Source organism: Gordonia sp. SCSIO 19800 (genome assembly GCF_018132775.1).
In the GTDB taxonomy this organism is placed as follows: domain Bacteria; phylum Actinomycetota; class Actinomycetes; order Mycobacteriales; family Mycobacteriaceae; genus Gordonia; species Gordonia hongkongensis.
This window is the reverse complement of the sequence record NZ_JAGRQM010000006.1, coordinates 1-56334: the sequence shown is the minus strand read 5'-3', so window position 1 is coordinate 56334 and position 56334 is coordinate 1. Positions and strand designations below refer to the sequence as shown.

The window sequence follows — 56334 nt, the reverse complement described above, 5'->3', positions numbered from 1 at the left end:
GGACCGATCACATCACGCGTCACCAGCTCCTGAGGTCATGAACCTCGGTGGTCGGCGCACTCACTCGCCCACGCATCGAGGAGCTGTCATGACCATCTTCGTCACCAACGCCGGACTGCAGATCCTGGCGCGCGTCACGTGGCGTCGCGCCGCGGTTCTGTTGACCACCGAGGTCGCGCGGAACGTCGAGGGCACGCCGCTGGTCCGCGTCGTCCATTCGCCGACGCTGTCCCTGCCGATCCACAAGGTGGTGGCGATCAAGCGAGATGCCTACCGCCCGTTCGCCGGTAAGACGATGGACTCCTACGCGTCGAACGCAACCATCCTGCGGCGCGATCAATGGATCTGCGCCTACTGCGACGGTCCCGCCGACACCGTCGACCACATCGTCCCGGTCTCGCAGGGTGGGCCGAGCACATTCGGAAACCAGGTCGCGGCGTGCAAGTCCTGCAACGGTTTCAAGGCCAACCGGACGCCGCGCAAGGCGGGGATGGCCCTACGGCACGCCCCGTTCGTCTACGACCCCTGGGCCGCGGACCAGAAAGAGGTGTGGGAGATGTTCATCCTGCATCCGAAGACGGACTAGACGTTCGATCCGTTGCCGCCCCTGCCATCAGGTCGGCAACGGGTCGGCGCCACGTTCCGCGAGCAGCATCGTCATCAGACCGATCTCGTCGCCCTGGTCGCCGATCATCATGAGTGCGAGGTCCTTCGTCGCGGAACCGGTCCGCTCGTCGTTGTATGCCGCCTGGGCCATCGACATCCCGCCACGGTGGTGCCGAATCATCAACTGCAGGAACAAGATCTCCGCCTCGCCGGGTGGCAGGGTGGAGAGACTGCCGATCTCGTCGATACTCGCCATGCCGGGCATCGGCCGAGGGGATTCGTCGTGATGGGTGCCCTCGTGGTGAGGGTCTCCGCCGGACATCCAGGACATCGGCTCCGGCGCGGTCACCGGTTCGTCGAACCACAGCAACCAGCCACGCATCGTCGCGGTCTCCGCGGTCTGCGTGTGGACGATCCGGTCGGCGAGGCCGCGGATCTGCGGCGCGACTCCGGGCACCGCACCGATCGTTCGCGACATGAGGATCGCCTGGTCGTGGTGCGCCGACATGTCCTGCGCGAAGCCGATGTCGGACACGCTCATCGCGGATGAGTCGTGATCGCGTCCCTGCCACACCGCCCCGACGACGACACCCATGGTGACGAGCAGGGCCGCGGTCACGCCGAGGACCATCGCGCGCACCAGCGGGACGCCGAGGCGAGAAGCGCTCATCCGATCGAGGAGTTCTGGTCCGGCGGTGGCGTGTACACCGCGGGACTCAACCGCAACACCTGGAAGCCGCCGTCGGAACAGGTGACCCGCAGCTCGTTTCCGCGGAACTCGGGTGGGGACATGCACCAGTCCGTCGACATGTCACCGCCGACGATCATCCCGCTACGTGGACCGACCATCTCGTTCAACCGGACCTTGCCGTTCGCGATCGACATACCGAGGCTGAGGAATTCGACGGCGGGCAAGCCCATCAGCGAGCCGACGACGTGCGGCGAGTTGGGCGACTCCGCGATCGTGGTGCCCTTGCGGGCAGGCGGGTTGTAGTAGGCGATCTCGCGAATCCGGTCGAAGTCGCGGATGTCGAAGACCCGGATACCCGACGATTCCCAGCCGCACGCGAGCGCGGTGGGATCGGTCGCTCGGTCCACCGTGCAGTAGTGCGGATTGCTGCTGAACAGCGACCCGCCGGTCGACGACCGCAGATTGGTGTCGAGGTGCTCGGGGAGATTGATCTCGAGTTTGATCTGCGCGGTGTACCGGGGCTTGTTCACCCGCGTCACGTCGAAGATCTTGACGCCGCCCGAACCTGCTTCGTCGGCGGTGACGATGTGGGGCCGGCCCCGGTAGGTGATCGGGATCGAGTGCTGGTTCAGCTGGCCGTCCGGCCAGAGATAGGCCGCGGTGTGCGGGACCTGCGGGTGCGGCCGCCGCTCCTGGACGTCGCTGACGTCGAGCACCGTCACACCCGCCATGTTGGACAGGTACATCCGGTTGCCGTCCGGGGACATGCCGAACCCGTGCCCGAGGAACGAGTGCAGACCCTGCCAGATCACGCGGGGCGACCGGGGATCGGCGATGTCGATGGCGCTGAGGTGCCCGGGGAACACCCCGGACGCCCAGTAGGTGCGGCCGTCGGGGGAGAAGCCGCCCTCGTGCGAGGTGAACGGCAAAGGCGTCGTCGTGCCCGGACCCGTGTTGAGGAGTCTGGGGCGGGTGCAGTCGGAGATGTCGTATACGGCGAAGAACCCGCCGCCCCAGAGCAACGGCACCGACGTGGCGGCCAGGAGCTTGCGTTCTTTGTTGACCTTCAGCGTCTCCCACGTGCCGCCGCGCATCGCCGGATCCGTCAGGGACCCGACGACTCGCGGCGCGCTCGGGTCGGATGCGTCGATGACCTGTACGCCCGGCGGGTTCACCCAGTTGTTTCCAGGGAACAGGCTGCCGGTGTAGCTGCAGTGCTCGAAGTTGGCCGAGACGATCCCGCCGCCGGCACCGCGGACACCGCCGATCCGCGTGATGTTGCAGCGGTAGCCGCGCATGCTCCGCCCGGACAGACGATCTTCGGCGCTGACATCACCCTGCAGGCCGGGTTCGGGGAGTGAGCCCGGCCCGCAGTCCGCTTGGGGAACCGCGACCTCTGAGATGTCGGAAAAATAGTGGTTGGCAGCGCCGGCCGGTGCCGCCACCAGCATCGTCGAGAGAAGTGTCGCGCCGGCCAGGAGGCAGGTGACGGCATGGCGACGGCGGCGCCGGCGGACCCCCGAACGGGCCGTGTGTCGCGCGTCGAACCGAGTAGGCATCATCGCATCCCCCGATCGTGATCTGAGACACGCTAGTGGGCGAGCCGAGACGACATCGGCGAATCGTCGAATCCGAGCGGACGAACAGAGCCGGCCCGGGGTCTCCGGGCCGGCTCGTGTCGGGTGCAGGTTGCGGCAGACGTCAGACGGCGTCGCCGCCGTCGATGCTGCCGAAGTCGCCGACCTCGACGTTTCCTTCGTCGTCGACGGCGGTGTCGAAGGTGCCGTCGCCGTCGGTGTCGGCGACGGCGATGTCGGTGAGGCCGTCGGCGTCGGTGTCGGCTTCGATGATGTCGATCTCGCCGTCGGCATTCGTGTCGTAGGCGATGGAGTCGGCCTGGCCGTCGCCGTCGGTGTCGAGGATGGCGTCGGTGGTGCCGTCACCGTCGACGTCGGTGAGTGCGGCGTCGACGGCTCCGTCGCCATCGGTGTCGATGAGAACGGCGTCGGCGGGGATCTCGGTGCTCATTGGTATGTCCTTCCAAGTGGGGTGAGTGCTTCTGGGCGGTTCATGTACTTGGAGGCGACGTCGAGGACGAATGTTCCCGGGGTGCCGGGAGTCGTTCGGATGACCGATCCGGCGACCGACTACCGTTTGGTCTCGTATCACTCGACTTCGGAGGTTCACTGTGCAACAGATCGGCGTCATCGGCGGAGGCACCATGGGAGCGGGCATCGCGGAGGTGTGTGCGAAGGCCGGCAGCGATGTCGTGATCGTGGAGGTCAAGCAGGAGTTCGCCGACGCCGCGCGGGCGCGGGTGGAGAAGTCGCTGGCCAAGGCGGTCAGCAAGAACAAGCTGGCGCAGGACGACGCCGACGCCGCCCTCGGACGTCTGCGGGTGACGACCGACTACGCCGACCTCGCCGATCGCGACCTGGTGATCGAGGCGGCGCCCGAGATCGAGGAGCTCAAGCGGCAGATCTTCGCGAACCTCGACGAGGCGACCGGTGCCGACACCATCCTCGCGACCAACACGTCGTCGATCCCGATCATCAAGGTCGCGACCGCGACCAAGACCCCCGAACGCGTTGTCGGCGTGCACTTCTTCAACCCGGTGCCGGTGATGCCGCTGGTCGAGATCATCTCCACGCTGACCACCGCGCCGGAGACGGCCGACGCCGTGAGCGCATACGTCACCGACACCCTCGGCAAAACCGCGGTCCGCGCGGGTGACCGTTCCGGCTTCATCGTCAACGCGCTGCTCATCCCGTACCTGTGCCAGGCCATCCGGATGTTCGATTCGGGCTACGCCTCGGCCGAGGACATCGACCTCGCGATGAAGGGTGGCTGCGGCTACCCGATGGGGCCGCTCACCCTGCTCGACACCATCGGCCTCGACGTGACGCTCTCCGCCGCGGAGTCGCTGTACGCGGAATTCGCCGAACCCCATTACGCGCCGCCGGCGCTGCTGCGTCGCATGGTCGACGCGGGACGCCTCGGACGGAAGACCGGTCGCGGTTTCTACACCTACTGACAGCTGATCGCCGACGCCGAACCCCGGCTCACCTTCGGGTGAGCCGGGGTTCGTCGTATGAGGGGTCCTCCACGCGGGGATTGTCGGCCGTCGTGTGCCCCGCTAAGCTGGCAGCAATCAGACAACAAGTGTTATCAGAATGGGTGGGGTCATGACGCAATCCGACGAGCGGATGTCGCGGGTGGAGATGGACAACATCGACAGCAGCTTCTTCGCGCGCTCGCTGCTCTCGATGGGACAGACGATGAGCACGACGAACGTCATCATGCAGCTCGCCAATCCGGCGGTCGGCTACGGTGTCGCACACAGCAAGGTCGAGAACGGGCGGCTCGACAAACATCCGGTCAAACGCGCACGGACCACCGCGTCGTATCTGGCGGTCGCGATCCTCGGCAACGCCGACGACCGGCGCCGGTACCGGCATGCCGTCAACCGCCAGCACGCGCAGGTGCGCTCGGACGAGAACAGTCCCGTGGAGTACAACGCGATGAACACCGACCTGCAGCTCTGGGTCGCGGCGTGCCTCTACTTCGGGTGGGAGGACATCTACGAGCGCGTCCACGGACCGCTGCAGGGCGCGGATCGCGAGAAGTTCTACCAGCAGGGCAAGGTCTGCGGGACGACGCTGCAGATGCCGGCCGAGGCGTGGCCCGCCACGCGCGACGAGTTCACCACCTACTGGGACGACCAGGTCTCGCGCATCGAGATCAGCGACGAGATCCGGGACTTCCTCCTCGACATCGCCAATTTCGGTTACGCGCCGGAACGCATCCAGGAGAAGTACGGTCCGGTGAAATTGCGCCGGACCATCGGCTATCTGCCGCAGCCGTTCCGCGACGCACTCCGGGTCGAGTGGACCGACGAGGATCAGGCGTGGTTCGACGGCTACGTCGGCCGGTTGGTGGAGAAAGAGCGTCGCACTCCGCTGTGGGTGTCGCAGTTGGGTTTCCGGCTCCTGCTGGCCGACGTCCGGCTTCGGGTCAAGATGGGGCGGCCGCTCGTCTAGGAGGCGCCGGCACCGCTCCGGCGCGCGGCCAGGAAGGCGAGTGTTCCGGCGCCCAGGCACGCAACGGCGCCGACCGCGAGACCGATGCGCGCGCCGAATGTCTCGATGATCGCGCCGACGATCGGGCCACCGATCGGCGTCGAGCCCATGAACGCCACCGACCACAGCGCCATCACCCGGCCCCGCATCCGCGGTTCGGAGTTGAGCTGCAGGGTCGCGTTTCCCGTCGACATGAAGGTGACACTCAACCAGCCGACCCCGAAGAGTGCGCAGATCGCCGTCGGGAGGTTCGGGGCGAGTGCGGTCGCCGCGACGGCGACCCCGAAGCCGAAGGCCGCCAGCGTGAGTGGCCGCAATCCGGTGTTCCCGCGGGCCGCGACCACGAGTCCGCCGACGACCGCACCGACTCCCATCGCCGACGTCATGAAACCGAGGGCTTGTGGCCCGCCGTCGAACACGAAGTCCGCGGCGGCGGGCAGCGTGACCGGGAAGTTGTACGTCAGGGTCCCGACGAGTGCCATCGTGGCCAGCGGGATCCACAGCGCGGGGCGACTCCGGACGTATCGAAGACCCTCGCGCAGCTGACCTTTCGCGCGCGGAACCGGTGATTCCGCGGTGATCTTCGACGAGTCGAGCGCGAGCAGCGACGCGACCACGGCGATGAAGCTGACCGCGTTGATCGCGAAGCATAGACCCGAACCGACGAGGGCCAGGATCACCCCGGCCACCGCCGGACCCACCGCGCGAGCGGCGTTCACCATGACCGAGTTGAGTGTGACCGCGTTGCGGATGAGGTCTTTGCCGACGATCTGATGGATGAACGCCTGCCGCGCCGGCTGTTCGAAGGCGTGCCCGAGCCCGAGCATCACCGCCAGCACGCCGACGTGCCAGACCTGCACCACCCCGGTGAGGGTGATGGCGGCGAGCGCCGCGGCCAGCAGCCCCATCATCGACTGCAGGACGATGAGCAGGCGTCGGCGGTCGACGCGGTCGGCGATCACGCCCGCGTAGGGCCCGATGAGCAGGACCGGAAGCGCCTGCAGGGCGACGATGAGTCCCAGGACGGACGCCGACCCGCTCAGCGTCAGCACGAGCCACGCCTGCGCCGTCGCCTGCATCCACGAACCCGTCATCGAGACGGCCATACCGGCGTAGAACAGGCGGTAGTTGGGAATGCGCAGCGAGGCGAACATGCTGTTCCGCCCGGCGTCTCCGGGGCGCCGACCGTCCGGTTCGCGCTCCCGCGGTTCGTCTCCGATCTCGGGAACACGGTCGTCGGTCATCGCCGACCATCGTAGGCGCGTGCGCCTCCACCCAGGGGCCCGCCTCCAGTAACGTCGGCGGGATGACGCAGACGGTGATCGTGTCGGGCGGGACGGGCGGCCTGGGGTCGGCGGTCACCCGCACGTTGCTCGACGACGGATGGCGCGTGGTGGTGCCCGGGCGCACCGAAGCCGGGTTGTCACGCCTCCCGGAATCGGACCGGTTGGTCGGTGTGCACGCCGACCTCTTCGACGAGGCGTCGGTCGCCGAGGTCGTGGCGATCGCCACGAGCGACGCGTCGGCGCCGGTGACCGCGGTGGTGAACCTGGTGGGCGGGTTCGCGATGGGGGAGCGGGTCGACGCGACGCCGGTCGACGAGTTCGAGCGACTGCTCCGGCTCAACCTGCGGCCGCTGTATCTGCTGTCCGCGGCGGCCATTCCGAGGATCATCGAGGCCGGCGGCGGGTCGATCGTCGGGGTGTCGGCGAAGGCGGCGTTCGCACCCTTCTCCGGTGCGGCCGGGTACATCACGTCGAAAGCTGCGGTGTGGGCGTTCATCAGTGCGCTCGCCGCCGAGTACAAGTCCGACGGCATCCGGGCCAATGCGATCCTGCCGTCGGTGATCGACACCCCGGGCAACCGCGCTAGTCAGCCGGATTCGTCGCGGGCGGGCTGGGTGTCGCCGGAATCGATCGCGCAGACGATCTCGTTCCTGGTCTCCGACGCCTCGAGTGCGATCACCGGCGCGCAGGTCCCCGTGCCGGGCGTCGGCTGAGCCGGAGAACCGCTGGTGCGCAATAATCTGCGTTGAGCGATGGTGTAAGCGGTCGCACCGCAGTCGATTCAACTATGCCGGATGGAAGTCGCATGCGGGATCGCATCTGTCGATTACCCCGGCAGCGGGTCACCGTTCTCGCGCTTGCGCGGGAGCCATGTTGCGAGGGTCCGGCCCAACGTCTGAACCAGCTCGGAACCGAACACGCACAGCGTCTTCTCCCACGGATGTCCGAATGTGCCAGTGCTGAAGTCGGGCCGAGCGAAGATGTAGTAGTCGCCGTTCGGGAACACCGGCACCGGCCACTCGGCGTCGAACGTCTCGGCATGTGCCGCTGCATTGAGCCGATAACCGGGATGCTGCCAGTCGAGCACGATCCAGTAGGGATCGTCCTGCGCTTTGACGAAGCAACGCTGCGCCTCGGCGTTGATCGCATCGAATTGGGCGCTCCACACGCCGGGAGAGTTCTCCGGGACAGATAGGTCGAAGGTTACCGACGGAGCCGGATCGACAACTGCGGGCCAGCCTTTCGGGTAGATGCTGGGCCGGAACGATCGAAACCGATCACGGAACAACTCCCACGCCACGTCCTCTTCGTCTCGGGGCAGGTAGCTCCATCCTGGCGGTAGCGGGTTTCCGTGGTCGAGGGTCCAACGCATCATCGGTCCATCGTCGCAGAGCGTAGCGGGCGGAACACCTTCATCACGTTCCGCCACAGCACTCTCAGACGACATCCGATGGTGCGCGGCGCCAGACGAAGAGACCCACCGCGACGAGGATCTGCCCGCAGATCAGCGCGGCGGGGAGGGCAAGCAGTTCCCAACCGGTCGTGCCGAAGTTCGTCGCCCACACGACGATCGCTGCGCCGAGCGCTACGGTGGTCAACTGGCCGAGGGTCGTGAGGATCGACGCCACCGTGCGCGAGCGTCCCCGAAAGACACACGCGCCGCCGACGATCAGTGCAACGAAGGCGCACAGCAAGCCGATCAGCGTCGGGAACACCACCATGTACTCGAAGCCGCCTGAGACCTCGACAACACCTGACAGAACGAGTGATGGCACGACGAACGACAAGATGACCACCGTGCACAGCACCGAGATGATCGAGGCGAATCGCAGTGTCTTCATCCAGTCACGGTATCTGCGGTACGGATTCCATTCGGTTCTCCGTCCGTCGTGTCTCGTCCCCCCACGGCCAGGGGTTCGTTCCGACCGTCGGCCCACGCGGATGTGGCCGGTCCACAGCAACGAAAACAGCCGTACTGCTGCCTTCAACACGTACATTGAGCATGTGCTGCTCGCCGAGGCCGGACTGTCGGAATGCGCCAAAGACGCTGCGTGCAGCGCTGACTTCAACCGGCCGTTCTACATCGCGTTCGCATTGCTGGTCTTGTTCTCGGTGTGGTTCACCCTGTCGATGTTCGCGACCGTCGACGTCGTCGGTCATCATCTCGGCCTACGAGGCAGTCTGTCGTGGGTGGGGGTCGTGTGGCTTGTCCCGGTCGTCGGAGCAGCTGTGTGGCGGCTGAGCCGGTGGCAATGGCTGGTCAGGCGCAACTCTCTCGAGTGACGCGAGGACTCGAACGTGATGGAAGCCGGAGACGTACGGTGAGAACCGCGGCAGCGCAACCGAAGATGTCAATCGCGATTGGGTCGCGCGTGCACATAGGCTTCGACGACGGTGCGCATCACGGGTTTGCCGTCGGCGTTGCGCAACTCCGCCGACGAGGTGACCAGGGCGCGATCGCGGTCGTCGAACTCGATCGCGTCGATGACGGTCGACCCGGTGAGGGTGTCGCCGGGGCGGACGGGACGCAGGAATTCGACGTCGCCCAGTCGCTTGCCCGCGATCACCCGCCAATTGTTCAGCACGCCGGTGACATTGAGCCTCTGGTAGATCGACATCGTGTGCAACCCACTGGCGATCAGCCCGCCGTAGGGGCCGCGTTCGGCAACGGCCTTGTCCACGTGAAAGTCCTGCGGATCCCATGCGCGGGCGAAGTCGAGCAGTTCGTCTTCGCTGACGTGATGCGTGCCGAACTCGAAGATCTGGCCCACGGACAGGTCATCGGCCCACAAGCGGTCCGATGCGTCGCTCACCTCAGGTCTGCCGCGATCTTCGGCCAGGTGGTCTCGAGGTCGCGTTCCCAGTAACCCCAGGAGTGGGTGCCGCTCGGCCGGAAGGTGACCTCGTGCGGCACCTTGAGCGCCCGCATGCGCGACACCATCTGCTTGGTGCACTCGTTGACCGCGGCCTCGATGATGCCGCCGATGACCATCTGGTTGGCCAATGTCAGCGGATCGCCGGCGACCAGCGGTGCCTCGAGCCGGTCGAACTGTCCGGGCATGCCGGTGCCGCTGGTCATGTAGACCTTGGTGCCGCGCAGCTTGTCCGCGTGGATGTACGGGTCGTTGTCCCGCCACCCGGCCGAATTGACCGGTCCCCACATGTTGTTCAGGTTGCCCTGCCCGCGGTCGGCGACGACCATCCGGATGTAGGCCTGTCCCACCGGGTCGCTGGTACGCGCGCACCCGCTGTAGGCGGCGGCTGACCGGTAGAGCTTCGGTGCGGCGATCGCGAGGTTGAGCACCGACGTCCCGGCCATCGAGATCCCGGCGATCGCGTTGACCTTGGTGGTGTCGAATTCCTTGTCCACCAGCGGCGGGAGCTCCTTGGTGAGGAACGTCGTCCACTTGTTGCGGCCGAGTACCGGATCGTCGTGCTGCCAGTCGGTGTAGTAGGAGAACGCGCCGCCGATCGGTGTGACGACGTTGACCTCTTTGTCGGAGAAGAACTTCGCATACTGGGTCTTGGCCGCCCAGGTAGCCGAGTCCTCGCCGCCGCCGGCGCCGTTGAGCAGGTAGAGCGTGGGGCGCGGCTTGGTGGTGTCCTTGGGGCGCAACACGTTGACGGGGATGAGTTTGCGCATCGCCGCCGAGTAGACGATGAGTGTCGACTGCTGGGCGGAGTCGTGGACCACGGTGTCGATGCGAGCGCGATCGGGATCGGGGGTGGGCTCGGCCAGCGCGGCCGGAGCCCATCCGGCGGTCGCGACCGCAACGGCACATCCGACGACGCACAGTCGTCGCAACCAGGAGGATCGCACCACTAGCCCCTTCTGTTAACAGAATTCTCAGACGTAACAAAGGTAGCCGAGTTCGAGTGGCGCTCCCAAGTCGAGAAGGTGCTCGTCACCCAGTTGTGACGTCACGTTCGAGGGGAGAACCCGATTACTTGACGCGATCCTTGAGCAGGAGCCGGACGGTGAGTTCGAGTCGGTTCGTGACGTCGGTCGCCGACGCGCGACGGGTCAGCCACTGCACCAGGTTCGACATCCACACATCGGAGAGGACGTGCGCGATCGCGAGATCTTCCTCGGTGGGTTCGCCGTCGTCGACGATCGCACCGGCGAGAAGCCGGTCGATGATCCCGGCGACCTGATCGACCTCGGCGGTCGCCGACGCATCGGCGAACATGAACGCGCGCGTCATCGCCTCGGTGAGAAGCGGATCGCGTTGCATGGCGACGGTGATCATGTCCAGGACATGACGGAGGCGGTCGATCGCGGTGTCGCCGCGCAACTGCGAACGATCGACCTTCGACTCGACGCGCTCGAACTCGCGCGCGAGCGCGGTGACGAGAAGGTGGACCTTCGACGGGAAGTAGCGGTACAGCGTGCCGACGGCGACGTCGGCCTTGTCGGCGACGGTGCGCATCTGCACGGCGTCGTATCCGCCCTTGGACGCCAGCGCGAGGGTGGCGTCGAGGATGCGGCGGCGGCGTTCGCGCTGTGCGGTGGAGCCGGCTTCGGGTGAGGCGGCAGACGCCGCGGCTCCGTTGGGAGCGTCGACCGCGGCGTTGCCGGGTGCAGATCGGGCCATGTGCTCTCGAACATCCTCACGTGATCAAACGTCTCTATGGGTGGATCGTGGGTGGCTACCCGATCCGAGTACACCCATGGCATATTAGAACAGGTTCTAATTATTCGTCACAACTCGACATACAGGGATTGCCAGTGACAATCGCCACGTCTTCCGAGCAGATCGCGGTCCGCGACAGCATCGCGTCCTGGTCGCGCTCCACCAGTGTGACCGACATCGTGCGGTCCGACCTCGACAAGCCGAGCGACCAGTGGACCGGTCTATTTTCGCAGATCGCCGATCTGGGCGTGTTCGCTGCGGCGGTCCCCGAGGCGTCCGACGGTCTCGGCGCGAGTTTCCTCGACGTGGCCGCCATGCTCGAGCAGTGCGGGGCCGATCTCGTCCCCGGCCCGCTCGGTTCGACGGTGACCGCGGCGATAGCGCTGGCGGTTCGCCGCTCGGATTCGCCGCAGGGTGACGACGACCGGGGTGCCTCGCTGTTGGCGGACGTGCTGGCCGGATCGGTGCCGGTGGCGACGCCCGCTTGGAGCTACGCCGGGAAGAGTCTCGACCTGGCCGACGCTGAACTCGACCTCGGGCTCGTCAGCGGATACGTGGAGGGCTGTGCCCTTCTCGTCGACTTCGCGTCCGACGATCGAGACCGGTCGTGGTGGATCATCCCGCCGGGCACCGGAGTCGCCGACGTCGTGCCGCAGACTCCGCTCGACGGCACCGCGTCGGTCAGCCGCGTCCGGTTGTCCGAGGTCGCGGTCGAGGACCTCATCGAACTGGGCGACGGGACGTTCGTCGCGGGCCTGCTGTCGGCGACGCTGGCCGCGTACCAGAGCGGCGTCACCCGGTGGGCCCTCGACACCGCCGTCGAGTACGCAAAGGTCCGAACCCAGTTCGGCGTGCCGATCGGATCTTTCCAGGCGATCAAGCACATCTGCGCCGAGATGCTGTGCCGCAGCGAACGCGTCACCGCGGTCGCGTGGGACGTCGCCGGCGCGGTCGACGACGTGCTGGCGGCCGGGACGGGGGACGAGCTCGTCTCCGCCCACGAACAACTCGAGATCAGCAGGCTGGCCGCCGACGTCGTCGTGGGTCGCGACCCGGTCGCCAACACCAAGGACTGCGTGCAGGTCCTCGGCGGCATCGGATTCACCTTCGAGCACGATGCCCACCTCTATCTGCGCGCCGCACTCGCTGCTCAGGCGTCGCTCGCGAACGCGTCGTCGCACGCGGCCACCCTCGCCCGGCTCGGGCTCGAGGGGACGCGGCGGCGCTTCCGTCTGGATCTCTCGCAGGTCGAGGATCGGCGCGACGAGGTCCGCACCACCGTCGGGCGGATCGCCGACGCCGACCCCGACGATCGGCGCCGGCTCCTCGCCGAGACCGGGTATCTGACCCCGCACTGGCCGGCGCCGCACGGTCTGGGGGCGGACGCCGCGATGCAGTTGTTGATCGACACCGAGCTCGAGTCGGCCGGGATCGAGCGGCCCGACCTGGTGATCGGCGCATGGGCCATCCCGACGATCCTGGAACACGGCACGGACGCGCAGCGCGAGCGGTTCGTCGCTCCTACGCTGGCCGGCGACATCGTGTGGTGCCAGCTGTTCTCCGAACCCGAGGCCGGCTCGGACCTGGCCGCGCTGCGCACACGGGCGGAACGGGTCGACAGCGGCTGGCGGCTGAACGGGCAGAAGATCTGGACCTCGCAGGCACACAACGCCCAGTGGGCGATCTGCCTCGCGCGCACCGATCCCGAGGCGCCGAAGAACAAGGGCATCACCTACTTCCTCGTCGACATGGGTTCGCCCGGCATCGACATCCGGCCGCTGCGCGAACTCTCCGGGCGGGCCAACTTCAACGAGGTCTTCCTCGACGGCGTCGTCGTGCCCGATGACTGTGTCGTCGGCGAGATCAACGGCGGCTGGCGGCTGGCCCGCACCACCCTCGCGAACGAGCGGGTGGCGATGGGCGGTACCGGCCTCGGCAAGGAGATGGAGTCGCTGCTGTCGCAGGTGCGCTCGATGGAGCGGGAGCTGACCGCCGAGGAGCTCGCGGCGCTCGGCACCCAGCTCGCGGACGCCCACGTCGGCCGGGTCCTCGATGCGCGGGCGGCGACGAGGCAACTGGCCGGGCTCGACCCCGGTGCGTTGTCGAGCGTGCGCAAGCTGATCGGCGTCGAACACCGCCAGTCGGTGCCCGATCTCGCGCTGCGGCTCCTGGGGGTCGCGGGTCTGGCGGCGACCGAGGCGTCCGACGCGGTCCTGCAGAACCGCTGCCTCTCGATCGCCGGCGGCACGACTCAGATCCTGCGGACGGCCGCGGCGGAACGCATTCTCGGTCTGCCGCGGTAGCCGACTGCCGCGCAAGTGTCGTAACCGCAGATGAACGAGGATTCCGGCACCCTTGCGCGCGGACTCTGATACAACTAGAACAGGTTCTAGTTCTTGACGGGTTCATGGTGAGGGAGGCACAGGGTGGACTTTGCCCTGGACGGCACGGCGATCGCGGTTCGCGATGTCGCCGAGGACGTGTTCGCGCGACGACAGCCCGACTGGGAGTCGACGTTCGGTGGGCGTCATTCCGGTGGGACGGCAGCGGCCGAGCAGGAGGCGACCCGCGGCGGGTTCGAGGCCGATGGCTGGCAGGCGCTCGTCGACGCCGGACTGCTCGCCCTGCCCCTGCCGGCCTCGCTCGACGGTGACGAGGTCGGCGAGTCGGGTCTGCTCCCGTTGTTCCGCCGGATGGGTCGGGCCGCGGCGGTGACGCCGGCCCTCGGCTCGCTGACCACGGCGCTCGTGTTCGCCAGGGCCGACGCCCAGGACGGCGATGGATCGGTGTGGTCGCGGTTCGGGAGTTCGCTCACCGGCGGCAGCTGGGTCTCGGTGGCGATCGGCGAACACGGCGACGCCCTGACCGCGCATCCGCGGACCTCAGTTCGCGACGGGCGGCTCACCGGCACGAAGGTCGGCGTCCTGCACGCCGACGGTGCCTCGCTGTTCCTGGTGGCGGCCGATGCCGGTGTTGTCGCCGTCTCCCCCGCCGCCGACGGGGTCACCATCACGCGCACGCCGACCTCGAGCGGCTGGGGCGAGTACACGGTGGCCTTCGACGCCGTTTCCGTCGACGACGCCGACATCGTGGTCCGCGACCTCGCGATCCTCCGTGACCGGTACCGCCTGGCGCTGTGCGCCTACGCCGACGGCCTGGTCGCCGGCGCCACCCGACTGACCGCCGACCACGTCTCCACGCGCGAGCAGTTCGGCAAGCCGATCGCCCTGTTCCAGGCGGTGGGCCAGCAACTCGCCGACATCTACGTCGTCGGCCGGTCGATGGAGCTGGCGACCACGTCGGCGGCCTGGCGATTGTCCGAAGGTCTGGACGCCGCAACCGATCTCGCGATCGCCGCCTACTGGCTGGCCGAGGAGGTCCCGCCGACCACGCGGACGATGACCCACCTGCACGGCGGCATCGGCGTCGACATCACATACCCGCTTCACCGCTACTTCTCGCTCACCAAGGACCTCGCGCGTCTGGTGGGCGGAGCGCACGTGCGGCTCGACGAGCTCGCCGACATCACCGACGTCCCCGCCGACGACACCCGTATCGCAGAGGTGCCCGATGTTCATTGATCTCACCCCCGAACAGCGCGCGCTGCGCGCGGAACTGCGCGAGTACTTCGCCGACCTCGTCACTGCCGACGAGGCAGCGGTGATGCTGACCGAACGCCACGGCCCGACCTACCGCAAGGTCATCAAGCGGATGGGTGACGACGGCTGGCTGGGCGTCGGCTGGCCGACGGAGTTCGGCGGCAAGGGTTTCGGTGAGATCGAACAGCAGATCTTCACCAACGAAGCCGTGCGCGCCGACGTCCCGCTGCCGGCGGTGACGTTGCAGACCGTCGGGCCGACGCTGCAGGTCCACGGCACCGAGGAGCAGAGGCAGAAGTTCCTGCCCGCGATCCTGGCCGGTGATGTGCACTTCGCCATCGGGTACACCGAACCCGAGGCCGGCACCGACCTGGCGTCGTTGACCACCACCGCCGTCCGCGACGGCGACCACTATGTGGTCAACGGCCAGAAGATCTTCACGACCGGCGGTCACGACGCCGACTACATCTGGCTCGCCGTCCGCACCGATCGGGATGCTCCCAAGCACAAGGGCATCTCGATCCTCATCGTCGACACCTCCGACCCCGGTTTCACGTGGACGCCGATCATCACCGCCGACGGCGCGCACCACGTGAATGCCACCTACTACCAGGATGTTCGGGTTCCGGTGTCGATGCGGGTCGGCGAGGAGGGGGGCGGGTGGAAGCTGATCACCACCCAGCTCAATCACGAGCGCGTCATGCTCGGCCCCGCCGGTCGTATCGACGGACTCGCGGCCCGGGTGCGTGCCTGGGCGCAGCGGCCCGGTCCAGACGGGACGGTCATCGCCAAGCATCCCGACGTCCGTCGCGCGCTCGCGACCATCGACGCCTACGGCCGCATCAACGAGTTGCTCAACTGGCAGGTGGCCGCGACAGGTGAGGCCATCTCGATGGCCGACGCGGCGGCCACCAAGGTGTTCTCGACCGAACGCATCCAGACCGTCTGCCGGATGGTCGACGAGATCATCGGGCGCTACGGCGATTTCGCCGATCCGGAGACCGCGGCGCTGGTGAACTGGCTCGACGTCCAGGAGAAGCGTCACGTCGTCATCACGTTCGGCGGTGGCGTCAACGAGGTCATGCGCGACATGATCGCGACCGCCGGCCTCGGACTCCCGCGGGCCAAGCGGTGAGCGCGCCCGAGCTCGCCCGCGACGGCGTCGCCGGAGACGAGGCGATCCGAGCCGCCGCGCAGGAGATCATCGACGCCGGACCGAGCGCACCGGTCGCCGGGCGGGACCCGATCAATCAGCCCATGATCAACAACTGGGTCGAGGCGATGGGCGACACGAACCCCGTCTACACCGACGACGCGGCGGCCCGGGATGCCGGCCATCCCGGCATCGTCGCGCCGCCCGCGATGGCGCAGGTGTGGACGATGCGCGGCCTTCACGGGGTGCGGACCGCGGACGATCCGCTGGGTCGCGCGAGCGAACTCTTCGACGAGGCCGGCTTCACCTCGGTGGTGGCCACCAACTGCGACACCGTCTATCACCGCTACACCCGCCCGGGCGAGGAGGTCGCGCTGTCGGCCGAACTCGTCGAGGTCGTCGGGCCGAAGAACACCGCGCTCGGCGAGGGCTGGTTCTTCACCACCCGCAACGTCTGGTCGGTCGGCGGAGACGACGGGGCGCGTGAGGTCGTCGCCGAGATGCGGTTCCGCATCCTGAAGTTCCGCCCCGCCGCACGCGCTGCCGCCGAGCCGGTTTCCGACGCCGGGGTGCCCGACGATCTCGACCCGGCTCGCTTGCTCAAGCCGAGCGCGTCGAGAGACACCGCCTTCTTCTGGGAGGGCGTCGCCGCCCACGAGTTGCGCATCCAGCGCGACGGCGACGGTGCACTGCGGCATCCGCCGGTCCCGGCGACCTGGAAGCCGCGCGAGGCCGACGGAACCGTCCCGCCAACGGATTACGTGGTCGCGGCCGGTACCGGCACCGTCTACAGCTATGTCGTGCATCGAGCGCCGAAGGTGCCCGGGCGGCGGTTGCCGTTCGTCGTGGCCCTCGTCGAACTCGACGAGGGAATCCGTATGCTCGGTGAGCTCCGGGGCGTCGAACCGGAGGAGGTGGCCATCGGCATGCCGGTGCGCGCCACCTATCTGGATTTTCCGGCCGATGACGAGGCCGGGACCCCGGCCTGGACCCTGCACGCGTGGGAGCCGGCCGTGCCTACCGAAGGGGAGCCCGCATGACGAGCGTTGCCACCGACCCCGCTGCCGTCGGAACGACGCTGCCGGCGTTGACGATCGAGGCGACCCCGACGTTCGTCGTGGCGACCGCGCTCGCCACACGCGACTTCCAGGACGTGCACCATGATCGCGATCTCGCGCAGGCGAAGGGGTCCAAGGACATCTTCGTCAACATCCTCACCGACACCGGGCTGGTCGAGCGGTTCGTGACCGATTGGGCTGGCCCGACCGCCCGAATCCGCTCCATCGCGCTGAAACTCGGTGTGCCCTGGTACGCCTACGACACGGTCACCTTCACCGGCGAGGTCACCGCGGTCGACGCCGGGGTCATCACCGTCGCCGTGACCGGGACGAATTCGCTGGGCAAGCACGTCATCTCGACCGTCACGCTCACGATCGGTGCGACCGAACCCGACACGGTCGGTTCGCCCGCGGGTCGAGGGGAGGGACTCTGATGGGATCACTGTCCGGTCAGGCGGTCATCGCCGGCATCGGTGCCACGGAGTTCTCCAAGGATTCCGGGCGCAGCGAACTCCGGCTCGCCGCGGAGGCGGTGTCGGCGGCGATCGCCGACGCCGGTCTCACACCCGCCGACGTCGACGGTCTCGTCACGTTCACGATGGACACCAACAGCGAGATCTCCGTCGCCCGGGCAGTGGGGATCGGGGATCTGACCTACTTCTCGCGGATCCACTACGGCGGTGGTGCGGCGTGTGCCACGGTGCAGCAGGCCGCGATGGCGGTGGCCACGGGTGTCGCCGACGTCGTGGTGGCCTACCGCGCATTCAACGAACGGTCGGGACTGCGCTTCGGGCAGGTCAATTCGGCGGTGGCGAACCAGGAGAACTCCTCGGGTACTGAGAACGCCTTCACCTATCCGCACGGGTTGTCGACACCGGCCGCGTTCGTCGCGATGATCGCGCAGCGCTACATGCACGACTTCGGCGCCACCAGTGAGGATTTCGGGCGGATCGCCGTCGTCGACCGCAAACACGCGGCGGTGAACCCGGACGCGTTCTTCTACGACAAGCCGATCACCCTGGAAGACCACCAGAACTCGCGGTACATCGCCGAGCCGCTGCACCTCCTCGACTGCTGCCAGGAATCCGACGGCGGTGTCGCGCTGGTGATCGTGTCCCCGGAACGCGCGAAAGACCTGCCGCACAAGCCCGCCGTGATCGCGGCCGCCGCGGCCGGCAGTGCTGCCGACCAGTACATCATGACCAGCTATTACCGGGACGAGCTCGCCGGTCTGCCGGAGATGGGGCTCGTCGGCCGGCAGCTGTGGTCGCAGTCGGGTCTGAACCCCGACGACATGGACATGGCGATCCTCTACGACCACTTCACCCCGTACACACTCCTGCAGCTCGAGGAGCTGGGATTCTGCGGTCGGGGCGAGGCCAAGGACTTCGTCCGGGAACCGGGTGCCCTCGAGGTGGGTGGCCGGTTGCCGCTGAACACGCACGGCGGCCAGCTGGGCGAGGCCTACATCCACGGCATGAACGGGATCGCCGAAGGGGTCCGGCAGATCCGCGGGACCTCGGTCAACCAGGTCGAGGCGGCCGAGAAGGTCGTCGTGACCGCCGGAACCGGCGTTCCCACAAGTGGATTGGTGCTGACCGCATGACAGCTGCCGATCCGACGCACTTGCACTCGAATTCACTCCGTATGACCAAGGAGCGCGCACGATGAAGTTCAACCTCGCCGATGTCTTCGAGACCGTCGCCGACTCGGTGCCCGAGCGGATCGCGCTCAGCTACCAGAGTCGCCAGATCAGCTATGCCGAACTCGACACCCTCTCCAATCAGGTGGCGCATCTGTTCGCCGGCGCGGGGATCGGTGCGTTCGACAACGTCGCGCTGTTCCTGAAGAACAGCATCGAACACGTGACTAGCCTGCTGGGACTGCTGAAGGTGCGCGCGGTCCCGGTCAACGTGAACTACCGCTACACCAACGCCGAACTGCAGTACATCTTCGACAACTCCGACTCCCGCGCGATCATCGTCGAACTGCCGGAGCACCAGCGCAGCGTCGCCGCGCTGCTCGCCGAGACCCCCACCGTGCGAACGGTGTTCGTCATCGGCGACATCGTCGAGGAACTCCGTGCGGCGGTCGCCGACCTGCCCGACGGGCGCGTCGTGGAGATCGTGTCGTTCGCCGACGCGGAGTCCAAGCCCGACGGCCGGGACTTCGAGCCGCGCACCGGCGAAGAGCTGTACCTGCTGTACACCGGCGGCACCACGGGTTACCCGAAGGGTGTCATGTGGCAGCACGACGACTTCTTCCGCAAGCCGCTGTCGGGGGGCAACCCCTACGGCGAGGCCCGCAAGGACCTCGAGGAGATCGGCACGGCGGTCAAGGATTTCCCGCCCATCGCGTTCCTGCTCGCGGCACCGCTGATGCACGGCGCGGCGTCGTACTCGTTGTTCACGTTCTTCACCCTCGGTGGCCGGCTGGTCATCCAGCGCGACTTCGATCCCGAGGCGATCGTGACCGAGATCGAGAAGGAGAAAGTCAACATCGTCCTCATCGTCGGCGACGCCATGGGCATGCCGCTCGTCGAGGAGCTCGAGAAGCGGAAGGACTCCGTCGATCTGTCGTCGATGTTCTCGATCACCTCCGGCGGCGCGATCTGGTCCCAGCACGTGCGGGACCGGATGCTCGCGGTGAAACCGGATCTGGTGCTGCGCGACAACTTCGGTGCGTCGGAGTCGGGCAACGACGGCGAGATCATGATGGACGAGAACGGAAACCTGAAGGTCCCGCCGACGGACCGGATGATGGTCGTCGACGAACGGCACAACAAGATCGAGCCCGGCTCGGGCGAGGTCGGTTACATCGCGCGCATCGGCAACGTCCCGCTCGGCTACTACAAGGACGAGGAGAAGACGGCGAAGACCTTCCCGACGCTGGCCGACGGCACCCGGATCTCGATCCTGGGCGACATGGGCACCGTGGAGGCCGACGGTTCGATCGTTTTCCTCGGACGCGGTTCGCAGTGCATCAACACCGGCGGCGAGAAGGTCTACGCCGAGGAGGTCGAGGCGGTGCTGCACGCGCATCCGGCGATCGCTGACGCGCTCGTCGTCCCGGTTCCCGACGAGAAGTACGGCCAGCGGGTCGCGGCGGTGGTCAACGTCGCCGACGGGGCCGACGAGCCGTCGTTGGAGGAGATCCAGGACCACTGCCGGGAGACCCTCGCCCGCTACAAGGTGCCCCGCACGGTCGTCTTCGTCGACGAGGTCAAGCGGACCCCGGCCGGCAAGGCCGACTACCGCTGGGCCAAGGTCGCGGCCGCGGCGAACGAGGCCGCCCCGGTCTGATCAGCCCTCGAGTGCCAGGCGCACTCCGAGCCCGATCAACGCGACTCCGCCGATCGCTTCGACGCGACGGCGGATTCGTGCGCTCTGCAGCCATCCGGCGATCCGCCCCGCGGCGCCCACCAGCACGGTGAAGTACGCGGCGGTCAGCGCGATGTAGATGGCCCCCAACCCGAGGGTCGTCCATCCCGTCGAGTAGCCGTCCGGCACGAAGCCGGGCAGGAGACTGATGAACAGGATGCCGATCTTCGGGTTGAGGATGTTGGTGAGCAGGCCGGCGGTGAAACCGGAGAACAGCACTCCCGCCTTCCCGCCCGCGGGCGGCTCGACCACGTCCTGCGATGCCGCGAGATCAGGTGCGGCGCGCAGCAGCGCGCGGACCGAGCTGATACCCATCCACACGAGGTAGCAGGCCCCGACGATCTTGAGGATCTCGTAACCGGTCTCGCTGGCCTGCAGCAATGCCGACAGGCCCAGGACCGCGGCGGTGACCCAGACCATCAGTCCGCACACGATGCCGGCGGCGGTCCGGAAGGCTTCGCCGCGTCCACCACGGACCACTCCGCGCAGGACCACCAGCGTGTCCGGACCCGGCAAGAGCACGATCAGCGTCGCGGTGACGACGAAGGACAAGAGCGCGGCGAGCATGAAGGTCATGGTAGGAACCGGGGCGCGGGCGAGCGCGCCGGGGCCGGTGGCCCCCACTGCTGGTCGAGCACCGTCGACTGAGCTGCAGCGAGGCCGCGTCCCGTTCTGCTGGCCGAGCAGCGTCGACCGAGCGCAGCGAGGCCGCGGCGTCCCGTTCTGCTGGCCGAGCAGCGTCGACCGAGCGCAGCGAGGCCGCCGCGTCCGTCGAGGTCACCTGGGTCAAGCCACGGACGTCAGCCGCACCACCGCCCACAGTGCGACCACCGCGACGACGAGCGTGGCGGGAACGGTGAGTGCGCCGAGGCGTAGGTACTCGCGGGAGGTCGGGGCGCCCGTGCCCCCGCCGGAGCCGTCGCGGTGCATGATGTCGCGCCACAGCAGGTTGGCCAGCGACCCGAAGTAGGCGAGGTTGGGTCCGAGGTTGACGCCGAGGAGCATCGCCAGGACCAGGCCGGGCTCGTGGGCGACGAGCGGGATGAGCAGCAGGGTGGCGGGCAGGTTGTTCACCAGGTTGGCGAGGACCGCGGCCAGCGCGGCGACCGCGAGCAGCGCGAGGAGTGATGAGTCATCCGGGATGAGGTTGCCGATCCAGTCGCCGATCGGGCCGGTTCGCACCGGGAGGATGACGACACCGAGCACGGCGACGAATCCGAGGAACGGGATGTTCAGGGCCTGCACCGTCTCCCGCACAGTGGGCAGCGGTGCGTCGAGCAACCGCGGCACCGTGAAGGCGACCGCGCCCACGCCGGCCACCGCGGCCAACGGGACGCCCAGCGGTTCGGTCACGACGAAGGCGAGCAGCAGCAAGCCGAGCATCACCAGCATGAGGGTGGGGCGGGGCGGCGCATCCACCGGAGCCGGATCGCCGGCGGTCGAATCGGCTGCCGGGGCAGCGCGCGCGAGCGAGTCGGCGAAGTACATCCGGAAGATGAGGTATTCGACGACGATCGCGGCGATCCAGGGTGCCAGCATGACGCCGGTGAAGCCGAGGAAGGTCAGCCCGGTCGCGGAGAACGCCAGGAGGTTGGTCAGGTTCGACACCGGCATGAGGGTCGACGCGGTGTTGGCCAGGTGGGCGTTCGCGAACGCGACCGGGGTCACCGGCGCCCCGATCCGCCGCGCGGTGGCGACGGCGACCGGCGTCAGCAGGACGATCGTGGTGTCGATACTGAGGACCGCGGTCGTCGTCGCCGCGGCCAGGAAGACGATGCGCAACAACCGATGTGGCGAGGCCCGACTCCACCGGGCCAGGAGGGCGCCGATCCAGGTGAAGACCCCGGCGCGGGCACAGGCGTCGGCGATCACCAGCATCGCGGCCAGGAAGCCGATGGTCGGCGCCATCGTGGCGATATCGTCGGCGGCCTGCTCGACGTCGGCCAGGCCGAGCGCGAGGAGCAGCGCGGCGACCGGTGCGGCCACCACAACGGCCGGAACACGCTGGGCGACAACGGTCGCGACGATCACCACGAGCAGGGCGGCGACTCCGACCAGGGTGCCGGCGATGCTGTCCGCGGTGAGTACCACCGGGACAGGCTACTCAGTCGCGGGCGTAGGTGTCGTCGCGGTCCTGGTCGGGGTCGGACTCGATGGTCGGCGGCACCTCGACGATGCGTCGCGGCGTGAGCCACAGCAGCGCGACCGAACTGACGAGCATGATCCCGCCCAGGACGAGGCAGGCGTACTCGAACGGCACGTAGAACGCCTCTTGACTGCCGTCGGCGATCTTCTCCGCGAGCGATGCGGCCTGACCGGACAACCGGTCCACGACGACCGTCGCCTCGGCGAGGGATCGCTCGATCAGCGTCCCGGCCTGGTCGGCCTGGGCGACCATGGCCTGGCCGCCGGCGGTGTCGCCGGCGGCGATGCGCTGCTCACCGGCGGCGGTCAGTTGATCGCGGGCCAGTTGTGCGGTCTCGCCGATGCGCGACTGGTATCCCGCGGCGACGATGCTGCCCGCGATCGCGATACCGATCGCCGCGCCGATCTCCCGGGCGGTGTCGTTCACGGCCGAGCCGACGCCCTGGTTGTCGAGCGGGGTGTTGGACATGATGGCCGTCGTGGCGGGCGCCGACGCCAGACCGATCCCGACCGCTATCAATGCGACCACGCCGGCGAGCGTCCAATACGTCTCGTAACGGAACGATCCGAGGAGGATCAGCCCGACGCCGGACAGCAGGGCGCCGGCGGCGATGACGAACTTGAGCGAATCCAGTCGTACGGCAAGCCAGTTCGCGATGAGCGTGGTGAGGCCGACGCCGGCCACGAACGGCATCAGCGCGACCGCCGACTGCAGCGGGGTGTAATCGAAGACCAGCTGCAGCAACTGCAGCAGCAGGTAGAACATGCCGAACGAGGCGAGGAACTGGACCGCGACCGACAGCGCCCCGGACCCGAAGGCGCGGTTGCCGAGCAACCGGACGTCGAACAGCGGCGACGTCGAACGCAGTTCCACGGCGACGAACCCGCCCGCGAGCAGGACGCCGCCCACGATGCAGATCAGGACAACGGGATCCGCCCAGCCCCGATGAGGTGCCTCGAGCAGACCGAGGACGACGCCGGTGATGGCCAGGACCGAACAGACGGTCCCCGGGATGTCGAAGCGACCGGGGTCGCTGTCCTTGGAGGTGCCGATCGTCAGGCACAGCGCGGCCGCGACGGCTGACGCCGCGGCGAAGGTGATGAAGATCGAGTGCCAGGAGAAGAACTCCAGGAGAAGCCCGGTGACCAGGAAGCCGGCGATGGCGCCGCCGCCGGCGATCGCCGACCAGATGCTGATCCCGACCGCGCGTTGACCTTCCGGCATCCCGGACGTGATGAGGGACAACGTGGTGGGCATGATCAGCGCCGCAGCGGCGCCGGCGAAGCACCGGGCCAGGATCAGCTGGGTCGGGCCGTCCACCCAGATCGCCACCAGCGAGGCGATGCCGAAGAGGAGAAGGCCGGCGATCAGTACCTCACGGCGCCCCAGCCGATCGCCGATCGCGCCCGCCGGGAGCAGGAGCGCCGCGAGCGCCAGGGTGTAACCGTCGACGATCCAGGTCATCTGACCGGCGTCGGCGCCGGTGTCGATCGCGATGTCGGGCAGGGCCGTGTTGAGGGCGGCCATGGCGGCCACGACCATGCTGACCGACAGGCAGGCGACGAGGACAAGCCAGGCGGACCGGGCGTCGAGGCGGATGGCGGACGGTAATCTCATTCGGCGTCCTGCGGTTTCGGGGTCGGCATGCGGAACCGGTTCGGTCGGCACGTTCGCCGCCACCGCGGTGTTGCGGTTTCGTTATCGCGACACGCTATGTGGGCGCCGACGCTACTCGAGTAACTTGTGACACATTTATCACTGCAGTATCGATACCGGGCGAACGCGAGACCGCGCCGGTCCCCGTTGGCCCCGGACAACCGAAAGTGGTGACAGGTCATGGCCTCACCCCGAATCGCACGAACCCCCGCCGCTGCTACTCCCGCTGCCGCGACCGCGGCCGCATCGCCCGACGTCGCCCCGAACGGGACCGAGATCTCGCCCGCCCGCGTCCATGTGTGGCGTGTGCTGTCGATGCTCGCCGCACTCATCGGCGTCGTCGTGGCACTCGTGGCCATCGCGTCGTCAGCGGTCTGACCCGACCCTCTGGGGAGGTCGGTGCGACCGCCGACGACGCGCGCGCCGACTGCTAGGCGGCGTGCCGCTCGATGGCGGCACCCAGACGCGGCAGTGCCGCGATCACGTACTTCTTCCCCTTGCCGCGCAGCGAGTTGTACGCCTTCGCGAGTGCGGGCTTGGCGGTCTCGGCCTGCTGGTCGGTCACCGACAGCAGGGCCTCGGCCGCGGCATCTCCGTTGGCCGAGAGGTGATCGCCGAAGGCGACACCGGCAGGCTTGGAGTCCCAGAACGGCGCCAGCGCCTTCAGGAAGTCCTCGGCCATCTGATCGGTGGCGCTGCGCACGACACCGGGCTTCACCTTCTGCACCGCGGAGTAGGCGGTCTTCACAGCGGCGCCGCTCAGACCCGACTGGTCGGCCACCTCGGCGTCGATGACACCGACGAGGTCGGTCACCAGTGCACTGCGGTTGTCGGCGAGTAGGGGCGTCAGCGAATCGCTCATGGGCGTCTCCTCGGGGATATGCGACGTGGAACCTGCGGGCCGCCTCGCGGTCCGCGTGTGTAGCGTACTGGCCCCACGCGACCGCGTCTCCGGGCTGCGGCCCCGCTGTCGCGACGGCGGTTCTACTGGCGACGTTCGCAGACCACATTGCCGAGGGCCTTCGCGCCGTCGCGTTCGACGACGGTCGCGGTGGCCAGCAACCGGGAGCCGTCCTCCCAGACCTCGACCGCGAGGGTCTCGCCCGGGAACACCACGCCCGCGAACGACGCCGAGTAGTCGGCGACCGCGGTCACGTCGCCGTCGAGGACCGCGTCGACGATCACGCGGCAGACCGTGCCGTACGTGCACAGGCCGTGCAGGATGGGCCGGGGAAAGCCCGCGCGGGAGGCGAATTCGGGGTCGGAGTGCAGCGGGTTGCGGTCTCCGCACAAGCGGTAGAGCAATGCCTGCTGGGGGAGCGTCGCAACGGTGAGGCGATGATCCGGCGCGCGGTCGGGGTAGTCGACCTTGGCCGACGAACCGCGTTCGCCGCCGAACCCGCCCTCGCCCTTCGCGAAGATCGACGAGCGGGACGTCCAGAGGGTCTGCCCGCCGTCGTCGGTGGTCACCGACTCCTGCACGATCACCGCGGCCGAACCCTTGTCCTGGATCTCGGCGATCCGGGTGCGGGTGGTCGCCTTGCCGGCGGCCGGCAGCGGCCGGTAGGCGGTCACCTGCTGGCTGCCGTGGACGACCTTCGCGAGGTCGATGTCGATGCCGGGGAACGAGACCTTCGGGGGCTCGGTGGTGTGGAACCCGGCGGCCACGGTGGCGAAGGTGGGCAGCACCTTGGGCGTCGCGTCGTGGATGTACTCGAGCCCGGTGGTGTCCATCGGGTCCGCAGCGGCACCCACCGCGAGGTTGTAGAGGGCGGCGTCGGAGGCCGACCATTCGAAACTCACCTCGGGCAGTTCGGCACCGAGGGCGACGGAGAGGTCGATGGGCATCGGGTCAGGCTCCTGTCGATGTCGGGGTGGCGGCCTTGGCGGCGATGTCGGTGGCGGCCAGGTATCCGAAGACCATGGCCGGACCGATCGTCGCGCCCGGGCCGGCGTACGTGTGCCCCATGACCGGCGCGCTGGTGTTGCCCGCCGCGTAGAGACCCTCGATGACGGAGCCGTCGGCCCGCAGTGCCCGACCCGAGGCGTCGGCGTTGATCCCGCCCTTGGTGCCGAGATCGCCCGGGACCATCTTGACCGCGTAGAACGGACCCTTGCTGACCTCGCCGAGGCTCGGGTTGGGCTTGTTGGTGATGTCGCCGTAGTAGTGGTCGTAACCGCTTGTGCCACGGCCGAAGTCTTCGTCGACACCCTTGCGGGCAAAGCCGTTGAACCGCTCGGTGGTCGCGGTGAGCGCGTCGGCCGGGACGCCGATCTTGTCGGCGAGTTCGCTGATGCTGTCGGCCTTCACGACGACGCCCGACTCGAACCACTTCTTGGGCAACGGCTGTCGCGCGTTGATCCCGGCGAAGAGGTAGCGGTTTCGGCACCGCTGGTCGAAGATGAGCCACGACGGCACGTTCTCGCCGGGGCCCTCGCCCTGGCCGAACTCGCCGCCGTACATCTGGTGTACCGCTTCGACATACGGCAGCGACTCGTTCATGTAGCGCTGCCCGCGCGTGTTCACCATGAAGGTGCCCGGTACCGCCCGCTCCGACAGCGCGAACCACGGACCGCGCGGCAGCGGGATCGTCGGACCCCACCAGGCGTCGTCCATGAGCGACACCGCGGCGCCGATCTTGAGGCCGGCGTTGATGCCGTCGCCGGTGTTGCTGGGGGCGCCGGTGGTCCACTCGGAGCCGATCGGGTCGCGCTGATACTTCTTGCGCATCTCGTCGTTGTGTTCGAATCCGCCGCAGGCGAGGATCACGCCGTGGCGGGCCCGGATCTCGACGCGCTTGCCGTCGGATTCGGCGATCACGCCGACGACGCGACCGTCTTCGGTGATGAGGTCGGCCAGGCCGGTGTTCAACCGGATCGGGACGCCTGCCTCGCGGACACCGAGGAGGAGCTCGGCCGCGAGGGCGGCACCCATCGCGATCAGCTTCTTGCCGCGGCTGCGTGCCCAGAAGAACCGGCTGCCGACCTTCGCCATTCGCAGCGGGCCGCGCCAGTGCCGCAGGCCGGTGTTGAGCCAGCGGTAGTCCGACTGCAGCACGACCATGTTCAGCGGCGCCTTGGTGTACTGCGGGTGCAGCGTCTTCAGGTCGTCACCGAGGCGGCGCGCGTCGAACGGGCGGGGCTCGATCGACCGTCCGGCGAGCCGGCCGCCGGGCGCCTCCGGGTAGTAGTCGGAGTAGTTCTTGACCCACTCGAGGTCGAGGGGGGCGTGCGCCATCAGGAAGTCCAGCGCCTCGGGTCCGCGGTCGATGTAGGCGTCGATGCGGTCGGCGGGCGCGTGTTCGCCGATGATCGCGTGGACGTACTCGCGGGCCTTGTCCGGGGTGTCGGTCACGCCGTCGCGGCGGAGGACCGAGTTGTTCGGGATCCAGACCCCGCCCCCCGAGCGCGACGTCGAGCCGCCCCAGTACGGCGATTTCTCGATCAGGACCGTCGACAAGCCCTTCTGAGCTGCGGTGATCGCCGCGCTCAGGCCCGCAGCTCCGGCCCCGACGACGACGACGTCGAAGGTCTCGGGTCCAGGGGTCTCGGGTTGGGTACTGGTCTGTTCTGGTTCGGTCGAGCCGGCCATGGGGTCCCCTTCGTGCGCGCAGCTGGAACGTGTTCTACCTGAATTAGAACACGTTTCAGAAATGGGGCGCCAGGGGTAGGGGCCGCAGGTGCAGATCTGTCCATGTGGCGCAGGGACGAGTTGCTGGTCGGGGCGGCGCGGATCCCACTGCTTGTAGGTTTCCCTCTTGCGAGAGAGGTCGATTGAACACACCTCAAAGTGGCCCGGGGCGTGGTCTCGCCTACGTACGACCACACAATTGGCGGAGGAGAAGAAGTCGTGTTTACGCCAGCGTGACTCGTCTGCGGTTCCGGGCACCACCACGAGGAAGTTCAACGAGACCAGCACCTCGGATCTGATTCAGAACCTCTTTGGTCGACTCAGTAACCGGCACGTCAAACTGGTGTCCAGGCGGACCGCCGAAGCCAGAGTAGTCGCCTCCCATCACTCGGAGGAGGCCAACAATGGCCGTCCCATCGAGACCATCGGCCGTGGTCGCTATCTGCCACATCAAGTGTTCTGGGTCGGTTACGTGAGGAGCGATCAACTCGAGCTGCGAGAGCGGTAACGGCACCTTGTTGGTATATGCGAAGGACGCGGCCTCGCGGAGCGTCTGCACATCGCTTGAGTCTGGGTATGCTGACAGCTCTCCTACTACTTGAGCCTTGATCTTCCTGGGGACGTGCGGGTCCCTCAGCAGGGTTGCTACGTGGCCGCCAACAAGCTCAGGTGAGATGAAATCTGGCGCCGCTGCAGAGGTCGCGAACGCCCTAGATACTGCGTTCCATCCTGCAGATACGAAGTGCTTGAAGCTCTCCGCCGTGTCGGGTACGAGCTCGGATTCAAGTAAGTCAGCCAGCAGGTCATCGCCGGATGGTTCGAGTTCGCTGACCTCAACGGCCCCAGTGGAGAGCTGGAGCGCGAGATTGACGCGGTCACGCGACCCAAGAACGGAGGACGCGTTGAGAATGCTCACCATCAATTCTCTGACGGTAGTCGGTTCCGCGTCTTCCACTGCAGCTATCTCAACTTGGACCCCAGACTCAACCATGAGCAGGTTGGATAAACTCTCGTCCACACCGTGGACAGTTGCATAGGCATGAAGATTGACTGCACTGGGTACTACGCGGCGTGTCGTAACGAATACTGGCCACACCTCCTGCGGAACTTGAGTGATGTCGCTCAAACTTGCTGCGGGAGCACTCCGCTCGAGCAACCCCTTGATTTGATCGCTGGACCAGGACTCGCACTCTTCGGAGACGACTTCAATCAGTACAGACGGTGTCTGTACTGCGTAGATAGTTGAGCTGTCTTGACCAACAGTGTCCAAGTATGCGCCGAAGTCGTTCTTGCACCGTTCCCAAGTGGGCGCATGATTGCGAACTTGTTCCAAGGCGATTGGCTCCTCGTCAGGGAGACCAATGGCTATACGTAGGTTGTCTGCTGTGAGTTCGTACGCACCGCGCTCAGCAAATAGTGGGCGCATTGAAGCGGACAATGGGCGCAGCGAAGGGGCGAGAAGTCCCGCTCTACTAACAAGTTCGAAAATAGTCCGAGCCGTGTCCGCTTTCTGCTCTATGGTCAGCGCCTCAAACTTCGTGTGTCGTTCGACTATTAGCGCGCGAGTCTGTTCGCTGAGGTCGTAGGAATGGTCAGCCCTTGCGCTTAACAGAGCCGCATCTAGCAAAGAAGTCCTGGTTCCCTCATCGAGGACATATTCATCTAAAGCCAGGCGATCGAACAACTCCCGCCAGGGTAGGTCAGATAAAAGTTTGACCAGCTCTGACTTACAGGTCGCTTCTTCTCGTAGAAAAGCTTTCAAGAAATCTTGCGCATCCGGGCCAAAATCGGAAACTAGAAAGCGCACCACTTCCTGCGCCTTGCTGGTCGATTCCCGTAGCATGTAGTCCACGATTTGAATGTTAAGACAGCTGCGGGAGCGGGTAAAATCCGCGGGCGCTTGCTCAATTACGTTTTCAATTGCGCTACGCGCTGAAAATTGAAAATCCGGTTTCATTTTGTTTGGCCATACACTGTTGCGGAAAAAGTTCGCGACGTCAACACCAATAAACGCACCATAAAAAGCAGCCGAGTATTCCGCGTAGTATCGATTAACAAAACCGCCACGCACCAGGTCACGGGCAAGCTCCGACTCAAGAACTTCGTTGACAGCCGCATTGAAGGTTCTCCCGCCCAGAGTGAAACGGTTCTCTGTCGCGAGGGATGCGTAGTCTGCACCACGAATCGCAGCAATTTCACTATTGAGTTCAGCCACCTTAGCCGACGTCTCCTCGCTATCGGGACCTTGCCAGAGGCGGACGTCCAGTGCCTCTGAAAATAGCTGGTTCAGATCTTCCTGTCCAAATGTTGGATTGTCCGCATGGCCAGACTTGTGACGTAACGTGACGCTGAGTTGGCGGTTCTTGGCCACTTTGGACCAGAATGATGCTTGATGGATTACGTCTGCGTTTAGGGTTTCATTGCCGACTGCCAAGGAAGCGATTGAACTACCTGTATCTTGGTATAGCAGGAGGAGTCGTTTACCGAGTAGCGCAGCTATCTGCGCTTGATCTCGACGGAGGCGTTCACCGCTCAGTAGTTCCTGCTTTTCTTCTTGAAGTTGCTTAACGGCATGTGCAACCAGTAAATCTCGCTCGTTATCAAGCGAGTCCAAAGCACTCTCGCGATGTGCTAATCGCTCAAAATCCGCCAAGTGAAAGTTCTTGTACACCACAAGGCTAAACAGAGTGTCTTGGGTCAAACCTGGAGCTGGCGAGTCAATCCACAGAAGACGCTGGGCGAACACCACGAATTCGTTACAAATGTTTTTCATTAGGCGCATGTCGGTGGTATGCCGCGCGACGAGGTCAAGCAATCCACGAGAAATCTGCGAATCTCTAGGGAGTTGTCTGGCATCGATTTCTATCTGCAACAGATCTCGCGCGTTATTGTGCGATAGGAATGGAACTACTGGGACTACCACTTCGAAAAATTTGGTTCTATTGGCGCGCTCTACTGCTTCTTTTGCTGTATCGACTTTAGTCGCGACGGGTGAGTCTGCGAGCGAGTTTTGTCCATTCGTTGATGGGTTCTCGGCTACAGGCGGTTTGGCGTCGCCTAGATCTTCACCGAGCTTCTCGAAAAGGCTATCTTTTATTGCATAGATAAACTGGAGTGGGTGCATACGGTCTGCCCAGTGGGCGGACGCATTGATCAGGGTATTAAGTTCACGCAACGAGTCAAATATACGAGGATCATCAAAACGATCCAAGTCCTCAAACAGCACAAGGTCCGGCCTGGTAGCCTCGAAGAATGCCATGATTTCATCTAGATATTCATCGAAGAAAGAGTCTGTGCGCTCTTCGAACGAGATCGAGGTACCGCCCGTCGAGAACTGGGAGACTAGACGGTTACCGACAATCCAGCGGCCCGCCCACGCGGTAAGAGTAACCAAGATGAAAAAGGCGAGAAATGACAGAACAGAGCTATCGGGACCCAGTGCATTTTGAACTGGTCGAACTCCAAACAGCCAAAGCAGGCCAACGAGTACAGCACTAGCGCAAACAGCTTCTGCGAGAGTGTTCTTCCAAGTCAGAGTCCGCCGGCGTGCGAAACGAGACCGACGAATCTGACCGGGCTGTGCGCGGTAAACTAGTTGTTTTACTAGTTCCTTCTGAATCCGGTTCGTGAGGTCGTCGTCGTCATCTGGGCCGAGGGTGTTGATGCTCACGCGCAACGTCTTCTTGTTCGCCTTATGCTGCTGCTCGACGAAGCGATCGAGGATACTTGACTTCCCGGAACCGTACCGGCCCGTCAGTGCGATGTTTCTATTTCTCGGATCTACAATCGCGGACTCGAGATGGCGCACGTAGGTCGCGTGCTGTGTTTCGAGATACTCAGGGGCTAGCGATCTCAACTCGATCGAGGAGCCAGGCGGTGAATCCGCGGAGACTCCTGCTTCTTCCGCGGAATGTTGCGTGCGGTGTCGGTTCAACATCGTCTAAGTATGGACGGAGCGACTGACAACCGGAGTCATTGGGAATTTGCTCAGCGGGTGTGCTCTGGTGGGCGCACGTCGCTGGCTGTCACGAGGCCAGAAACCAGTCGATCCGTGCAACTCGTGGAATGCCCGTTTGACTACCCCATAACAGTCCCGACAGGGTTCTTAACTGACAGGTGAAGGGCTCGGCCGGCTCGGCGCCCGAAAGGAAGTTGGGGCTCAGCTGCCGGCGGGTCCTGCAGAAGGGGCGACGTCATCAGTCGACGCGCCGGTGATGATGTGCCAGGGGTCGAGGCCGTCGTCGAGGATGCGCGCCGCCAACTCCTCCGACCATTCGTGCTCGGTCCCGTACCGGTCGCGCCACGTCCACAACGCGGTGGTGAAGCGCCCCAGCGCGTGCTCGGCGGTGAACCCGATGGCGCCGTGGATCTGATGGGCGGCGGCCGCGACCTCGTGCGCGGACCGCGACGTGACGATCTTCGCGGCGGCGATCGCGTCGCGGGCCGTAACGATGTCTTCCGACGCCGCGTCGGTCGCCGCTCGGGCGGCGGTCTCCATCATCGTGCTCTGCGCGGCCATGTGCGCGAGCCTCTGTTGGATGGCCTGGAACTTCGTCAACGGCCGGCCGAACTGGACCCGCTCGGCGGCATACCGGACCGTGCGTTCGCGGACTGCCCGCGCTGCGGCTGCCAAGGCGACCGCGTAGACGAGCGCCCCACGCGTGCGGAGATCGTCGACCGTGACCGGCGACGGGGCGGAGAACGTGACCTCGGCGTCGTCGAAGACGATGTCGCTGCAGTCCGACCCCATCAGGTCAGTGCCGGGCTCGATGCGTGCCCCCGGTCCGCGGCCGTCGACCACCGCGATCACCGCATCGTCGGTGGTCGAGGCCAGGATCACGATGACGTCGGCCGAAGCGGCGTACGGGACTCCGATCGCGATGCCGCTGAGTCGAATTCGCTCTCCGTCACCTCGGACGGCCGCCTCGTCGACGACCGCGACGGTCGCACTCAGCCCGTCGAGCGAGTGATCGACGCGTCCCGCGACCCACGCCGCCAGCAATGCGTGTTCGACATACGGGGTGACCGCGCCGGCCTCGGTGAGCGTGTCGAGGACGGCGAGAGCGTCGGCGAGGTCGGCGCCCTGACCGCCGGCCGCCTCCGGGACGTCGAGAGCGGTGAACCCGGCGTCGACGAGTGCCTTCCACAATGTGGGGTCGGGTTCGGTGGCCGGGGTCCGCAGGTCGACGGGAAACCGTGCGACCATGGCGGCCGTCGCGGCGGCGAGTTCTGCTGCCAGATCGGTCATCGCATCCCCAGTCCGCGCGCGACGATGCCGCGCAAGATCTCATTGGTACCCCCACGCAGAGTGAAAGCCGGTGTTTGCAGGACGGATTGAGTCAGCACGCGCTCGAAGGCGGTGCCGCCGGTCCGACGTGGCCTCATGCCCGAGACATCTCGGATCGCGGACACCAGATCGCCTTCGAAGGTCGAACCCAGGTCCTTGACCATCGCCGCGAGCACGTCGGGTTTGCCGCCGGCCGCCAGGTCACGCGCCACCTGCAACGACATCTGACGCAATCCCCAGGCCTGTGCAGTCAGTTCGCCCAGGATTTTTCGCTGGTGCGGCGTCGCACCGTGCTGGCGGAGCACGTCGGTCCAGGCACGCAGCAGCGGCAGTGTACTGAGATAGCGTTCGGGTCCCGAACGCTCGAAGGCCAACTCGCTCATCACCTGTCGCCAACCTTCGCCGCGCACACCGAGCAGGGCCGAGGAGTCGACGACGGCATCGTGGAAGATCACCTCGTTGAAGTGCGCCTCGCCGTCGATGCTCGCGAGTGGACGGATCTCGATGTCCGGGTGGGGGAGGTCGACGACCAACTGCGAGAGTCCCTGCTGTCGGTCGTCGGGTGTGCCATCGGTGCGGGCGAGCAGCACCATTGCGTGCGCTATGTGCGCGCCGGTCGTCCAGACCTTGGTGCCGCTGATCGTCCACGAGTCCCCGTTGTCGGTGGCTCGGGTGCGGACCGCCGCCAGGTCGGAGCCGGCATCGGGCTCACTCATCCCGATCGCGAAGAACATCGTGCCCGCTGAGATCTGCGGAATGTAGCGCTGCTTCTGTACCTGCGTCCCGTTGGCGAGGACGCCGGGGGCCATCTGGCGGTCGGCGATCCAGTGTGCGGCGACCGGTGCACCGTGCGCCAGGAGTTCTTCGGTGACCACGAAACGCTCGACGGCCGTGCGCCCCTGGCCGCCGTATTCGACGGGCATGGTCATCCCCAGCCAGCCATGCTCGCCGAGGCGTCGGCTGAAGGCGGGGTCGAAACCCGTCATCCAGCTGTCGACGTCGGGACGGAAAGCACCCTCGTCGAGTTCGGTCCGAAGGAACTCACGCACCTCGGACCGCAGGGCGCGCAGGACGTCGTCGGAAACGTCCACGGCTTCCTGGCTCATGACCGGCCGGGACCGCGGGACGACCAGTTCTGCCCCTTGCGTGCCATCGACCACATCTGGGTTCCGCGTTCGATCTCGATCGCCGAGTCCCACGTCACCGCGGGCGGTCCGAGCTCGAGTCGGACGCTCGCCATCACGCGGCGTGTCAGCTCGGGGTCGCGTGCGGCGGGCCCGGTGAGGCCGTCGACCATCGGGGGGATCTCCGACACCGGCGCCGCTGCGTATGCCAGGCCGCGCTCGACGGCCTCCGCGCCGGACAGCGACTGTCCGCATACCGCGAGGGCGATGGTGTTCGCCCGGCCCACAGCGCGGTTCAGCAGGGTGAGGTGCCCACCCCCGGGGTGGATGCCGCGAGCGAGGAATCCGCTGTCGAGAACGGAGTCTGGTGTGGTGATGAGCAGATCGACGGCGAGTGCGAGGTTGAGGCCCGCCCCGACGGCCCCGCCGATGACCACTCCCACCGTCGGCACCGGCAGCGAGCCGACCCGCACGAACGCGCGGTACACCGCGGACAGCTGTGCCACCGACTCGGGCGCCGCGGGGTCGGCCGAGGCGCCGGCGAGGATCCGCGTGTCCGCTCCGCTGCAGAAGTACGAACCGGCCGCATCGACGACGACCGCGCCGATGTTGCCGTCCGCAGTGACCCGGTCGCAGAACTCCTCGATCGCCGCGGCCATCTCGAGGGTGATGGCGTTCTTGCGTCGTGGGTTGTTGAGCGTCAGCCTTCCCACGCCGTCGTCGAAGGAGGTCAGGACGGCCTCGCCGGTGTCGTCGGTGTCCGGCGAGACGGGATTCGGGGACTCGGAACTCATGACGAGAACCGTAGTCGCCCGGTGCTCACGTCATCACCGATCTCGGCCACGCCTCCAAATGCACGACGATCGGACCGAGGACTGCCCGGAGACTGCAACGTGTTCTAAACTAGAACACGTTCACATGCGGAAGGTGAGGGCACGATGACGGTTGAGCAGGGGATTCGCGGGCAGATCGCAGCCGATCTGGCGCGGGCGGAGGCGACGGCGACCGCCATCGACCGCCCCACCGACGCCCACCCCGAACTCGACGTGGTCGATGCGTACGAGATCCAGTTGATCAACATCCGTAAGCGGCTCGACGCCGGCGCGAAGGTCGCGGGACACAAGGTCGGCCTGGCCTCCGAGGCCATGCAGAAGATGATGGGCGTCGACGAACCGGATTACGGTCATCTGCTCGACGACATGCAGTACTTCGAGCACACTCCGATCGATGCCAAGAAACTCTGCTTCCCGCGCGTCGAGGTCGAGGTCGGTTTCATCCTGGGCGAGGACCTGCCGGGCGAGGGCTGCACCAATGAGGACGTGATCGACGCGGTCGCGCGGGTGGTGCCCTCGATCGAGCTGATCGACTCGCGGATCAAGGACTGGAAGATCACCCTGTGCGACACGATCGCCGACAACGCGTCGTCGTGTGGCTGGATTCTCGGACAGCAACGCGTACCGATCTCCGAGATCGACACCGGCGACATCGAGGCGACGCTGACGCGCAACGGCGAGATCGTGGCGAAGGGCAACTCGTCTGCGGTACTGGGTCATCCGCTGAACGCCGTGAGTTGGCTCGCGCGCAAGGTCGAGGGCTTCGGCGTGCGCCTGCGCAAAGGCGACGTGATCCTGCCGGGCACCGCGACGCGGGCCATCGACATCGCATCGGGCGACCACTTCGTGGCCGACTTCGCCGGACTGGGCAGCGTCACCCTCGACTTCACCTGACACGAAGTGTCCCTCGATTCACCGAGTCAACAACAGCTTTCACCGAGTAAGAGGAGGAACCCGTGGCAGCCAAGCTGACCGCAGCGATCATCGGGTCGGGCAACATCGGCACCGACCTGATGTACAAGCTGGAGCGCTCCGAGGTGATCGAGCCGCGCTGGATGGTCGGCATCGATGCCGCCTCCGAGGGCATGAAGCGCGCGGCCGATCATGGCCTCATCACGATGAGCGGTGGTGCCGACGAACTGCTGGCGTCGTCGGAGCGCCCGGATCTGATCTTCGAGGCGACCTCGGCCTATGTGCACCGCGAGTACGCACCGAAGTACGAGGAGGCGGGCATCATCGCCGTCGACCTCACCCCGGCCGCGGTTGGCCCCGCGGTGGTGCCGCCGGCCAATCTTCGCGAGCATCTCGACGCGCCGAACACCAACATGATCACGTGCGGCGGGCAGGCGACCATCCCGATGGTGTATGCCGTGAGTTCGATTGTGCCGGTGCCATATGCCGAGATCGTCGCGTCGGTGGCCTCGGTGTCGGCCGGGCCGGGCACCCGCGCGAACATCGACGAGTTCACCGCGACGACCTCGGCGGGTGTCGAGACGATCGGCGGCGCGCAGCGCGGCAAGGCGATCATCATCCTCAATCCGGCGGACCCGCCGATGATCATGCGCGACACCATCTTCTGTGCCATCCCCGAGGATGCGGACACCGATGCGATCGCCGAGTCGATCCACCGGCGGGAGAAGGAGATCCAGGCCTATGTGCCGGGATACCGGTTGCTGCAGGATCCCCAGTTCGACCCGCCGAGCGTCCTCAACGGCGGACACGCCCGGGTGTCGATCTTCGTCGAGGTCGAGGGTGCGGGGGACTTCCTCCCGCCGTACGCCGGGAATCTGGACATCATGACCGCTGCCGCCACGAAGGTCGGCGAAGAGATCGCAAAAACGAAGGTGGGAGTCCCGGCATGAGCACCAACGTGGTTCTGACACCGCGCGACCCGAAGCTGATGGCGAACGCGCGCAAGTACTCCGACACCCTCGACATCCGCATCACGGACTCGTCGCTCCGGGACGGCAGCCACCACAAACGCCACCAGTTCACCGAAGAGGAGGTGCGTGCCATCGTCGGCGCACTCGACGAGGCCGGGGTGCCGGTCATCGAGGTGACCCACGGTGACGGTCTGGGCGGTTCGTCGTTCAACTACGGTTTCTCGAAAACCCCTGAACAGCAGCTGATCAAGGCTGCCGCGGAGACGGCGAAGCGAGCCAAGATCGCTTTCCTGATGCTGCCTGGGCTGGGCACCAAGGACGACATCCGGGCGGCGCAGGACAACGGCGGTCAGATCTGCCGCATCGCGACGCACTGCACCGAGGCCGATGTCTCGATTCAGCATTTCGGACTCGCGCGCGATCTCGGTCTGGAGACTGTCGGGTTCCTGATGATGAGCCACAGCCAGCCGCCGGAGGTCATCGCCAAGCAGGCTCGCATCATGGCCGATGCCGGGTGTCAGTGTGTGTACGTCGTCGACTCCGCCGGTGCGCTGGTCCTCGAGGACGTGACTGTTCGGGTGCAGGCCCTGGTGGCCGAACTCGGCGACGACGCGCAGGTCGGTTTCCACGGGCACGAGAACCTCGACATCGCGGTCGCCAACTCGGTCAACGCGATCCGCGCGGGCGCACAGCAGATCGACGGCTCGATCCGGCGTTTTGGGGCAGGGGCCGGCAACACGCCCACCGAGGCCTTCGTTGGTGTGTGTGACAAACTCGGCATCACCACGGGGGTCGATTTCATGAAGATCGCCGACGCCGCACAGGATGTCGTCCGTCCGGCCATGCCGTCGGAGTGCCTGGTCGACCGCTCGGCGATGATGATGGGTTACGCCGGTTGCTACAGTTCGTTCCTCAAGCACGCCGAGGGTCACGCTGAACGTTACGGTGTCTCGGCGGCGGAGATCCTCCTCGAGGCGGGTAGCCGCAAACTGGTCGGCGGCCAAGAGGACCAGCTCATCGACATCGCGCTCGAGCTCAAGAAGAAGCAGGACGCGAACGCCGGGGTCTGAGCAGAAATCCGGCTGGGGCCGTCGCCGGTTGCCGCTCAGCTCCGGCTGATGTGCGCGAGAAAGTCGCGCGCGGCGCCGGCGGTCGGTTGTGGGCCCGAGAGCCACACGGCGCGGAGCGGCCGGGCGAGATCGAGGCCGGCCATCGGGATGTGGGTCAGCCGGTGTCCGAGGTCGTCGGCCACCGAGAGGTCACTGAGTACCGCCGGACCGGCTCCCGCGATGACCGCCGCGCGCACCGACGCCGTCGTGGACAGTTCCAGGACGGGTGGCGCGGCCTCTCGTCCGGGGCCGAGGGTCCTGGTCAGGGCGCGCTCGAGAAACTCCCGGGTGCCCGAGCCCTCCTCGCGCGTCACCAATGGAGTGCGGGCGAGATCGGCGGCCGTGACCGGCCGCCGCAGCCTCGTCCACGGATGACCCGGCGGTACGACGAGGATCAGCTCGTCGCGCGCGACGGTCCGGCTGCGCAGACCGGTCTGGACGCGGGACCCCTCCACGAAGCCGAGTTCGACGTCGCCGGCACGGACGAGGTCGTACACGTGATCGGAGTTGGTCGCGGTGAACGACACCTTGGGAGCGGGCTGATGCTGAGCGGCGAACGAGACGAGCCAGCGGGGGAGGAGGTGCTCGGCGACGGTCAGGCTGGCGGCCAGACGTAGCTGGTCACGTCGTTCGAGGCGTAGTGCGGCCAGCCCGGCGTCGAATTCGCCGGCCAACGTCAGCAGGCGGTCGGCCCATTCGGCGACGAGTCGCCCGGACTGGGTGGGCACCGATCCGCGCGGTGTGCGTGTCAGCAGGGCGACGCCGAGCTGCGTCTCCATGGCGCGGATGCGCGCTGACACCGCCTGCTGGGTGACGCCGAGTTGGGTCGCGGCGGCGTTGAGGCTGCCCGTCCCGACCACTGCCTGCAGGGTCTCCAGTGACGCGAGGTCGGGCATCCGCGGACTCAGCACCATCGCTCGAGGGTACAAGCGGCGGTGGTACCCCGGATACAAACGGCGGTTGTGCCCTGCCAACGATTCGGGTCCTACCGGCGTCGTTGGATTCGCGGGAACGTGATGGACATGACCACGACCACTGCCTCCGCCGGACTCGCAGCACCGGACCTCGGGACCGCAACAGCCCGCGCGGTGGGGCGGCGTCGCGCCTCCTACGTGCCGCCCAACTGGTTCGCCGCGGTGATGGGCACGGGGATCATCGCGATCGCCGCGCACAGCCTGCCCTGGCAGCCCACGGGTCTAGCGGAGGTGGCAACCGTTTTCTGGCTGTTGGCCTGCGCGGTGTTCGGCGTCGTGCTGGTCGCCACGGTCCGGCACTGGGGCCGCGACCCGGAGGTCGCCCGCGGTCATCACGCCCACCCCGTCGTCGCCCACTTCTACGGTGCGGTGCCGATGGCGATCATGACGGTCGGGACCAGCACGATGGTCGTCGGAGCGACGGTGATCGGCCGGGATCTGGCGCTGGGGATCGACCTCGTGTGCTGGGTCGTCGGCACGATCGGCGGGGTCGTCACCGCGGTGGTCATCCCGTACCGGCATCTCATCGTCGGGCGCCCGTCGGTCGGCGACGCGTTCGGCGGCTGGCTGATGCCCGTCGTCCCCCCGATGGTCTCGGCGTCGGCGGCCGCGGTGCTCACCCCGCAGTTGTCCGCAGGTTGGGCGTCGCATGTGGTGATGGGGATCGGTTGGGCGATGTTCGTGCTGGCCGCACTCGCCTCACTCCCCATTCTGAGGGTGCTGGCGTCGCGGCTGCGTACCGGAGACGTCGGCGCCGCGCACATGGTCCCCACCTGGTGGATCGTCCTCGGACCGCTCGGCCAATCGGTCACCGCGGCGTGCCTGCTGGCCCACGTCGCACCCCATGTCGTCGACGCGCCCATGGCTGAGACCTTGCATTCGTTTGCGGTCGGTTATGGCCTCACCGTCTGGGTGGCGGCAACCCTGTGGATCGCCGTCGCAACACGGCTCACCGCGCGGACCCTGAGGTCGGGAATGCCGTTCGCGATGACCTGGTGGGCGTTCACCTTCCCCCTCGGCACCTACGTCACGGGTTCGAGTGCGCTGGCCCTCACCGTCGGTGGGACGGTCTTCGAGGTCGTGGCCGTCGCCGGATTCACGGTCCTCGTCCTGGCATGGAGCGGCGTGGCGGTCCGCACGATTCGCGGGGTCGTCACCGGCGAACTCCTCCGGGCACCCGGGGTGCGGTGAGGAGCCGCATCCGCAAACCCACCCCTTTTCCGTAAACCCACCACGCTCGGACCGGGTGGGTTTACGGAAAACGGGTGGGTTTGTCGGAAGGGCGGGGCTACGAGATCCCGGCAGTAGCGGGTTGCGGAGTGTGCGCGGGCGGGTGTGCCGTCTCGCCAGGTGGGGACCTCGTCGAGATAGCTCTGCACGGAGCCGGGAGGGACGGCCGAATCGTGTGCCGACATGCGAATCCTGTTCCACGCCGACGAGTTCCACGCGATATGACGGTGAATCGTGTCTGTGGAAGTCGGACGCTACAGGGTGCCGTCGGCCATCGCGTTGCGGCGGGATGAACGTTTGACGCCGCCGATGACCTGCGCGGTAGGACTCGGTGCGCACCGAGCCCTACCGCGGCTGCGCGTCACATGCCGGCGGGCGGATGTCCCAGACAGATCAGGGCGCCCATCGGATCCTTGATCGCGGCCAGCGTCCCGTATGGGGTGTCCTCGCCGGCCATGAGGATCTTCGCGCCCAGCGACTCGGCCTGCTTCACCGTGGCCGCGACATCGTCGACGGTGATGTAGACCTGCCAGAACGACGGCACCCCGGCCGGGAAGAGCTTGACCGAGTCCATGATCCCCGCGTACGACGCCTCACCGTAGAAGATCTGGCCGTAGCTGTCGGGGCCGACGGCGTCCGGGTCGCCACCGGTGCCGACCTCCTCGATGCGCGCGCCGAGCACGGTCCGGTAGAACTCGACGGACTTGGCGTAGTCCATGCTCTGACACTCGAACCAGTAGGGCGTGCCGTGCTCGCCGAACTCGGTGTACCCCTTGTGATTCTTCGGTTGCCAGAACCCGATCGCCGCCCCCGCGGTGTCGAAGGCCATCAACATCGTGCCCTCCTCGCCGATGGCCATCGGCGGCACCATGATCGAGCCCCCGGCCGACTCGACGGCCTTCACCGTGGCGTCGGGATCCTCGGTGTGGAGGTAAACCGTCCAGATGTCGGGCGGCCCGGCGCCTTCCATCACCGGACTAAGACCGGCCACCCGCTTGCCGTTCTTGTGGAAGTTGCGATAACCGCCCATCTCCTCGTCGGGGGCCTCGGCCTCCCAGCCGAAGATCGCGCCGTAGAACTCCTCGGCCTTCGCGGTGTCACTGCTCATCAGGTCGAACCAGATTGGTGCCCCGGAGGGGGCTGCATACTCTGCCATTGCTGGGTCCTCTTTCTTGCTCCGCGTGAACTGGTGGACGACTGCCCGTCGGAACTTCTGACTGACAGGGTCGCGCAAACTCATCGGTCGCGGACGGCGTTGCGTTTAGTCCGACTCATATCCACCGACGTCGGCTCATGGCACCCTGATCGGATGACCAAGCATGCAGGGACGGTCGAACGACTCCGCGGCCTCGCGTGGCCGACGATGCTGGCGGGTGGTCTGCTGCTGGTGCTCTTGGCACAGGTGCAGTGGGGCAGTACCGATGAGGGCGTGGAGCCGTCGATCACCGGGTTGGGACGCGTCACGATCCTGGGCGCCAGCGACGACGATGTCGCGTTCTTCTTCGAGGACAACACCGGCCGCCCGGGCCTGAGCGTGGTGGTGCTCGGTGCCGTGATCGCGGTGGTCGCCGCCCTCGGCTGGTGGCGCCCACGCCTGCGCCCGTCCGCCATCGGCCTGATCGGGCTGGCGTCGGTCATCGTGCTCGTCGTCGGCATCCGCACGCTGAGCAACCCCGCCGCGCATCTGTTCTCCGACCGCGTGTCCGAGGCGCTCGACGCCGACCTCCCCGAGATGCAGGCGGGTTACGGACTGATCGGGACCGTCGTGGTCGCGATCCTGCTCCTGGTCGTCGTCGGTTTATGGGTGCTGAGCACCGTGTGGCCCCGTGCGGCTGCCGCCGAGCGAGCCGAGGTCAACCGAACCGACGAATCGTCTTGATGTAGCCCATGTCCTTCAACTTCGTGAAACCGATCGGGACACCGTTGGGGCCGTAGGCGTTGAACACCCGACCGGCGCCCGCGTAGATGCCGACGTGCCCGGCGTCGCGACCGAAGATGATGATGTCGCCCGGTGCGAGGGCGCGAAACGGGATCGCGTGTCCGACCTTCGCCTGTTGCTGGCTGGTCCGGGGGAGCTGGACGCCGGTCGTGTAGAACGCCCACCGCACCAGCCCGGAGCAGTCCCACGAATGCGGGCCGACGCCGGCCCACTTGTACGGCTTGCCGATCTGGGTGATCGCCGCCCCGAGCGCGTTGAGGCCGACGGTGGTCGGGATCGGCAGATAGATCGGGACCGAACCGGAGGAATCCGACGACCCCGCGGCCGCGGCGTGACCGGTGTCGAGGAGTGGGGAGCCGGCGAGGGGAACACCGACCGACAGCGCGGCAGTGAGTGCGATGGTGCAGGTCACGCGCCTGGCGCGCGTCATCGAAACGGACATGACGACAGCTTGGCCGAGGCGGGTCGGCGCGTCGTCGGTCGTTCTCCAGGTGTGACGAACGTGTGACCGGTGTGATGCCTGGGGCTTGTGTTATCTAATGGTGCTGTAGTTCCGGTTAACCGATTACCAGTAGCCGTCGGGATCGGTGGCGGGCGACTCGGCCGGGATGATGCCCTCGGTGACCCCGTGGTCGATGCTGGCCGACAGCCGGGCGCACGTCGGCATCATCGCTCCGGGCAGCAGCGGGCCGTTCCCGTCGTCGTCGCCGGCGCGCATCTGCTCGAGGCCGAGGCAGCGTTCCCTGGCGTCGGCGTTCCACTGCACGCTGGTGTGGAACGAACTGGTCTTCTTCACCAACACACAGGCGTGGCATGCCCGGCACTCGATCTCGCGCATCCCGCCCTGCAGGTAGTGCTCGCGGTCGCGGCGGGTGGCCTCGTGAACCCGGGCGAGCCGGTCCGGATCGTTCTGGAAGTCGGGCGCCTTCGCCCAACGGTCGGAACCCCCGGGAGCCCCTGCCATCCGAACCCCTGCCGCCCGGGTCACGTCAGACCTCGGCCTTCTCCGTGGATTCCGACGCCGTGGACTCTGCAGCCTTCTCGGCCTCCTGGCGGCGCAGGTTCTCCTGGATCTCCTCGTTCCAGCTCTCGAGGGCCTTGGAGGTGTCGATCTCGTACTCGAACCGGCCGGTCATCTCGTCGGTGACGTCGGCCTTGTCGACGTAAAACTGGTCGTACCAGCGGCGGAGCTGGTACACCGGGCCGTCCTCCTCGACGAGGAGCGGGTTGTCGATCCGGGTCTTGTTCTTCCAGATCTCGACGTCCTGCAGGAAGCCCACCTCGACGCCGGCGCTGATCTTGGTGGCCATCTTCGACGCCTGTTCGGCGGTCAGGCCGTCCGGGACCTTGGCCATCACGCCGTACATCAGGACGAAGGAGTTCTCGTCGATCGGGTAGTGGCAGTTGGTGAGGATGGTCTCGACCGCGTAGCCGCCGTAGTACTGGATCATCGGGTTCAGCATGTATGACGGGCCGTAATACGCCGCGATCGATTCGAGGCGGCTGTCGCCGTAATTGGTGCCGAGGGTGACGTCGGGCCGGCCGTGCGAATTCATGTACTGCGCGGCGATCTCACCCTCGAAGACGTTCTTGAAGTAATCCGGAAGAGCGAAATGCACGTAGTAGAAGTGCGCCATGTCGACGACGTTGTCGATGATCTCGCGACAGTTGGAGCCCTCGATGACGATGCGGTTCCAGGTCCAGGGCGTCCACTCGTCGGACCCGAATTCCTCGAGTTCGGGGATGATGCACTCATCCGGGGGCGGATTGCCTTCGGGATCGTTGTAGACGAAGATCTGGCCGTTGCGGACCATCGACGGCCACGAGCGCGTCTTGGCGAGCTTCGGGTTGCGCTTGGCGTAGGGCACGCCGGCGCACCGTCCGTTGCCCTTCCACAGCCAGCCGTGGAACGGGCACGCGACGTTGTCGCCCGAGAGCTTGCCCTGGGAGAGGTCGCCGCCCATGTGCCGGCAGAACGCGTCGAGCACGTTCACCTCGCCCTTGGTGTCGACCCAGACCACCAGCTTGGTGCCGAAGATCGTGACGGAGTGGGGCTTGCCGTCGTCGAACTCCTCGTGCAGGCCGAGGCAGTGCCAGCCGCGCGCGAACCGGGTGGGCGGTGCACCCGTGTCGATCTCCCGGATACCCACATCGGCCCCGTCGGAGGCGACGGCTGCGCTCGGCGTGCCGGGGCTGCTCGGGGTCATCGTCTCGGGTCCTGAAGACATGTGCCCTCTCCTGTCTGTGGCTGATGTCGCGTCGAAAAACTGTACCCAATACTAGAACACGTTTCAGATTTGTCAGCCCGATCGTCGTCCCGAACGCCGATCGGGCCTGTACATGGGCATAAAGTCCCAGTCCTCGACAGAAATGAGAACGTGTTCTAATCTCGAACTCGATGGGTACAGCGGCCGGCTCGTCCGGCCGAGGAGAGACGAGTAGGAGCAGGCGAGATGCCAGCACAACGGAGCGAAGCCGCCGAGCAGGTCCTGGAGAAGATCAACGTCCTGCTCCCGGAACTCGAGCAGCGTGCGCAGTCGACCGAGGATCTGCGTCGAATCCCCGACGAGACCGTCTCGAGCCTCGAGACCGCCGGCTTCTTCCGGCTGTTGCAGCCCGAGCAGTGGGGTGGCTATCAGGTCGACCCGGTCACCTTCTACGAAGCGGTCCGCCGGATCGCGTCGGCCTGCGGGTCCACCGGCTGGGTGTCGGGCATCATCGGCGTCCACAACTGGCACCTCGCCCTCTTCGACCAGCAGGCGCAGGAAGACGTGTGGGGTTCGGACAGCAATGTCCGGATCTCGTCGTCGTACGCGCCGATGGGCATGGGTGAGGTCGTCGACGGCGGCTACAAGGTCAACGGTTCGTGGGCGTGGTCGTCGGGCTGCGAGACTGCTGACTGGGTCTTTGTCGGGGGTCCGGTCATCAAGAACGGCAAGCCCGTCGACTTCGTCAGCTTCCTGATCCCGCGTGAGGACTACACGATCAAGGACGTGTGGAACGTCGTCGGTCTGCGCGGCACCGGGTCCAACACCATCGAGGTCAAGGACGTGTTCGTGCCGCGGCACCGCATGCTCAGCATGCGCACGATGTCGATGGGACAGAGCCCGGGCCTGGAGCGCAACACCGCGCCGGTCTACAAGATGCCCTGGGGCACCATCCATCCCAGCACCATCGCGACGCCGATCGTCGGCATGGCCTACGGCGCCTACCGCGCCCACGTCGAGCACCAGGGCAAGCGGGTCCGGGCCGCCTACGCGGGCGAGAAGGCCAAGGAGGATCCGTTCGCCAAGGTCCGGATCGCCGAGGCCGCCAGTGACATCGACGCCGCGTGGCGCCAGCTGTCGGGCAACCTGCAGGCCGAGTACGACCTCATCCTCGCCGGCGAGGAGGTCCCGATGGAACTGCGCCTGTCCGCTCGACGCGACCAGGTGCGTGCGACCGGACGTGCGATCGCCGCGATCGACCGGCTCTTCGAGAACTCGGGCGCCCACGCGCTCGAGAACGGGACACCGATCCAGCGCTTCTGGCGCGACGCCCACGCCGGCCGCGTGCACGCCGCGAACGACCCGGAGCGCGCCTACGTCGCATTCGGCAACGGCGAGTTCGGAATTCCCATCGGCGACACGATGGTGTGACCCTTCGTGACGCTCGCAAGCTCGCTCCTCAGGGAGCAGGGAAGTGGCTCGCAAGCTCGCTCCTCAGGGAGCAGGGAAGTGGCTCGCAACGTGCCTCACCAGGCCCTTCGTGGCTCGTCGCTTGCGCTCCTCGCACCTCAGGGAGCAGGGAAGAGGCTCGCAAGCCCGGAGCTTGCGGAGGGCACCCCTCTCCGCTCCCTGAGGAGCCCGGAGCTTGCGGAGGGCACGCCCGTCCGCTCCCTGAGGAGCCCGGAGCTTGCGGAGGGCGTCACGAAGGTCCGGCCAGCACCGTCGGCAAGAGCACAAAGAGGAGTAGCAGATGAGTGACAGTCCGATTCGCTCGTTGGGGTACATGAGGATCGAGGCCACCGACATCGAGGCGTGGCGCACCTACGGCCTCAAGGTTCTCGGCATGATCGAGGGCTCCGGTCTCACCGACGGTGCCCTGTATCTCCGGATGGACGATTTCCCGGCCCGTCTGGTCATCGTGCCGTCCGAGCACGACCGGCTCGCCTGCGCGGGCTGGGAGGTCGCGAACGCCGCTGAGTTGCAGGATGTCCGGGATCGGCTGTCGCGTGCGGGTGTGGTCTTCCGCGAGGGCAAGGACGAGGAGGTCGCCGACCGTCGGGTCGCCGAGATGATCGTCTTCGACGACCCGGCGGACAACACCCTGGAGGTCTTTCACGGCGCCGCGCTGGAGCACCGGCGCGTCGTCAGCCCGTACGGGCATCGCTTCGTCACCGAGGAGCAGGGTCTGGGCCACGTGGTGCTCACCTGCTCCGACGACAAGGCGGCGCTCGAATTCTACCGGGACGTACTCGGATTCAAGCTCCGGGACTCGATGCGCCTCCCGCCGCAGGTGGTCGGCCGCGAAGAGGGCGACGAGGTGCCGTGGTTGCGCTTCCTCGGCTGCAACCCCCGACATCATTCGCTGGCGTTCCTGCCGATCCCGAACAGCACCGGCATCGTCCACCTGATGGTCGAGGTCGAGAACGCCGACGACGTCGGCCTGTGCCTCGACCGCGCGCTGCGCAAGAAGGTGCCGATGTCGGCGACGCTCGGCCGACACGTCAACGACCTCATGCTGTCCTTCTACATGAAGACGCCGGGCGGCTTCGACATCGAATTCGGTTGTGAGGGGCGCACGGTGAAGGACGACGAGTGGATCGCCCGGGAGAGCACGGCAGTGAGTCTGTGGGGGCATGACTTCAGCGTCGGGTTCAAGGGCTGAGATGCCCTTGTCCGAGATGCCCTCCGGCGCCGCGACCCAGCAGTCCACGCGTTCGCCCTACGGGTCCGCCGATTTCGACTCCCGTCAGTTCCGAACGGCGATGGGCCAGTTCTGTACCGGGGTCACCGTCATCACGACCCTCGACGACGCGGGTAAGCCGGTCGGGTTTGCCTGCCAGTCGTTCGCCGCGTTGTCGCTCGATCCGCCGCTGGTCCTCTTCTGTCCGATGAAGACCTCCCGGAGCTGGAAGGTCATCGAGAAGACGGGCAAGTTCTGTGTGAACGTCCTGTCGAACCGCCAGCAGGACGTCAGCGCCGCCTTCGGCGCCCCCGGCGACGACAAGTTTGCGAACGTCATCTGGGACCCGTCACCGGCCGGTCTCCCCGTCATCCGGCACAGCCTGACCTGGGTCGAATGCGACGTCGAGACGGTCACCGACGGCGGTGACCATCACATCGTCATCGGCCGCGCACTGACTCTCGGAGAAGTGCTGCAGGACAAGCCGTTGCTGTTCTACCGTGGCGGCTACCTGTCGACCGAACACCCGCGGGTCACGCCCGCACAGGCAGAGTTGGAAAACTTTCTCACATGGACGGGCGGGGACACCTGGCTATGACCGTCGACGACGCGACGAGTACCGAGACAGCGACGACCGAGACATCGTCAACCGAAACAACGAGTGGCGCACCGCTGGTCACGCAGCCCCTCCTCGACGCGATCGCGGAGGCCGAGAAGCTGGTCGCATCGGCCGATTTCGCCGAGACCGAACAGGATCTCGCCGAAGGCTACGACTACCTCGCGGGGAGTATCGCCGCCATCGTCCAACTGGTGCGCGCCCGGTCCATCTCCCACCCGAACTTCGTGACGTCCACCGGGCCGTCGACCAAGATGGGCCTGGACAATCCGGACACGCTCTACTATCACGCAGACGTCGAGCCCACCGGGACCTACCGGGTACGCGGGCGGCGCGGTACGACAACCGATCTCAGCTTCCAGGTCCTGCGCGGCGACTACACGGCCTCGTCGGTACCGGGCGGCGAGGATGCGTTCGACGACCGGCGGCTGACGATCGCCGACGACGGGTCGTTCGAGCTGACCTTCGGCCCACCCATCCCGGATGCGCCCGACGACTACTTCCCGCTCGGCGAGGGCGCGTCGATGCTCGCGGTGCGCGAGGTCTACTCCGACTGGTCCGAACGCAAGGGGTCGATCACCATCGAACGGGTCGACACCATCGGGACCGCGCCGCCGGAGCCGGACCTGGCCCGGGTGTCCCGCCGGTACGCGACGGCCGGCAAGATGCTGACGGCTCGCATCAACACCTGGTTCAACTTCCCGAAGTGGTTCTACCTCGACGAGCCGGTCAACACGTTCACCGCACCGCGGCAGACCCCGGGCGGCCTCAGCACGCAGTTCTCCTCCGTCGGACACTTCCGGTTGGGGCCCGACGAGGCGATGGTGATCACCATTCCGCGGTCCGACGCCCCGTACCAGGGATTCCAGCTCGGCAGCATGTGGTACACCTCGCTGGACTACGTCAACCACCAGACCAGCCTGAACTCCGCTCAGGCGCAGGTGGATCCGGACGGCATGATCCGCATGGTGGTGTCGCATCGTGATCCGGGCGTCGCGAACTGGATCGAGACGACGGGACGGTCGAGGGGCATCCTGCAGTTCCGCTGGCAGCGCAGTGATTCGCCGATCGGCCCGGACCTGGGCCCGACCGCACAGGTCGTCGCTTTCGACGAAGTCGCCGACCATCTGCCGCACCTCGAGCACAACAGGATCGACGCCGACGGCTGGGCGGATCGGATCGCGGCACGTCAGCGTGGGTTCGCCGAGAGGATGCTGGGATGAGCGCACAGGGGGGTCTGCTCGCCGACAAGGTCGTCGTGGTCTCGGGTGTCGGTCCGGGACTCGGGTGGTCGATCTGTCTGCGCGCCGCCGCGGAGGGGGCGCGGGTCGTCCTCGCCGCCCGCACGGAATCGCGTCTGAAAGAGGTGGCCGCCGAGATCGACGCCACCGGCGGGACCAGCCTCGTCGTCCCGGCTGACATCACCGACGACGCCGCCGTCGACAACCTGGTGGCCACCACCGTCGCCCAGTTCGGCCGGGCCGATGTACTGGTCAACAACGCCTTCGCCCTCCCGTCGATGAAACCGTTGTCCCGCACCGACTTCGATCAGATCGCGAGCAGCATCGACGTCACCGTGCTGGGCACACTGCGGGTGATTCGCGCGTTCACCGACGCGCTGGGCGAGTCCGACGGCTCGATCGTGAACATCAACTCGATGGTCATCCGGCACTCCGAGCCCCGTTACGGCAGTTACAAGATCGCGAAGTCGGCGCTGCTGGCGATGTCGCAGTCGCTGGCCTCCGAACTCGGCGACAAGGGGATTCGCATCAACTCGGTCGCACCGGGTTACATCTGGGACGACCAGCTGAAGTGGTACTTCGGCGAGGTCGCCAAGAAATACGGGATCTCACCCGACGACGTCTACGAGCAGACGGCGTCGAAGTCCGACCTCAAGCGATTGCCGGAGCCGGACGAGATCGCCGACGCCGTCGTGTTCCTCGCCTCGCCGATGGCGCGCGCCATCACCGGGCACACCCTGGACGTGAATTGCGGTGAATACCATGACTAGTGCGGCACGCACCGACGTCGGCACGATCGAAGACCTGCATTCCTCGGCCACTCGCGCCACCGGCCTCGACGACTTCGGGGACACCGAGTACCTGGAGCCGTTGGGCATCCTGCTCGACTCCTACCGCTCCGAGGCGGGGCTGACCGAGATCGGCAGCAAGATGTTCCGCTTCTTCCTCAAGGGCGCGTTGGTCGCCCGGTTGCTCAGCGAGGCGTCGTGGAAGGCGAACCCGGGGTACGCCGACGTCGAGGTGACGCGGCCGATCTTCGTGACCGGCCTGCCGCGCACGGGAACGACTGCGCTGCACCGACTCCTGGCCGCCGATCCGGCGCACCAGGGCGTCGAGATGTGGCTCGCCGAGTTCCCGCAGCCCCGGCCGCCGCGCGACACCTGGTCCGACAATCCCGTCTACCAGCAGATCCAGGCCGGGTTCGAGCAACATCACGTCGAGAATCCCGAGTTCATGGGGTTGCACTACATGGACGCCGGCGAGGTCGAGGAGTGCTGGCAGCTGCTCCGCCAGAGCGTCATGTCGATCTCGTACGAATCCCTCGCGCACATCCCGACCTACTCGAGGTGGCTCGCCCAACAGGACTGGACGCCGGCGTATCTCCGACACCGCAAGAACCTGCAGCTGATCGGGCTCAACGATCCCGGCAAGCGGTGGGTGCTCAAGAACCCCAGCCATCTGTTCGCGCTCGACGCGCTCATGGCAGCGTACCCGGATGCCCTGGTGATCCAGACGCACCGGCCGCCCAGCACTCTCATCGCGTCGATGTGCAGCTTGGCCGAACACGCCACCCCGGGATGGTCGACGACGTTCACCGGCGAGCAAGTGGGCCAGGACCAGCTCGAGCTGTGGTCGCGCGGACTCCGTGAGTTCTCCACCGCACGGAAGCGGTACGACCCGGCCCAGTTCCTCGACATCGACTTCACCGATCTGCGCAACGACCCGATGGGCACCGTCGAGCGGGTGTACGCGGCGCTGGACACCCCGATGTCGGAGGACGCGCGTGCGGCGGTGACCGCGCTCGACGAGGAAAGCCGGTCGGGTGCGCGCAAACCGCAGCACCGGTACCAGCTCGCCGATTACGGACTCGACGAGGCAACGGTCGAGGCGGCCTTCGCCGTCTGACCCACCGGCCGCCCGCCGGTCGTTCTACAGTGCATCGCATGGCAGAACCGGAGAACCGACAGTCGGCAGAGGGACTGAGCCGGCTCATCGCATTCGCCGACGCGGTGGTCGCGATCGCGCTGACCCTGCTGGTGCTCCCGCTCGTCGACATCGCGAACGACCTGCGCGAGGATTCGTCGGTCGCGGACGTGGTGTCCGACAACTCGATCGAACTGGTCAGCTTCATCATCAGTTTCGGCGTCATCTGGATCCTGTGGCGCCAGCACCATCAGACGATGGAGTACTTCCGCGCCTACGACCGCACGCTGATCAACCTCCACTTCATCTGGTTGCTCACGATCGTGGCGCTACCCTTCGCGACGGCCCTCATCGACGGTGCCCACATCGAGCAGGCCAACATCCTCTACATCGGTGTGCTAGCCGTCTCGGTGGGCTCGCTCATCGCGATCGCCGAATGGGGTCGTCGGCACCGAGAACTGCTCGCCGACGACGACGCGACCGACCGATGGGTTGCCTCATCGAGCGGAGTCGCCACGTTCATCATCCTCGCGGTCGCACTGGGCGTCGCGATCGTGTTCCCGCGCAGCGGAAATCTGCCGCTGTTCCTACTGCTGCTGACCGACCCGGTCGAGCGGCTGCTCGCCCGGTGGCGGCCGCGGCGACACTGAGGTCGGTCAGCGCAGTGCGCGGGCCGCTTCGGTAACCGCGGTGTGCGGGGCACCGAACATCTGCGACGTGGCCTGTGCGCGTTTGAAATAGAGCTGGATGTCGTGCTCCCAGGTGATGCCGATGCCGCCGTGCAGCTGGATGGCCTCGCCCGCGACACGACGATTGGCATCGGAGCAGTACACGTGGGCGGCCAGCGCCAGGTCGGCGGTGTCCGGGTCGTCGGCGGCGAGGGCGGCCACGGCGGCGCGGGAGATCGACCGCGCCGTCTCGACCAGCACGTACATGTCGGCCATCCGATGCTTGAGGGCCTGGAACGAGCCGATGGTGCGCCCGAACTGCTTGCGGGACTTGGTGTACTCGACCGTGAGGTCGAGCGCTTGCTGCGCGCCCCCGACCTGCTCGGCGGACAGCAGGGCCCACGCGAGCGCGCGGAGCCGGGACGCGAGATCGTCCGGCGCCGGGATCGCCGCGGACGCGACCTCGTCGAAGCGCACCGAGGACAGCGCCCGGGTCGGGTCGAGGACGGGCATCGGCGACACCGAGACGCCGTCCGCATCGGCGGCCACCTCGTGCAGGGTCAGGTGCGTCCCGGGTCCGGCTGCGAGCACGAGGAGCACGTCGGCCGATTCGCCGTCGACGACGAAGTGGGCTGTCCCGGTGAGGAGTCCGGCGTCGGCGCGCACACCGGGTGCCTGCCAGCCGCGTTCACCGGCCCAGCACACCGCCGCGGTCCGCTCGCCTGCGGCCAGGGCGGGCAGAAGTCGCGACGACGCGTCGTCGTCACCCGCGAGCAGGATCGTGCCGGTGGCGAGTGCGGAGCCGAGCGCGGGGACGGGACTCAGTGCGGCGCCCAGTTCTTCGAGCACCGCGGCCGACTCCATCCATGACGCCCCGGCACCGCCGAATCGCTCGGGGACAGCCAGCGCGGCGACGCCGATCTCGGTGCACAGCGTCTGCCACAGGTTCGAGTCGATGCGCCCCGTGGCGGACATGGCCGTGCGGACCGTCGTCGAATCGCCCCGGCGACGCAGGAGATCCCGCACCGCCTCGACGAGTGCCTCCCGTTCCTCGGCGCCGATGGCCGGGCTTTCGATGCCGGTACTGACGGTCACAGCGTCTCCAGGATGCGTTGGCGGTGTACGGCAGGGGAGCCCCAGGCGTTGAGCAGCGCCCGGGTCTTGGTGATGTACAGCGAGATGTCGTGCTCGGCGGTGTACCCGATCGCCCCCATCACCTGCAGCGAGCGGCGGGCCGACAGGTCGGCGGCCTCGGCGGCCGAGACCTTCGCCGCCGAGATGTCGCGCGAGACGTCGGTGCCCTCCGGCACTTGGCCGTCGACGCCGAGGGCGGCCGCGTGAACGAGGGGGCGGGCCATCTCGATGGCGATCGCCACGTCGGCCAGATGATGTTTGACGGCCTGGAACGACCCGATCGGTCGGCCGAACTGCTTGCGCGACTGTGCGTAGTCCGAGGCGATGGACAGCATCGCCTGACCCAGGCCGAGCAGCTGCGCAGCCGTGGCCAGTGCGCCCGCGTCCGCGGCGTCGGACGCATCGACCCCGGTGGCCAGGACGTCGCCGGCGGTGACCCGCGACAACGTCCGGGTGCTGTCGACCGAGGGCTCGGTGCTCTGCACGGTGGCCCGCGAGAGCACTCCGTCCTCGACGAGGTAGACATCGGCGGAGGCGGTGTCGGCGGCCAACGGTTGGAGCGGTCCGATCGCGCAGGTCGCCAGCCGCCCCTCGGCGAGGTCGCTGAGCGGGCCCGACACGTCGGCGTCGTGCAGCAGGATCGGCAACACGGCGACGCTCTCGACGATCGGGCCCGGGGCACAGTGGCGTCCGAGTTGCTCGACGGCGACGACCATCTCGACGGCCCCGGCGCTGCTGCCGCCGTGTGACTCGTCGATCAGGAGTCCGCTGATGCCCGCGTCGGCCAGCTGTGAGTAGACCTTGGCGACGGCCGCGCGGTCACCGGCCGCCCAGGCGCGCGTGGCGGTCGGCATGTCGGCCTTGCCCAGCATGGCGTCCACCGTCGAGGCGAGGTCGGTGTGGATGTCGGAGAGTCGGAAGTCCATGATGATCACCGATCTCCACGGGGAAGGCCGAGCAGGCGCTCGGCGATGACATTGCGCTGGATCTCGTTGGTACCCGCGTAGATCGGCCCGGACAACGAGAAGAGGTAGCCATCGGTCCACCGGTCGTCGAGCTCGGCGGCCGGGCCCTGCAGGTCGAGGGCGGTCTCGTGAGCGGCGATGTCCCACTGCGACCAGAACACCTTGTTGATGGACGACTCCATGCCGAGCGAACCACCGGCCGCAAGACGACTCACCGTCTGATACGTGGACAGCTCGTAGGCTCGTGACCCGATCCACGCATCTGCCACGCGCGCATCGGTGTTCGCCGTCGACGGGACGTCGTCCCGGTTCGACCGCCACAGTTCGACGAGGCGGTCGGTGGTGGCCAGGAACCGGCCGGGTGCGCGCAGGGACAGCCCGCGTTCGTTGGCGGCGGTGCTCATCGCGACCCGCCACCCGTTGTCCACCTCGCCGATGACACCCGACTCGCCCGGATTCGACGGATCTTCGGGGACGAAGACGTTCTCCAAGAACAGCTCTGCGAACCCGGCCTCGCCGTCGAGCTGTGCGATCGGTCGGACGGTCACGCCCTCGCTGCGCAGGTCGAACATGAAGTAGGTGAGACCCTTGTGGCGCTGCGCCTGTTTGTCGGTGCGGAAGAGGCCGAAGGCGCGGTCGGCGAAACTCGACCGCGAACTCCAGGTCTTCTGACCGTTGAGCAGCCAGCCGCCGTCGGTGCGAACGGCGGTCGACCGCAGCGAGGCGAGGTCGCTGCCGGCCTCGGGTTCGCTCCACGCCTGACCCCAGATGTCGTCGGCGTTGGCCATCCGCGGCAGGATGCGTTCCAGCTGAGCAGGACTCGCGTGCTCGAACAGGGTGGGTGCGAGCAGGAAGATGCCGTTCTGGCTCACGCGTCCGGGAGCACCCGAACGGTAGTACTCCTCCTCGAAGATGACCCAGTGCAGCAGCGGGGCATCGCGGCCGCCGTATTCCTCCGGCCAGCTGACGACCGACATCCGGTCGGCGGCCATCGTCCGCTCCCACTCGCGGTGCGCCTCGAATCCCTCGGCGGTGTCCATCGACGGAAGCGGTTCGCGCGGAACATGATCGGCCAGCCAGGTGCGGACCTCGGCGCGGAAGTCGTCGGCGGCGTCGTCGAACAGCAGGTCCATGTCAGCTCACCGATCCCTCGGTGCCGGTCGACGCCGACGCCTTCATCGACTTCGCGTCCATCCCGCCGAGGGAGTCGCCACCCGCCTCGGAGTTGGCCGCGTGCGCGAAGTGGTGCCAGCCGAACACCGAATCCATCGAGTTGCGCAGTCCCATCTGGTCTTCGCAGATGTTGACGGCCTTCTTGCTCAGGAAGAGCCCCTGCATCGGCATGGCGACGGCCTTCTCGGCGATCTCGTTCACCTTGGTCTCGAGGGCGTCCCGGGGAACGACGTGGTTGACCATGCCCCAGTCGGCCGCCTGCGTCGCGGTGAAACGTTCACCGGTGAAGAGGATCTCCTTCGCCCGGCGCGGGCCGAGCACGAAGGCGTGGGCGAAGTACTCGACGCCGGGGATGCCCATGCGGGCGACCGGGTCCGAGAAGAACGCGTCATCGGAGGCGACGATGAAGTCGCAGATCCAGGCGAGCATGAGACCGCCGGCGATGCACGCGCCATGGACCTGGGCGATGAGGGGTTTGGGGATGTCACGCCAGCGGCGGCACATCCCCATGTACACCTCCATCTCGCGGGCGAGACGCTGGTCGGCACCGGTCTTGTCGGTGTGGTCCCAGTGCAGGACGGCCGCGTTCTCGTAGTAGGTGTCGAAGTCGCGTTCGGGGGTGCCGATGTCGTGTCCGGCCGAGAAGTGCTTGCCGTTCGCCCGCAGCACGATCACCTTCACCGAAGCGTCGTCGACGGCCTTGCGGAAAGCGGCGTCGAGCGAATAGGTCATCACCGAGTTCTGCGCGTTGCGGTACTCCGGGCGGTTCAGCGTCACATAGGCCACCGCGCCGTCGGGGCCGCCGGTCTCGTAGGCGACCGGTGAGGTGTCCGGGCCCAGATCGTCGGGTCCGAGCGGAGGTGGGATGACGGCGTCACTCATGCCCCCGAGACTAACCTAGCAAGTGCTTGGTTGGTAGTCGGTGTCGGTGATCGCCGGGGTCAGAAGTGCGGTGTGGAGCGATAGGTGAGCTCCCGGATCCGGCCGTTTAGGTGGCGGCTGTCGTCGGCATCATCTCGGCGAACTCGCGAAACATGTTGGCGACGATCACCATTCGATGTTTCCTCTGCTGTTTAGCCCTAAAGAACACCACAATCCCTGCTCCCTGAGGTGTGAGGAGCGCAAGCGACGAGCCACGAAGGGCGGGCGAGCATCGAACATGGCCCTTCGTGGCTCGCTTCACTCGCACCTCAGGGAGCATGAACAGAACGCTCTCGAGCGTTCGCTGCGTAGTCCACGACGGCCGCCATGCCGGTCACATGTCGGGGCAGCGCAAGTTCCGTCGAAGTGGCGCCGTCGTGTCGGGCCGGCAGCGTTGCAGGTCTTGCGTGGACTACGAAAGAACACTCTTAAGCGTCCACATCTCTGCTCCCTGAGGTGCGAGCGAAGCGAGCCACGAAGGGCTCCGCAACCTGTCTCACCAGGCCCT

Annotated in this window: 53 protein-coding genes; 25 read left to right on the top strand and 28 right to left on the bottom strand. The window is 66.9% G+C overall.

From position 1 onward, the window contains the following. The first annotated feature begins 88 nt into the window (after positions 1-88). Positions 89-586: an HNH endonuclease gene (locus KB201_RS09215; RefSeq protein ID WP_058251202.1), complete on the top strand. Its 498-nt coding sequence runs from the start codon at positions 89-91 to the stop codon at positions 584-586. 27 nt (positions 587-613) lie between these two features. Here the strand turns inward: KB201_RS09215 and KB201_RS09210 are convergent, their stop codons facing one another. The 3 genes from KB201_RS09210 to KB201_RS09200 all read right to left on the bottom strand — a co-directional run bounded on the left by KB201_RS09210 (position 614) and on the right by KB201_RS09200 (position 3325). Next, complete coding sequence (locus tag KB201_RS09210; protein WP_078111664.1) at positions 614-1276, bottom strand: DUF305 domain-containing protein; 663 nt, start codon at positions 1274-1276, stop codon at positions 614-616. After that, positions 1273-2859, bottom strand: a complete 1587-nt coding sequence (locus KB201_RS09205) for an LVIVD repeat-containing protein (RefSeq protein WP_078111663.1) — start codon at positions 2857-2859, stop codon at positions 1273-1275. Before KB201_RS09205 ends, KB201_RS09210 begins: the two co-directional genes overlap by 4 nt. 139 nt (positions 2860-2998) lie before the next feature. Beyond that, entirely contained in the window at positions 2999-3325 is a 327-nt protein-coding gene (locus KB201_RS09200; RefSeq protein ID WP_078111662.1) for a hypothetical protein, read from the bottom strand. 160 nt (positions 3326-3485) lie between these two features. On the opposite strand from KB201_RS09200, the gene KB201_RS09195 reads away from it, so the two are divergent. Both KB201_RS09195 and KB201_RS09190 read left to right on the top strand, forming a co-directional pair. Then, a complete protein-coding gene (locus tag KB201_RS09195; protein WP_058251198.1) occupies positions 3486-4331 on the top strand; it encodes a 3-hydroxybutyryl-CoA dehydrogenase in 846 nt (281 codons plus the stop codon). Positions 4332-4470: 139 nt separating this feature from the next. Further along, positions 4471-5337, top strand: a complete 867-nt coding sequence (locus KB201_RS09190; RefSeq protein ID WP_058251197.1) for an oxygenase MpaB family protein — start codon at positions 4471-4473, stop codon at positions 5335-5337. On the opposite strand, the gene KB201_RS09185 is transcribed toward KB201_RS09190, so the two are convergent. Further along, positions 5334-6620, bottom strand: coding sequence for an MFS transporter (locus tag KB201_RS09185; RefSeq protein ID WP_058251196.1), 1287 nt, complete (start codon positions 6618-6620; stop codon positions 5334-5336). The genes KB201_RS09190 and KB201_RS09185 overlap by 4 nt on opposite strands. 62 nt (positions 6621-6682) lie before the next feature. Between KB201_RS09185 and KB201_RS09180 the strand changes: the two genes are divergently transcribed. Continuing rightward, a complete protein-coding gene (locus KB201_RS09180; RefSeq protein WP_058251195.1) occupies positions 6683-7375 on the top strand; it encodes an SDR family NAD(P)-dependent oxidoreductase in 693 nt (230 codons plus the stop codon). A 113-nt stretch (positions 7376-7488) separates the two neighbouring features. Here KB201_RS09180 and KB201_RS09175 read toward each other — a convergent pair whose 3' ends face one another. Next, positions 7489-8037 (bottom strand): DUF2716 domain-containing protein, encoded by a 549-nt coding sequence (locus KB201_RS09175; RefSeq protein ID WP_058251194.1) that lies wholly within the window; start codon positions 8035-8037, stop codon positions 7489-7491. A 61-nt stretch (positions 8038-8098) separates the two neighbouring features. Next, entirely contained in the window at positions 8099-8503 is a 405-nt protein-coding gene (locus KB201_RS09170; RefSeq protein WP_058251193.1) for a hypothetical protein, read from the bottom strand. Positions 8504-8666: 163 nt separating this feature from the next. Here KB201_RS09170 and KB201_RS09165 point away from each other — a divergent pair, with 163 nt between their 5' ends. Then, a complete protein-coding gene (locus KB201_RS09165) occupies positions 8667-8945 on the top strand; it encodes a hypothetical protein (RefSeq protein ID WP_211538979.1) in 279 nt (92 codons plus the stop codon). A 68-nt stretch (positions 8946-9013) separates the two neighbouring features. On the opposite strand, the gene KB201_RS09160 is transcribed toward KB201_RS09165, so the two are convergent. The 3 genes from KB201_RS09160 to kstR form a co-directional block, all read right to left on the bottom strand. Continuing rightward, a complete protein-coding gene (locus KB201_RS09160; RefSeq protein ID WP_211538977.1) occupies positions 9014-9475 on the bottom strand; it encodes a MaoC/PaaZ C-terminal domain-containing protein in 462 nt (153 codons plus the stop codon). Then, the gene (locus KB201_RS09155; RefSeq protein ID WP_058251408.1) at positions 9472-10482 is read right to left on the bottom strand and encodes an alpha/beta hydrolase family protein; all 1011 of its coding nucleotides are present in this window, start codon (positions 10480-10482) and stop codon (positions 9472-9474) included. The genes KB201_RS09160 and KB201_RS09155 overlap by 4 nt, the downstream gene beginning before the upstream one ends. A gap of 124 nt (positions 10483-10606) precedes the next feature. Next, positions 10607-11257: a cholesterol catabolism transcriptional regulator KstR gene (gene kstR / locus KB201_RS09150; RefSeq protein ID WP_211538953.1), complete on the bottom strand. Its 651-nt coding sequence runs from the start codon at positions 11255-11257 to the stop codon at positions 10607-10609. Between the two features lie 134 nt (positions 11258-11391). Here kstR and KB201_RS09145 point away from each other — a divergent pair, with 134 nt between their 5' ends. The 7 genes from KB201_RS09145 to KB201_RS09115 all read left to right on the top strand — a co-directional run bounded on the left by KB201_RS09145 (position 11392) and on the right by KB201_RS09115 (position 20408). Further along, positions 11392-13599, top strand: a complete 2208-nt coding sequence (locus tag KB201_RS09145) for an acyl-CoA dehydrogenase (RefSeq protein ID WP_211538946.1) — start codon at positions 11392-11394, stop codon at positions 13597-13599. A 123-nt stretch (positions 13600-13722) separates the two neighbouring features. Next, on the top strand, positions 13723-14877 hold the full coding sequence (locus KB201_RS09140) for an acyl-CoA dehydrogenase family protein (RefSeq protein ID WP_211538944.1): 1155 nt from the start codon (positions 13723-13725) through the stop codon (positions 14875-14877). Next, positions 14867-16030: an acyl-CoA dehydrogenase family protein gene (locus KB201_RS09135; RefSeq protein ID WP_068970485.1), complete on the top strand. Its 1164-nt coding sequence runs from the start codon at positions 14867-14869 to the stop codon at positions 16028-16030. The genes KB201_RS09140 and KB201_RS09135 overlap by 11 nt, the downstream gene beginning before the upstream one ends. After that, positions 16027-17088 (top strand): bifunctional MaoC family dehydratase N-terminal/OB-fold nucleic acid binding domain-containing protein, encoded by a 1062-nt coding sequence (locus tag KB201_RS09130; RefSeq protein WP_058251186.1) that lies wholly within the window; start codon positions 16027-16029, stop codon positions 17086-17088. The genes KB201_RS09135 and KB201_RS09130 overlap by 4 nt, the downstream gene beginning before the upstream one ends. Further along, on the top strand, positions 17085-17540 hold the full coding sequence (locus KB201_RS09125) for a MaoC family dehydratase (RefSeq protein ID WP_058251185.1): 456 nt from the start codon (positions 17085-17087) through the stop codon (positions 17538-17540). Before KB201_RS09130 ends, KB201_RS09125 begins: the two co-directional genes overlap by 4 nt. Next, positions 17540-18712 (top strand): lipid-transfer protein, encoded by a 1173-nt coding sequence (locus KB201_RS09120; protein WP_065629128.1) that lies wholly within the window; start codon positions 17540-17542, stop codon positions 18710-18712. The genes KB201_RS09125 and KB201_RS09120 overlap by 1 nt, the downstream gene beginning before the upstream one ends. Before the next feature lie 61 nt (positions 18713-18773). Beyond that, positions 18774-20408, top strand: coding sequence for an acyl-CoA synthetase (locus KB201_RS09115; RefSeq protein WP_211538940.1), 1635 nt, complete (start codon positions 18774-18776; stop codon positions 20406-20408). Here KB201_RS09115 and KB201_RS09110 read toward each other — a convergent pair whose 3' ends face one another. From KB201_RS09110 to KB201_RS09100, 3 genes are all read right to left on the bottom strand, one after another. Then, positions 20409-21053, bottom strand: a complete 645-nt coding sequence (locus KB201_RS09110; RefSeq protein WP_211538938.1) for a LysE family translocator — start codon at positions 21051-21053, stop codon at positions 20409-20411. It abuts the gene before it with no gap. A 219-nt stretch (positions 21054-21272) separates the two neighbouring features. After that, on the bottom strand, positions 21273-22577 hold the full coding sequence (locus tag KB201_RS09105; RefSeq protein WP_211538936.1) for an SLC13 family permease: 1305 nt from the start codon (positions 22575-22577) through the stop codon (positions 21273-21275). A gap of 13 nt (positions 22578-22590) precedes the next feature. Further along, positions 22591-24249: an MFS transporter gene (locus KB201_RS09100; protein ID WP_205333422.1), complete on the bottom strand. Its 1659-nt coding sequence runs from the start codon at positions 24247-24249 to the stop codon at positions 22591-22593. Positions 24250-24468: 219 nt separating this feature from the next. Between KB201_RS09100 and KB201_RS09095 the strand changes: the two genes are divergently transcribed. Further along, entirely contained in the window at positions 24469-24666 is a 198-nt protein-coding gene (locus KB201_RS09095; RefSeq protein WP_065629132.1) for a hypothetical protein, read from the top strand. A gap of 52 nt (positions 24667-24718) precedes the next feature. On the opposite strand, the gene KB201_RS09090 is transcribed toward KB201_RS09095, so the two are convergent. The 7 genes from KB201_RS09090 to KB201_RS09060 all read right to left on the bottom strand — a co-directional run bounded on the left by KB201_RS09090 (position 24719) and on the right by KB201_RS09060 (position 35124). Beyond that, a complete protein-coding gene (locus KB201_RS09090) occupies positions 24719-25150 on the bottom strand; it encodes a hypothetical protein (RefSeq protein WP_058251180.1) in 432 nt (143 codons plus the stop codon). Positions 25151-25272: 122 nt separating this feature from the next. Next, entirely contained in the window at positions 25273-26136 is an 864-nt protein-coding gene (locus KB201_RS09085; RefSeq protein WP_078111652.1) for a MaoC/PaaZ C-terminal domain-containing protein, read from the bottom strand. A 4-nt stretch (positions 26137-26140) separates the two neighbouring features. Further along, positions 26141-27880 carry a 3-oxosteroid 1-dehydrogenase gene (gene kstD / locus KB201_RS09080; protein ID WP_068970492.1) on the bottom strand — a complete coding sequence of 580 codons (1740 nt, stop codon included), beginning with the start codon at positions 27878-27880 and terminating at the stop codon, positions 26141-26143. 262 nt (positions 27881-28142) lie between these two features. Further along, positions 28143-31856, bottom strand: a complete 3714-nt coding sequence (locus KB201_RS09075; RefSeq protein ID WP_139115458.1) for a P-loop NTPase fold protein — start codon at positions 31854-31856, stop codon at positions 28143-28145. A 222-nt stretch (positions 31857-32078) separates the two neighbouring features. Continuing rightward, a complete protein-coding gene (locus KB201_RS09070; RefSeq protein WP_068970494.1) occupies positions 32079-33167 on the bottom strand; it encodes an acyl-CoA dehydrogenase family protein in 1089 nt (362 codons plus the stop codon). Next, positions 33164-34312: an acyl-CoA dehydrogenase family protein gene (locus KB201_RS09065; protein ID WP_068970504.1), complete on the bottom strand. Its 1149-nt coding sequence runs from the start codon at positions 34310-34312 to the stop codon at positions 33164-33166. Before KB201_RS09065 ends, KB201_RS09070 begins: the two co-directional genes overlap by 4 nt. After that, positions 34309-35124 (bottom strand): enoyl-CoA hydratase-related protein, encoded by an 816-nt coding sequence (locus tag KB201_RS09060; protein WP_068970495.1) that lies wholly within the window; start codon positions 35122-35124, stop codon positions 34309-34311. Before KB201_RS09060 ends, KB201_RS09065 begins: the two co-directional genes overlap by 4 nt. Positions 35125-35268: 144 nt before the next feature. Here KB201_RS09060 and KB201_RS09055 point away from each other — a divergent pair, with 144 nt between their 5' ends. From KB201_RS09055 to dmpG, 3 genes are all read left to right on the top strand, one after another. Next, on the top strand, positions 35269-36057 hold the full coding sequence (locus tag KB201_RS09055) for a 2-keto-4-pentenoate hydratase (RefSeq protein WP_211538934.1): 789 nt from the start codon (positions 35269-35271) through the stop codon (positions 36055-36057). 62 nt (positions 36058-36119) lie between these two features. Continuing rightward, positions 36120-37025: an acetaldehyde dehydrogenase (acetylating) gene (locus KB201_RS09050; RefSeq protein WP_211538932.1), complete on the top strand. Its 906-nt coding sequence runs from the start codon at positions 36120-36122 to the stop codon at positions 37023-37025. Further along, complete coding sequence (gene dmpG / locus KB201_RS09045) at positions 37022-38116, top strand: 4-hydroxy-2-oxovalerate aldolase (RefSeq protein WP_068970498.1); 1095 nt, start codon at positions 37022-37024, stop codon at positions 38114-38116. The genes KB201_RS09050 and dmpG overlap by 4 nt, the downstream gene beginning before the upstream one ends. A 35-nt stretch (positions 38117-38151) precedes the next feature. On the opposite strand, the gene KB201_RS09040 is transcribed toward dmpG, so the two are convergent. After that, entirely contained in the window at positions 38152-39069 is a 918-nt protein-coding gene (locus tag KB201_RS09040; RefSeq protein WP_211538924.1) for a LysR family transcriptional regulator, read from the bottom strand. Positions 39070-39171: 102 nt separating this feature from the next. Here KB201_RS09040 and KB201_RS09035 point away from each other — a divergent pair, with 102 nt between their 5' ends. Then, positions 39172-40320 (top strand): TDT family transporter, encoded by a 1149-nt coding sequence (locus KB201_RS09035; protein ID WP_211538922.1) that lies wholly within the window; start codon positions 39172-39174, stop codon positions 40318-40320. 400 nt (positions 40321-40720) lie between these two features. Here KB201_RS09035 and KB201_RS09030 read toward each other — a convergent pair whose 3' ends face one another. Next, the gene (locus KB201_RS09030) at positions 40721-41515 is read right to left on the bottom strand and encodes a VOC family protein (RefSeq protein ID WP_211538915.1); all 795 of its coding nucleotides are present in this window, start codon (positions 41513-41515) and stop codon (positions 40721-40723) included. A gap of 153 nt (positions 41516-41668) precedes the next feature. Here KB201_RS09030 and KB201_RS09025 point away from each other — a divergent pair, with 153 nt between their 5' ends. Beyond that, positions 41669-42238 (top strand): hypothetical protein, encoded by a 570-nt coding sequence (locus tag KB201_RS09025; RefSeq protein ID WP_211538913.1) that lies wholly within the window; start codon positions 41669-41671, stop codon positions 42236-42238. Here KB201_RS09025 and KB201_RS09020 read toward each other — a convergent pair. The 3 genes from KB201_RS09020 to KB201_RS09010 all read right to left on the bottom strand — a co-directional run bounded on the left by KB201_RS09020 (position 42213) and on the right by KB201_RS09010 (position 44526). Continuing rightward, positions 42213-42740 (bottom strand): C40 family peptidase, encoded by a 528-nt coding sequence (locus KB201_RS09020; protein WP_058251171.1) that lies wholly within the window; start codon positions 42738-42740, stop codon positions 42213-42215. The two genes, KB201_RS09025 and KB201_RS09020, sit on opposite strands and share 26 nt — an antisense overlap. A 123-nt stretch (positions 42741-42863) precedes the next feature. After that, positions 42864-43262, bottom strand: coding sequence for a hypothetical protein (locus KB201_RS09015; protein ID WP_211538905.1), 399 nt, complete (start codon positions 43260-43262; stop codon positions 42864-42866). 25 nt (positions 43263-43287) lie between these two features. After that, complete coding sequence (locus tag KB201_RS09010) at positions 43288-44526, bottom strand: Rieske 2Fe-2S domain-containing protein (protein ID WP_137810190.1); 1239 nt, start codon at positions 44524-44526, stop codon at positions 43288-43290. 225 nt (positions 44527-44751) lie between these two features. On the opposite strand from KB201_RS09010, the gene hsaA reads away from it, so the two are divergent. From hsaA to KB201_RS08975, 7 genes are all read left to right on the top strand, one after another. After that, positions 44752-45936 carry a 3-hydroxy-9,10-secoandrosta-1,3,5(10)-triene-9,17-dione monooxygenase oxygenase subunit gene (hsaA, locus tag KB201_RS09005; RefSeq protein WP_211538903.1) on the top strand — a complete coding sequence of 395 codons (1185 nt, stop codon included), beginning with the start codon at positions 44752-44754 and terminating at the stop codon, positions 45934-45936. Between the two features lie 319 nt (positions 45937-46255). Next, positions 46256-47167 (top strand): iron-dependent extradiol dioxygenase HsaC, encoded by a 912-nt coding sequence (gene hsaC / locus KB201_RS09000; RefSeq protein ID WP_058251167.1) that lies wholly within the window; start codon positions 46256-46258, stop codon positions 47165-47167. Positions 47168-47183: 16 nt separating this feature from the next. Then, entirely contained in the window at positions 47184-47783 is a 600-nt protein-coding gene (gene hsaB, locus KB201_RS08995; protein ID WP_058251400.1) for a 3-hydroxy-9,10-secoandrosta-1,3,5(10)-triene-9,17-dione monooxygenase reductase subunit, read from the top strand. Next, positions 47780-49024 carry a hypothetical protein gene (locus tag KB201_RS08990; RefSeq protein ID WP_249145274.1) on the top strand — a complete coding sequence of 415 codons (1245 nt, stop codon included), beginning with the start codon at positions 47780-47782 and terminating at the stop codon, positions 49022-49024. The genes hsaB and KB201_RS08990 overlap by 4 nt, the downstream gene beginning before the upstream one ends. Next, positions 49021-49812, top strand: a complete 792-nt coding sequence (locus KB201_RS08985; protein WP_211538901.1) for an SDR family oxidoreductase — start codon at positions 49021-49023, stop codon at positions 49810-49812. The genes KB201_RS08990 and KB201_RS08985 overlap by 4 nt, the downstream gene beginning before the upstream one ends. Then, positions 49805-50947, top strand: a complete 1143-nt coding sequence (locus KB201_RS08980; RefSeq protein WP_058251164.1) for a sulfotransferase — start codon at positions 49805-49807, stop codon at positions 50945-50947. The genes KB201_RS08985 and KB201_RS08980 overlap by 8 nt, the downstream gene beginning before the upstream one ends. Positions 50948-50985: 38 nt before the next feature. Then, on the top strand, positions 50986-51615 hold the full coding sequence (locus tag KB201_RS08975) for a TMEM175 family protein (protein WP_137810185.1): 630 nt from the start codon (positions 50986-50988) through the stop codon (positions 51613-51615). A gap of 6 nt (positions 51616-51621) precedes the next feature. Here the strand turns inward: KB201_RS08975 and KB201_RS08970 are convergent, their stop codons facing one another. From KB201_RS08970 to KB201_RS08955, 4 genes are read right to left on the bottom strand one after another with little or no spacing between them, the layout of a single operon-like run. Further along, complete coding sequence (locus KB201_RS08970; RefSeq protein WP_211538895.1) at positions 51622-52728, bottom strand: acyl-CoA dehydrogenase family protein; 1107 nt, start codon at positions 52726-52728, stop codon at positions 51622-51624. Further along, positions 52725-53693 carry an acyl-CoA dehydrogenase family protein gene (locus KB201_RS08965; RefSeq protein ID WP_159371820.1) on the bottom strand — a complete coding sequence of 323 codons (969 nt, stop codon included), beginning with the start codon at positions 53691-53693 and terminating at the stop codon, positions 52725-52727. Before KB201_RS08965 ends, KB201_RS08970 begins: the two co-directional genes overlap by 4 nt. 5 nt (positions 53694-53698) lie before the next feature. Further along, complete coding sequence (locus tag KB201_RS08960; protein ID WP_211538894.1) at positions 53699-54865, bottom strand: acyl-CoA dehydrogenase family protein; 1167 nt, start codon at positions 54863-54865, stop codon at positions 53699-53701. Position 54866: 1 nt separating this feature from the next. Continuing rightward, on the bottom strand, positions 54867-55787 hold the full coding sequence (locus tag KB201_RS08955; RefSeq protein WP_211538892.1) for an enoyl-CoA hydratase: 921 nt from the start codon (positions 55785-55787) through the stop codon (positions 54867-54869). Positions 55788-56334 lie beyond the last annotated feature (547 nt).

Excerpts from the sequence above, each read along its gene's own strand:
- KB201_RS09215 (WP_058251202.1), top strand. The coding sequence starts at position 89 with ATGACCATCTTCGTCACCAACGCCGGACTGCAGATCCTGGCGCGCGTC.
- KB201_RS09210 (WP_078111664.1), bottom strand. The coding sequence starts at position 1,276 with ATGAGCGCTTCTCGCCTCGGCGTCCCGCTGGTGCGCGCGATGGTCCTC.
- KB201_RS09205 (WP_078111663.1), bottom strand. The coding sequence starts at position 2,859 with ATGATGCCTACTCGGTTCGACGCGCGACACACGGCCCGTTCGGGGGTC.
- KB201_RS09200 (WP_078111662.1), bottom strand. The coding sequence starts at position 3,325 with ATGAGCACCGAGATCCCCGCCGACGCCGTTCTCATCGACACCGATGGC.
- KB201_RS09190 (WP_058251197.1), top strand. The coding sequence starts at position 4,471 with ATGGGTGGGGTCATGACGCAATCCGACGAGCGGATGTCGCGGGTGGAG.
- KB201_RS09185 (WP_058251196.1), bottom strand. The coding sequence starts at position 6,620 with ATGACCGACGACCGTGTTCCCGAGATCGGAGACGAACCGCGGGAGCGC.
- KB201_RS09180 (WP_058251195.1), top strand. The coding sequence starts at position 6,683 with ATGACGCAGACGGTGATCGTGTCGGGCGGGACGGGCGGCCTGGGGTCG.
- KB201_RS09175 (WP_058251194.1), bottom strand. The coding sequence starts at position 8,037 with ATGATGCGTTGGACCCTCGACCACGGAAACCCGCTACCGCCAGGATGG.
- KB201_RS09170 (WP_058251193.1), bottom strand. The coding sequence starts at position 8,503 with ATGAAGACACTGCGATTCGCCTCGATCATCTCGGTGCTGTGCACGGTG.
- kstR (WP_211538953.1), bottom strand. The coding sequence starts at position 11,257 with ATGGCCCGATCTGCACCCGGCAACGCCGCGGTCGACGCTCCCAACGGA.
- KB201_RS09135 (WP_068970485.1), top strand. The coding sequence starts at position 14,867 with ATGTTCATTGATCTCACCCCCGAACAGCGCGCGCTGCGCGCGGAACTG.
- KB201_RS09125 (WP_058251185.1), top strand. The coding sequence starts at position 17,085 with ATGACGAGCGTTGCCACCGACCCCGCTGCCGTCGGAACGACGCTGCCG.
- KB201_RS09120 (WP_065629128.1), top strand. The coding sequence starts at position 17,540 with ATGGGATCACTGTCCGGTCAGGCGGTCATCGCCGGCATCGGTGCCACG.
- KB201_RS09115 (WP_211538940.1), top strand. The coding sequence starts at position 18,774 with ATGAAGTTCAACCTCGCCGATGTCTTCGAGACCGTCGCCGACTCGGTG.
- KB201_RS09110 (WP_211538938.1), bottom strand. The coding sequence starts at position 21,053 with ATGCTCGCCGCGCTCTTGTCCTTCGTCGTCACCGCGACGCTGATCGTG.
- KB201_RS09100 (WP_205333422.1), bottom strand. The coding sequence starts at position 24,249 with ATGAGATTACCGTCCGCCATCCGCCTCGACGCCCGGTCCGCCTGGCTT.
- KB201_RS09095 (WP_065629132.1), top strand. The coding sequence starts at position 24,469 with ATGGCCTCACCCCGAATCGCACGAACCCCCGCCGCTGCTACTCCCGCT.
- KB201_RS09090 (WP_058251180.1), bottom strand. The coding sequence starts at position 25,150 with ATGAGCGATTCGCTGACGCCCCTACTCGCCGACAACCGCAGTGCACTG.
- KB201_RS09085 (WP_078111652.1), bottom strand. The coding sequence starts at position 26,136 with ATGCCCATCGACCTCTCCGTCGCCCTCGGTGCCGAACTGCCCGAGGTG.
- kstD (WP_068970492.1), bottom strand. The coding sequence starts at position 27,880 with ATGGCCGGCTCGACCGAACCAGAACAGACCAGTACCCAACCCGAGACC.
- KB201_RS09075 (WP_139115458.1), bottom strand. The coding sequence starts at position 31,856 with ATGTTGAACCGACACCGCACGCAACATTCCGCGGAAGAAGCAGGAGTC.
- KB201_RS09070 (WP_068970494.1), bottom strand. The coding sequence starts at position 33,167 with ATGACCGATCTGGCAGCAGAACTCGCCGCCGCGACGGCCGCCATGGTC.
- KB201_RS09065 (WP_068970504.1), bottom strand. The coding sequence starts at position 34,312 with ATGAGCCAGGAAGCCGTGGACGTTTCCGACGACGTCCTGCGCGCCCTG.
- KB201_RS09060 (WP_068970495.1), bottom strand. The coding sequence starts at position 35,124 with ATGAGTTCCGAGTCCCCGAATCCCGTCTCGCCGGACACCGACGACACC.
- KB201_RS09055 (WP_211538934.1), top strand. The coding sequence starts at position 35,269 with ATGACGGTTGAGCAGGGGATTCGCGGGCAGATCGCAGCCGATCTGGCG.
- dmpG (WP_068970498.1), top strand. The coding sequence starts at position 37,022 with ATGAGCACCAACGTGGTTCTGACACCGCGCGACCCGAAGCTGATGGCG.
- KB201_RS09040 (WP_211538924.1), bottom strand. The coding sequence starts at position 39,069 with ATGGTGCTGAGTCCGCGGATGCCCGACCTCGCGTCACTGGAGACCCTG.
- KB201_RS09035 (WP_211538922.1), top strand. The coding sequence starts at position 39,172 with ATGGACATGACCACGACCACTGCCTCCGCCGGACTCGCAGCACCGGAC.
- KB201_RS09030 (WP_211538915.1), bottom strand. The coding sequence starts at position 41,515 with ATGGCAGAGTATGCAGCCCCCTCCGGGGCACCAATCTGGTTCGACCTG.
- KB201_RS09025 (WP_211538913.1), top strand. The coding sequence starts at position 41,669 with ATGACCAAGCATGCAGGGACGGTCGAACGACTCCGCGGCCTCGCGTGG.
- KB201_RS09020 (WP_058251171.1), bottom strand. The coding sequence starts at position 42,740 with ATGTCCGTTTCGATGACGCGCGCCAGGCGCGTGACCTGCACCATCGCA.
- KB201_RS09015 (WP_211538905.1), bottom strand. The coding sequence starts at position 43,262 with ATGGCAGGGGCTCCCGGGGGTTCCGACCGTTGGGCGAAGGCGCCCGAC.
- KB201_RS09010 (WP_137810190.1), bottom strand. The coding sequence starts at position 44,526 with ATGTCTTCAGGACCCGAGACGATGACCCCGAGCAGCCCCGGCACGCCG.
- hsaA (WP_211538903.1), top strand. The coding sequence starts at position 44,752 with ATGCCAGCACAACGGAGCGAAGCCGCCGAGCAGGTCCTGGAGAAGATC.
- hsaC (WP_058251167.1), top strand. The coding sequence starts at position 46,256 with ATGAGTGACAGTCCGATTCGCTCGTTGGGGTACATGAGGATCGAGGCC.
- hsaB (WP_058251400.1), top strand. The coding sequence starts at position 47,184 with ATGCCCTCCGGCGCCGCGACCCAGCAGTCCACGCGTTCGCCCTACGGG.
- KB201_RS08990 (WP_249145274.1), top strand. The coding sequence starts at position 47,780 with ATGACCGTCGACGACGCGACGAGTACCGAGACAGCGACGACCGAGACA.
- KB201_RS08985 (WP_211538901.1), top strand. The coding sequence starts at position 49,021 with ATGAGCGCACAGGGGGGTCTGCTCGCCGACAAGGTCGTCGTGGTCTCG.
- KB201_RS08980 (WP_058251164.1), top strand. The coding sequence starts at position 49,805 with ATGACTAGTGCGGCACGCACCGACGTCGGCACGATCGAAGACCTGCAT.
- KB201_RS08975 (WP_137810185.1), top strand. The coding sequence starts at position 50,986 with ATGGCAGAACCGGAGAACCGACAGTCGGCAGAGGGACTGAGCCGGCTC.
- KB201_RS08965 (WP_159371820.1), bottom strand. The coding sequence starts at position 53,693 with ATGGACTTCCGACTCTCCGACATCCACACCGACCTCGCCTCGACGGTG.
- KB201_RS08960 (WP_211538894.1), bottom strand. The coding sequence starts at position 54,865 with ATGGACCTGCTGTTCGACGACGCCGCCGACGACTTCCGCGCCGAGGTC.
- KB201_RS08955 (WP_211538892.1), bottom strand. The coding sequence starts at position 55,787 with ATGAGTGACGCCGTCATCCCACCTCCGCTCGGACCCGACGATCTGGGC.